Annotated in this window: 54 protein-coding genes and 2 tRNA genes (1 of these 56 only partly in view); 34 read left to right on the top strand and 22 right to left on the bottom strand. The window is 63.9% G+C overall.

All coding sequences use genetic code 11. From position 1 onward, the window contains the following. Together DK254_RS29190 and DK254_RS29185 are read left to right on the top strand one after the other, a co-directional pair. Positions 1-577, top strand: partial view of an ABC transporter ATP-binding protein gene (locus tag DK254_RS29190; RefSeq protein ID WP_109936618.1) — the 3' portion only. Its footprint begins 419 nt before the window's first position; the window shows 577 of its 996 coding nt (coding positions 420-996); its start codon lies off the left edge, out of view; its stop codon occupies positions 575-577. After that, positions 577-1,230, top strand: a complete 654-nt coding sequence (locus tag DK254_RS29185) for an HAD family phosphatase (protein ID WP_089393087.1) — start codon at positions 577-579, stop codon at positions 1,228-1,230. Before DK254_RS29190 ends, DK254_RS29185 begins: the two co-directional genes overlap by 1 nt. A 221-nt stretch (positions 1,231-1,451) precedes the next feature. Here DK254_RS29185 and DK254_RS29180 read toward each other — a convergent pair whose 3' ends face one another. Further along, a complete protein-coding gene (locus DK254_RS29180; RefSeq protein ID WP_109936617.1) occupies positions 1,452-2,414 on the bottom strand; it encodes an NAD(P)H-quinone oxidoreductase in 963 nt (320 codons plus the stop codon). A gap of 152 nt (positions 2,415-2,566) precedes the next feature. On the opposite strand from DK254_RS29180, the gene DK254_RS29175 reads away from it, so the two are divergent. After that, positions 2,567-4,648 carry a carboxy terminal-processing peptidase gene (locus DK254_RS29175; RefSeq protein WP_109936616.1) on the top strand — a complete coding sequence of 694 codons (2,082 nt, stop codon included), beginning with the start codon at positions 2,567-2,569 and terminating at the stop codon, positions 4,646-4,648. A gap of 96 nt (positions 4,649-4,744) precedes the next feature. Then, entirely contained in the window at positions 4,745-6,493 is a 1,749-nt protein-coding gene (locus tag DK254_RS29170) for a GGDEF domain-containing protein (protein WP_109936615.1), read from the top strand. A 7-nt stretch (positions 6,494-6,500) separates the two neighbouring features. On the opposite strand, the gene DK254_RS29165 is transcribed toward DK254_RS29170, so the two are convergent. From DK254_RS29165 to DK254_RS29135, 7 genes are all read right to left on the bottom strand, one after another. Further along, the gene (locus tag DK254_RS29165; RefSeq protein WP_109936614.1) at positions 6,501-6,980 is read right to left on the bottom strand and encodes a hypothetical protein; all 480 of its coding nucleotides are present in this window, start codon (positions 6,978-6,980) and stop codon (positions 6,501-6,503) included. Beyond that, entirely contained in the window at positions 6,977-7,342 is a 366-nt protein-coding gene (locus DK254_RS29160; RefSeq protein WP_009620544.1) for a hypothetical protein, read from the bottom strand. The genes DK254_RS29165 and DK254_RS29160 overlap by 4 nt, the downstream gene beginning before the upstream one ends. Beyond that, positions 7,339-7,659, bottom strand: coding sequence for a helix-turn-helix domain-containing protein (locus DK254_RS29155; RefSeq protein ID WP_109936613.1), 321 nt, complete (start codon positions 7,657-7,659; stop codon positions 7,339-7,341). Before DK254_RS29155 ends, DK254_RS29160 begins: the two co-directional genes overlap by 4 nt. A 170-nt stretch (positions 7,660-7,829) precedes the next feature. Beyond that, on the bottom strand, positions 7,830-8,255 hold the full coding sequence (locus tag DK254_RS29150; RefSeq protein ID WP_109936612.1) for a YkvA family protein: 426 nt from the start codon (positions 8,253-8,255) through the stop codon (positions 7,830-7,832). Between the two features lie 368 nt (positions 8,256-8,623). Continuing rightward, positions 8,624-9,361, bottom strand: coding sequence for an FKBP-type peptidyl-prolyl cis-trans isomerase (locus DK254_RS29145; RefSeq protein ID WP_009620550.1), 738 nt, complete (start codon positions 9,359-9,361; stop codon positions 8,624-8,626). Positions 9,362-9,593: 232 nt separating this feature from the next. Next, positions 9,594-9,670, bottom strand: a tRNA-Asp gene (locus DK254_RS29140). Positions 9,671-9,685: 15 nt separating this feature from the next. Beyond that, a tRNA-Val gene (locus DK254_RS29135) sits at positions 9,686-9,761 on the bottom strand. Positions 9,762-9,942: 181 nt separating this feature from the next. Here DK254_RS29135 and rdgC point away from each other — a divergent pair. The 4 genes from rdgC (at position 9,943) to DK254_RS29115 (ending at position 12,728) form a co-directional block, all read left to right on the top strand. Then, positions 9,943-10,863 (top strand): recombination-associated protein RdgC, encoded by a 921-nt coding sequence (gene rdgC, locus DK254_RS29130; RefSeq protein ID WP_109936610.1) that lies wholly within the window; start codon positions 9,943-9,945, stop codon positions 10,861-10,863. A gap of 62 nt (positions 10,864-10,925) precedes the next feature. After that, positions 10,926-11,870: a bile acid:sodium symporter family protein gene (locus DK254_RS29125; protein WP_109936609.1), complete on the top strand. Its 945-nt coding sequence runs from the start codon at positions 10,926-10,928 to the stop codon at positions 11,868-11,870. 139 nt (positions 11,871-12,009) lie between these two features. After that, on the top strand, positions 12,010-12,324 hold the full coding sequence (gene sugE / locus DK254_RS29120) for a quaternary ammonium compound efflux SMR transporter SugE (protein ID WP_109936608.1): 315 nt from the start codon (positions 12,010-12,012) through the stop codon (positions 12,322-12,324). 194 nt (positions 12,325-12,518) lie between these two features. Further along, complete coding sequence (locus DK254_RS29115) at positions 12,519-12,728, top strand: cold-shock protein (protein ID WP_009620558.1); 210 nt, start codon at positions 12,519-12,521, stop codon at positions 12,726-12,728. Positions 12,729-12,777: 49 nt separating this feature from the next. On the opposite strand, the gene DK254_RS29110 is transcribed toward DK254_RS29115, so the two are convergent. Next, positions 12,778-14,652 carry an MFS transporter gene (locus DK254_RS29110; RefSeq protein WP_109936607.1) on the bottom strand — a complete coding sequence of 625 codons (1,875 nt, stop codon included), beginning with the start codon at positions 14,650-14,652 and terminating at the stop codon, positions 12,778-12,780. Between the two features lie 613 nt (positions 14,653-15,265). After that, a complete protein-coding gene (locus DK254_RS29105; RefSeq protein WP_109936606.1) occupies positions 15,266-18,745 on the bottom strand; it encodes a hybrid sensor histidine kinase/response regulator in 3,480 nt (1,159 codons plus the stop codon). Between the two features lie 251 nt (positions 18,746-18,996). Here DK254_RS29105 and DK254_RS29100 point away from each other — a divergent pair, with 251 nt between their 5' ends. From DK254_RS29100 to DK254_RS29090, 3 genes are all read left to right on the top strand, one after another. Continuing rightward, positions 18,997-19,566: a GNAT family N-acetyltransferase gene (locus DK254_RS29100; RefSeq protein ID WP_089393099.1), complete on the top strand. Its 570-nt coding sequence runs from the start codon at positions 18,997-18,999 to the stop codon at positions 19,564-19,566. Positions 19,567-19,576: 10 nt separating this feature from the next. Beyond that, positions 19,577-20,437, top strand: a complete 861-nt coding sequence (locus tag DK254_RS29095; RefSeq protein ID WP_109936605.1) for an AraC family transcriptional regulator — start codon at positions 19,577-19,579, stop codon at positions 20,435-20,437. 202 nt (positions 20,438-20,639) lie between these two features. Next, positions 20,640-21,899: an MgtC/SapB family protein gene (locus DK254_RS29090; RefSeq protein WP_109937339.1), complete on the top strand. Its 1,260-nt coding sequence runs from the start codon at positions 20,640-20,642 to the stop codon at positions 21,897-21,899. A 1-nt stretch (position 21,900) separates the two neighbouring features. Here the strand turns inward: DK254_RS29090 and DK254_RS29085 are convergent, their stop codons facing one another. Next, positions 21,901-22,359 (bottom strand): DMT family transporter, encoded by a 459-nt coding sequence (locus DK254_RS29085; RefSeq protein ID WP_109936604.1) that lies wholly within the window; start codon positions 22,357-22,359, stop codon positions 21,901-21,903. A gap of 81 nt (positions 22,360-22,440) precedes the next feature. Here DK254_RS29085 and DK254_RS29080 point away from each other — a divergent pair, with 81 nt between their 5' ends. Next, positions 22,441-23,355 carry a LysR substrate-binding domain-containing protein gene (locus tag DK254_RS29080; RefSeq protein WP_109936603.1) on the top strand — a complete coding sequence of 305 codons (915 nt, stop codon included), beginning with the start codon at positions 22,441-22,443 and terminating at the stop codon, positions 23,353-23,355. Between the two features lie 128 nt (positions 23,356-23,483). Here the strand turns inward: DK254_RS29080 and DK254_RS29075 are convergent, their stop codons facing one another. After that, the gene (locus tag DK254_RS29075) at positions 23,484-24,305 is read right to left on the bottom strand and encodes a MerR family transcriptional regulator (protein ID WP_256595983.1); all 822 of its coding nucleotides are present in this window, start codon (positions 24,303-24,305) and stop codon (positions 23,484-23,486) included. A gap of 340 nt (positions 24,306-24,645) precedes the next feature. On the opposite strand from DK254_RS29075, the gene DK254_RS29070 reads away from it, so the two are divergent. Both DK254_RS29070 and DK254_RS29065 read left to right on the top strand, forming a co-directional pair. Next, on the top strand, positions 24,646-26,421 hold the full coding sequence (locus tag DK254_RS29070) for an SDR family oxidoreductase (RefSeq protein ID WP_109936602.1): 1,776 nt from the start codon (positions 24,646-24,648) through the stop codon (positions 26,419-26,421). 10 nt (positions 26,422-26,431) lie between these two features. Beyond that, positions 26,432-27,319: a metal-dependent hydrolase gene (locus tag DK254_RS29065; RefSeq protein ID WP_109936601.1), complete on the top strand. Its 888-nt coding sequence runs from the start codon at positions 26,432-26,434 to the stop codon at positions 27,317-27,319. A 329-nt stretch (positions 27,320-27,648) separates the two neighbouring features. Here the strand turns inward: DK254_RS29065 and rmuC are convergent, their stop codons facing one another. From rmuC to DK254_RS29045, 4 genes are all read right to left on the bottom strand, one after another. Next, positions 27,649-29,013, bottom strand: coding sequence for a DNA recombination protein RmuC (rmuC, locus tag DK254_RS29060; RefSeq protein ID WP_109937337.1), 1,365 nt, complete (start codon positions 29,011-29,013; stop codon positions 27,649-27,651). A gap of 526 nt (positions 29,014-29,539) precedes the next feature. Then, positions 29,540-29,746, bottom strand: a complete 207-nt coding sequence (locus DK254_RS29055) for a hypothetical protein (RefSeq protein WP_109936600.1) — start codon at positions 29,744-29,746, stop codon at positions 29,540-29,542. Positions 29,747-29,821: 75 nt separating this feature from the next. Next, positions 29,822-30,592 carry an RES family NAD+ phosphorylase gene (locus tag DK254_RS29050; protein WP_109936599.1) on the bottom strand — a complete coding sequence of 257 codons (771 nt, stop codon included), beginning with the start codon at positions 30,590-30,592 and terminating at the stop codon, positions 29,822-29,824. After that, a complete protein-coding gene (locus DK254_RS29045; protein WP_109936598.1) occupies positions 30,593-30,961 on the bottom strand; it encodes an antitoxin Xre/MbcA/ParS toxin-binding domain-containing protein in 369 nt (122 codons plus the stop codon). Between the two features lie 289 nt (positions 30,962-31,250). On the opposite strand from DK254_RS29045, the gene DK254_RS29040 reads away from it, so the two are divergent. Beyond that, positions 31,251-31,691, top strand: a complete 441-nt coding sequence (locus tag DK254_RS29040; protein ID WP_109936597.1) for an RcnB family protein — start codon at positions 31,251-31,253, stop codon at positions 31,689-31,691. A gap of 6 nt (positions 31,692-31,697) precedes the next feature. Here the strand turns inward: DK254_RS29040 and DK254_RS29035 are convergent, their stop codons facing one another. Then, positions 31,698-32,150 (bottom strand): hypothetical protein, encoded by a 453-nt coding sequence (locus tag DK254_RS29035; protein ID WP_109936596.1) that lies wholly within the window; start codon positions 32,148-32,150, stop codon positions 31,698-31,700. 128 nt (positions 32,151-32,278) lie between these two features. Between DK254_RS29035 and DK254_RS29030 the strand changes: the two genes are divergently transcribed. The 3 genes from DK254_RS29030 to DK254_RS29020 all read left to right on the top strand — a co-directional run bounded on the left by DK254_RS29030 (position 32,279) and on the right by DK254_RS29020 (position 33,622). Beyond that, entirely contained in the window at positions 32,279-32,761 is a 483-nt protein-coding gene (locus DK254_RS29030) for a GreA/GreB family elongation factor (RefSeq protein WP_109936595.1), read from the top strand. Positions 32,762-32,833: 72 nt separating this feature from the next. After that, the gene (locus tag DK254_RS29025) at positions 32,834-33,175 is read left to right on the top strand and encodes a carboxymuconolactone decarboxylase family protein (RefSeq protein ID WP_089393110.1); all 342 of its coding nucleotides are present in this window, start codon (positions 32,834-32,836) and stop codon (positions 33,173-33,175) included. Positions 33,176-33,250: 75 nt separating this feature from the next. Further along, complete coding sequence (locus DK254_RS29020) at positions 33,251-33,622, top strand: hypothetical protein (RefSeq protein WP_109936594.1); 372 nt, start codon at positions 33,251-33,253, stop codon at positions 33,620-33,622. On the opposite strand, the gene DK254_RS29015 is transcribed toward DK254_RS29020, so the two are convergent. After that, the gene (locus DK254_RS29015; RefSeq protein WP_109936593.1) at positions 33,610-34,659 is read right to left on the bottom strand and encodes a diguanylate cyclase; all 1,050 of its coding nucleotides are present in this window, start codon (positions 34,657-34,659) and stop codon (positions 33,610-33,612) included. The two genes, DK254_RS29020 and DK254_RS29015, sit on opposite strands and share 13 nt — an antisense overlap. Before the next feature lie 281 nt (positions 34,660-34,940). On the opposite strand from DK254_RS29015, the gene DK254_RS29010 reads away from it, so the two are divergent. From DK254_RS29010 to DK254_RS29000, 3 genes are all read left to right on the top strand, one after another. Next, positions 34,941-35,777 carry a 5'-nucleotidase, lipoprotein e(P4) family gene (locus DK254_RS29010; protein WP_109936592.1) on the top strand — a complete coding sequence of 279 codons (837 nt, stop codon included), beginning with the start codon at positions 34,941-34,943 and terminating at the stop codon, positions 35,775-35,777. A gap of 187 nt (positions 35,778-35,964) precedes the next feature. After that, on the top strand, positions 35,965-36,393 hold the full coding sequence (locus DK254_RS29005; RefSeq protein ID WP_109936591.1) for a hypothetical protein: 429 nt from the start codon (positions 35,965-35,967) through the stop codon (positions 36,391-36,393). Then, positions 36,390-36,590 carry a hypothetical protein gene (locus DK254_RS29000; protein ID WP_109936590.1) on the top strand — a complete coding sequence of 67 codons (201 nt, stop codon included), beginning with the start codon at positions 36,390-36,392 and terminating at the stop codon, positions 36,588-36,590. Before DK254_RS29005 ends, DK254_RS29000 begins: the two co-directional genes overlap by 4 nt. Positions 36,591-36,903: 313 nt before the next feature. Here the strand turns inward: DK254_RS29000 and DK254_RS33975 are convergent, their stop codons facing one another. Next, positions 36,904-37,512 carry a hypothetical protein gene (locus DK254_RS33975; protein WP_146219666.1) on the bottom strand — a complete coding sequence of 203 codons (609 nt, stop codon included), beginning with the start codon at positions 37,510-37,512 and terminating at the stop codon, positions 36,904-36,906. 836 nt (positions 37,513-38,348) lie between these two features. On the opposite strand from DK254_RS33975, the gene DK254_RS28990 reads away from it, so the two are divergent. The 4 genes from DK254_RS28990 to DK254_RS33970 all read left to right on the top strand — a co-directional run bounded on the left by DK254_RS28990 (position 38,349) and on the right by DK254_RS33970 (position 42,855). Continuing rightward, positions 38,349-39,569 (top strand): site-specific integrase, encoded by a 1,221-nt coding sequence (locus tag DK254_RS28990; RefSeq protein WP_109936589.1) that lies wholly within the window; start codon positions 38,349-38,351, stop codon positions 39,567-39,569. Between the two features lie 208 nt (positions 39,570-39,777). Beyond that, positions 39,778-40,986 carry a hypothetical protein gene (locus tag DK254_RS34630; RefSeq protein WP_218281461.1) on the top strand — a complete coding sequence of 403 codons (1,209 nt, stop codon included), beginning with the start codon at positions 39,778-39,780 and terminating at the stop codon, positions 40,984-40,986. Between the two features lie 184 nt (positions 40,987-41,170). After that, a complete protein-coding gene (locus tag DK254_RS28980) occupies positions 41,171-42,529 on the top strand; it encodes a DUF4041 domain-containing protein (protein ID WP_109936588.1) in 1,359 nt (452 codons plus the stop codon). A gap of 137 nt (positions 42,530-42,666) precedes the next feature. Beyond that, entirely contained in the window at positions 42,667-42,855 is a 189-nt protein-coding gene (locus tag DK254_RS33970; protein WP_146219665.1) for a hypothetical protein, read from the top strand. 280 nt (positions 42,856-43,135) lie between these two features. Here DK254_RS33970 and DK254_RS28975 read toward each other — a convergent pair whose 3' ends face one another. Continuing rightward, positions 43,136-45,421: a restriction endonuclease gene (locus DK254_RS28975; protein WP_109936587.1), complete on the bottom strand. Its 2,286-nt coding sequence runs from the start codon at positions 45,419-45,421 to the stop codon at positions 43,136-43,138. A 477-nt stretch (positions 45,422-45,898) separates the two neighbouring features. Between DK254_RS28975 and DK254_RS28970 the strand changes: the two genes are divergently transcribed. Further along, the gene (locus DK254_RS28970; protein WP_109936586.1) at positions 45,899-48,079 is read left to right on the top strand and encodes a hypothetical protein; all 2,181 of its coding nucleotides are present in this window, start codon (positions 45,899-45,901) and stop codon (positions 48,077-48,079) included. A gap of 141 nt (positions 48,080-48,220) precedes the next feature. Here the strand turns inward: DK254_RS28970 and DK254_RS33965 are convergent, their stop codons facing one another. Further along, entirely contained in the window at positions 48,221-49,111 is an 891-nt protein-coding gene (locus tag DK254_RS33965; protein ID WP_146219664.1) for a hypothetical protein, read from the bottom strand. A 272-nt stretch (positions 49,112-49,383) separates the two neighbouring features. Here DK254_RS33965 and DK254_RS28965 point away from each other — a divergent pair, with 272 nt between their 5' ends. The 6 genes from DK254_RS28965 (at position 49,384) to DK254_RS28940 (ending at position 53,705) form a co-directional block, all read left to right on the top strand. Then, positions 49,384-49,713: a hypothetical protein gene (locus DK254_RS28965; RefSeq protein WP_109936585.1), complete on the top strand. Its 330-nt coding sequence runs from the start codon at positions 49,384-49,386 to the stop codon at positions 49,711-49,713. 99 nt (positions 49,714-49,812) lie between these two features. Next, on the top strand, positions 49,813-50,781 hold the full coding sequence (locus tag DK254_RS28960) for a DUF932 domain-containing protein (RefSeq protein WP_109936584.1): 969 nt from the start codon (positions 49,813-49,815) through the stop codon (positions 50,779-50,781). 146 nt (positions 50,782-50,927) lie between these two features. Continuing rightward, positions 50,928-51,329: a hypothetical protein gene (locus tag DK254_RS28955; protein WP_109936583.1), complete on the top strand. Its 402-nt coding sequence runs from the start codon at positions 50,928-50,930 to the stop codon at positions 51,327-51,329. 123 nt (positions 51,330-51,452) lie between these two features. Then, entirely contained in the window at positions 51,453-52,457 is a 1,005-nt protein-coding gene (locus tag DK254_RS28950; RefSeq protein WP_109936582.1) for a YqaJ viral recombinase family protein, read from the top strand. An 80-nt stretch (positions 52,458-52,537) separates the two neighbouring features. After that, complete coding sequence (locus tag DK254_RS28945) at positions 52,538-53,458, top strand: hydrolase or metal-binding protein (protein WP_109936581.1); 921 nt, start codon at positions 52,538-52,540, stop codon at positions 53,456-53,458. Positions 53,459-53,504: 46 nt separating this feature from the next. After that, positions 53,505-53,705: a hypothetical protein gene (locus DK254_RS28940; protein ID WP_109936580.1), complete on the top strand. Its 201-nt coding sequence runs from the start codon at positions 53,505-53,507 to the stop codon at positions 53,703-53,705. Here DK254_RS28940 and DK254_RS28935 read toward each other — a convergent pair. Next, the gene (locus DK254_RS28935) at positions 53,686-53,931 is read right to left on the bottom strand and encodes a helix-turn-helix domain-containing protein (protein WP_109937335.1); all 246 of its coding nucleotides are present in this window, start codon (positions 53,929-53,931) and stop codon (positions 53,686-53,688) included. The genes DK254_RS28940 and DK254_RS28935 overlap by 20 nt on opposite strands. Before the next feature lie 122 nt (positions 53,932-54,053). Between DK254_RS28935 and DK254_RS28930 the strand changes: the two genes are divergently transcribed. After that, complete coding sequence (locus tag DK254_RS28930) at positions 54,054-54,503, top strand: hypothetical protein (RefSeq protein ID WP_109936579.1); 450 nt, start codon at positions 54,054-54,056, stop codon at positions 54,501-54,503. Positions 54,504-54,546: 43 nt separating this feature from the next. After that, the gene (locus DK254_RS28925; protein WP_109936578.1) at positions 54,547-54,912 is read left to right on the top strand and encodes a hypothetical protein; all 366 of its coding nucleotides are present in this window, start codon (positions 54,547-54,549) and stop codon (positions 54,910-54,912) included. Positions 54,913-55,302: the final 390 nt, after the last annotated feature.

The following is a 55,302-nucleotide window of genomic DNA, read 5'->3' as shown; positions in this document are numbered from 1 at the left end:
GCGCGTGGCCCTGGCCCGCTCGCTGGTCACCCGCCCGCGCCTGCTGCTGCTCGACGAGCCGCTGTCGGCCCTGGACGCGCGCATCCGCAAGCACCTGCGCGAGCAGATCCGCCGCATCCAGCAGGAGTTGCAGCTGACCACGGTGTTCGTCACCCACGACCAGGAGGAGGCGCTGACGCTGTCCGACCGCATCGTGCTGATGAACGCCGGGCGCATCGTCCAGAGCGGCGACGCGGAAACCCTCTACACCGCGCCGGCCGACGCCTTCGCCGCCGGCTTCATCGGCAACTACAACCTGCTCGACGCCGAGCAGGCCGGCCGCCTGCTCGGCCGGCCCTTCGCCGGGCAGGTGGCGATCCGCCCGGAATCCCTGCGCCTGAGCGTGGATGCCGGCGACGGCATCGCCGCCCAGGTGCTGTCCCACAGCCTGCTGGGCAACGTCATCCGTTACCGGGTGCGGGCCAACGGCGTCGAACTCACGGTGGACGTGCTCAACCGCAGCGCGGAACGCCTGTATCCGGCCGGCGCCCACCTGGCGCTGGCGATCGATCATGAAAGCATCCGGGAGGTGGCCTGATGGCCCTGGTGATCTTCGACCTTGACGAAACCCTCATCGACGGCGACTGCGCCAGCCTGTGGAGCCGGCGCATGGCCGAACTGGGCTGGGTCGACGGCGAGTCCTTCATCCGCCGCGACACCGAGCTGATGGCGCGCTACGCCCTGGGCGAGCTGTCCATGGAGGCCTACATGGCCTTCAGCCTGGAGCCCATGGCCGGGCGCAGCGTCGAGGAAGTGGAACGGGAGGTGGAAGCCTACGTCGAGGACGTCATCGAACCGCTGATCTACAACGACGCCTGCCGCACCCTGGCCCGCCACCGCGCCGCCGGCGACCGGCCGCTGGTGATCTCCGCCTCCGGCGTGCACCTGGTGCAGCCGATCGCCGAGCGCATCGGCATCCAGGACGTGCTGGCCATCGACCTGGAGGTGGTGGACGGCCACTACAGCGGCCGCACCCAGGGCGTGCTGACCTACCGCGACGGCAAGATCATCCGCCTGCTCGACTGGCTCGGCGGCGACGAAAGCGCGCTGGCCAGCACGCACTTCTATTCCGACTCGCGCAACGACCTGCCGCTGCTGCGCCGCGTCGGCAACCCGCACACGGTCAACCCCGACCCGGTGTTGCGCGGCGAGGCGGAAAAGCACGGCTGGGAAATCCTCGCCTGGCGTTGAGTCCGCCAAGAAACACGGCTCTTCGTAGGAGCGCGCCTTGCGCGCGAAATCGCGGGCAGGGCCCGCTCCTACAGGTGCGGGAAAACACTGTGCGCGGTCGAATCCGTAGGGCGCATAATGCCTACGGCGTTATCCGCCGCCATTCCCGGGCACTGGCGCCCGGGCCAACGGCGGATGACCGCGAACGGTCATTCGCCCTACGTCGCATGCGGGAGCGTGCGTCAGGCCAGGCTCTGGTCGACCAGCAGCACCACCTTGCCCTGCACCTGGTTGCTGGCCAGGGCCTCGAAGGCCTGCTCGGCGTCCTTGGCCACGAACTGGCGCTCCAGCTGGGGCTGCAGCCGGCCGCTGGCGAACAGCGGCCAGACGCGGGTGCCCAGCTCGGCGATCAGTTGCGCCTTGAAGTCGGCGTCGCGGCTGCGCAGCGTCGAACCGGTCAGCTGGATGCGCTTGCCCAGCAGCAGCGCCAGGTCCAGCTCGGCCTTGCGCCCGCCCATCAGGCCGATGACCACCCAGCGACCGTCCTGGCGCAGCACCTGCAGGTTGAGCGCCGCGTAGTTGGCGCCCACCGGGTCGAGGATCACGTCGAAGGGCGCGAAGTCGCGCAGCGACTCCAGCGCCTCGCCGCGCAGCACCCCGCCCTCGGCGCCGAGGGCCTCGCAGTAGGCCAGGCGCTCGGCGGAGCCGACGCTGACCCAGCAGGGGCTGCCGAAGGCCTTGCACAACTGGATGGCGGCCGAGCCCACGCCGCTGGCGCCGGCGTGCAGCAGGACCTTCTCGCCCGGCTGCAGGCCCGCCAGCTGGAACAGGTTGAGCCAGGCCGTGGCATAGACCTCCGGCAGCCCCGCCGCCTCGGCCAGCGACAGGCCGTTGGGCACCGGCAGCACGTGGCGGGCGTCGACCACCACCTCCTCAGCCATGCCGCCGCCGGCCAGCAGCGCGCAGACGCGGTCGCCCACCTGCCAGGTGGCGCCGGCGCCCACTTCGCTGATCACCCCGGCGCATTCCAGGCCGAGGATGTCGCTGGCCCCCGGCGGCGGCGGGTAGAGCCCGGCGCGCTGCAGCAGGTCGGCACGGTTGAGCCCGGCTGCGGCCACGCGGATGCGCACCTGCCCCGCCCCGCAGGTCGGCGCCGGGCGCTCGGCCCACTCCACCCGCCCTTCGATACCTTGCAATGCGTTCACGCTACCTCCATAGTGCTTGCACGGCCCGCACCACGTCGGTCGGGCCTTTCTCTTCGCTCGTCGCGCCAGAGCCCAATCTCGAGCAGCTTGGAACCCGGCGACGCCAGATACGGCCTAATATGCGTCATAACTCCGCACCCAGTCGATTAAGCATGAAGCGATTTCTGCCCCGCACCGCCCTGCTGCTGGTCCTTGGCGCCAGCGCCCTGTCCGCGTTCGCCGCGCCCTCCGCCGGCCAGAACTCCTGGGACGGCCTGCAGCCGGACCGTGACCAGGTGATCGCCAGCCTGAACATCGTCGAGCTGCTCAAGCGCCATCACTACAGCAAGCCGCCGCTCAACGACGACCGTTCGGCGAAGATCTACGACGCCTACATCAAGGCCCTGGACCCGTCGCGGATGTACTTCACCGCCAGCGACATCGCCCAGTTCACGCCCTGGCGCACCCAGTTCGACGACTTCCTCAAGAGCGGCGAGCTGGACCCCGGCTTCACCATCTACAAGCGTCACCTGGACCGCCTCAAGGAGCGCCTGGACTTCGCCCTGGCGACGCTCGGCAAGGGCGTCGACAAGATCGACTTCAAGGTCGACGAGAGCCTGACCATCGACCGCGAGAACGCCGCGTGGGCGAAGAACAGCGCCGAACTCGACGACCTCTGGCGCAAGAAGGTCAAGGACGAGGTGCTGCGCCTGAAGATCGCCGGCAAGGACGACAAGGCCATCCAGGAACAGCTGACCAAGCGCTACAAGAACCAGCTGATGCGCCTGGAACAGACCCGCAGCGAGGACATCTTCCAGGCCTACATCAACGCCTTCGCGCAGACCTACGACCCGCACACCCAGTACCTGTCGCCGGACAGCGCGGAAAACTTCGACATCAACATGAGCCTGTCCCTCGAGGGCATCGGCGCCGTGCTGCAGAGCGACAACGACTACGTCAAGGTCGTGCGCCTGGTGCCGGCGGGCCCGGCCGAGAAGAGCAAGCAGATCGCCACCTCGGACAAGATCATCGGCGTCGCCCAGGGCAAGGGCGAGATGGTCGACGTGGTCGGCTGGCGACTCGACGAAGTGGTCAAGCTGATCCGCGGCCCGAAAGGCTCGCAGGTGCGCCTGGAGGTCATCCCCTCGAGCAACGCGCCGAACGACCAGACCAGCAAGATCGTCACCATCACCCGCGAGGCGGTGAAGCTCGAAGACCAGGCGGCGAAGAAGTCGGAGATCACCCTCGACCACGACGGCCGCAGCTACAAGCTCGGCGTGATCGACGTGCCGGCCTTCTACCTGGACTTCAAGGCCTACCGGGCGGGCGACCCGAACTACAAGAGCACCACGCGCGACGTGAAGAAGCTCATCGGCGAGCTGCAGAAGGACAAGGTCGACGGCATCGTCATCGACCTGCGCAACAACGGCGGCGGCTCCCTGCAGGAAGCCACCGAGCTGACCGGCCTGTTCATCGACCAGGGCCCGACCGTGCTGGTGCGCAACAGCGACGGCCGTGTCGACGTGCTCAACGATGACGAGGGCCAGGCCTTCTACACCGGGCCGATGACCGTGCTGGTCAACCGCCTGTCGGCCTCGGCCTCGGAGATCTTCGCCGGCGCCATGCAGGACTACCACCGCGCGCTCATCGTCGGTGGCCAGACCTTCGGCAAGGGCACCGTGCAGACCATCCAGCCGCTCAACCACGGCGAGCTGAAGCTGACCCTGGCCAAGTTCTACCGCGTCTCCGGGCAGAGCACCCAGCACCAGGGCGTGATCCCGGACATCAGCTACCCGTCCATCGTCGACGACAAGGAAATCGGCGAGAGCGCCCTGCCCGACTCCATGCCCTGGGACACCATCCGCCCGGTGCTGTCGGCGCAGAGCGACCCGTTCAAGCCGTTCCTCGACCAGCTGAAGATCCAGCACGACGCGCGCACCGAGCACAACGCCGACTTCGTCTACGCCCGCCAGCGCCTGGCCCTGGCCCAGGAGCTGATGAAGGAGAAGACCGTCAGCCTGAACGAGGCCAAGCGCCGCGCCCAGCAGAGCAGCATCGAGGGCCGCCAGTTGGCCATGGAGAATGCGCTGCGCAAGTCCAAGGGCCAGGAGCCGCTGAAGGAGCTCAAGCAGGAAGACGACAACGCCCTGCCGGACGACGACAAGACCAAGCCCCAGGACGACGCCTACCTCACCGAGTCCGGGCACATCCTGCTGGACTACCTGACGCTCAGCTCGGCGGTGGCCAAGCACTGAAAGAGCGGAGTCGTCACGAAACAGTCATGACTCAGTAGTGAAATGCGCAAGGGCCGGGAGACCGGCCCTTCGTCTTTTCACCCACAGAGAACCGTCATGACCGTCACCGAGCAGTTGAGCGCGCTGGCCCAGATCCTCGCTCACGGCGACCTGCATTGTCTGTTCCAACCCATAGTGTCGCTCTCCGAGCGACGCCTGGTGGGCTACGAGGCCCTCACCCGCGGCCCCTCCAACAGCCCGCTGCACTCTCCCCTCACCCTGTTCAGCACCGCGCGCCACGCCGGCCGCCTGAGCGAGCTCGACGTGCTCTGCCGGCGCCGCGCCTGCCAGCGCTTCCACGAGCTGGGGCTGGCCGGCAAGCTGTTCCTCAACGTCGCCCCCGAGTCGCTGCTGGACCCCAACCACCAGCCCGGCCGCACCCTGCAGTTGCTGCAGACACTGGGCATAGCGCCGGGCGACGTGGTCATCGAGCTCACCGAACATGCGCCCATCGAGGACTTCGGCCTGCTCGACACCGCCCTGCACCACTACCGCGCCATGGGCTTCTGCATCGCCCTGGACGACCTCGGCGCCGGCTATTCCAGCCTGCGCCTGTGGTCGGAACTGCGCCCGGACTACGTGAAGATCGACCGCCACTTCATCGACGGCATCCACCAGGACGGCGTCAAGCGCGAGTTCGTCGGCTCCATCCTGAAGATGGCCCACGCCTCCCGCGCCCAGGTGATCGCCGAGGGCATCGAACTGCCGGAGGAGCTGGCGGTGCTCTCGGAAATGGGCGTCGACCTGGTCCAGGGCTACCTCATCGGCCGCCCGCAGGAACAACCGGCGCGCGAGGTGCGCAGCCTGCTGCCGGACCTCGACCGTGTGGAGGCCCTGCACGGCGAGGAACAGGCCGACCTGCGCCCGCTGTTGCTGGAGCAGCCGGCGGTGGGCCGCGACACGCCGATCGCCGAGGTGCTGGAAGCCTTCCGCGCCCAGGCCAACCTGAACGCCCTGGCGGTGCTCGACGAGCACCAGCAGCCGGTGGGCATCGTCCACCGCCACGCGCTCTCCGATGCCCTGCTCAAGCCCTTCGGCACCGAACTGTACGCGCGCAAGCCGATCAGCCGGCTGATGAGCGACGACTTCCTCGCGGTGGAGCGCAGCCAGTCGCTGCAGCAGGTCAGCCGCCTGCTCACCAGCCGCGCGCGGCAGCGCATCGAGGAAGACTTCATCATCACCCAGGGCGGCCGCTACCTCGGTCTGGGCCGGGTGATCGACGTGCTCAAGCTGATCACCGAACTGAAGATCCGCCAGGCGCGCTACGCCAACCCGCTGACCCTGCTGCCGGGCAACGTGCCCATCCAGCAGTGCCTGGCGCGCCTGCTGCAGCAGGACCGCGAGGCGGCGGTGTGCTACGTCGACATCGACAGCTTCAAGCCCTTCAACGACCTCTACGGCTACGCCCGCGGCGACGAAGTGCTGCTGTGCCTGGCGCAGTGCCTGAGCGACCGGGTGGACCCCAGCTGCGACTTCGTCGGCCATATCGGCGGCGACGACTTCATGCTGGTGTTCACCTCCGAGGACTGGCGCAACCGCCTCAACCACCTGCTGGAGGACTTCCAGGGGCAGTGCCGGCGCTTCTACAATCAAGAGCACCTGCAGGCCGGCTGCTTCGTCGCCTACAACCGCCGCGGCCAGCGCCAGGAATTCCCGTTGCTGTCGCTATCGATCGGCGTGGTGCACCTGAAGCCCGGCGCCAGCGAGCGCCTGGACGCGGCGCAGCTGGCGGGCATCGCCTCGGAGGCCAAGCGCCACGCCAAGGAAGTCCCCGGCTACAGCCGGCACGTCATCACCCTGGAATAGGCGCCGTTCAGAGCCCCAGCTGCGCCGCCAGGGCCTGGTAGCGCGCGGCCTGCTCGGAATCCGCGGCGAGGCCCTCGGCCCCGTCGCGGTAGAGCTCGGCCAGGCGCCGCGCGGCCAGCGGGTGCCCGGCCTCCGCGGCGCGGGCCCAGTGGCGCGCCGCGGCGGCGCCGTCCGGCTGCCGCTGCGCGCTGCCCTGCAGGGCCTGCACACCCAGTTGGTAGGCGGCCTTGGCATCGCCGCCGGCGGCCGCCAGGGCGAGCAGGCGCAGGCCCTCCTCGCGGGCGCCGAAGCCCTGGCCGCGGAACAGCAGCAGGTGGCCATAGAAGCTCTGGGCGGGCACGTCGCCCAGGTTGGCCATGCGCGAGAACTGCCCCTGCATCCACTGCCAGGCGCGCGGCTGGCGGACCAGCCAGGGCCAGCCCATCAGGCGTCGCGCCACGGCGTAGGCCAGGCGGGCGCGCAGGCGCCAGACGAACTCGCGGCTCACGGCTCTTCCGGGTAGTCGAATTCGAACACCCGCACCACCTCGGCGGCGTGCCAGCCCGCCGCCGCGGGGCCGTCCGAGGCGCCGGAGAAACGCCCCAGGCGCTCCACGCATTCGAAGAAGCCGGTGCGCGGCAGGCGGCTGGCGCCCTGGCTGATCACCAGCGAGCTGCGCAGCGGCCGGCCGGCGCGGGCATCGAGCTGCGCCAGGTGCTCCAGGGCCGCGGTCAGGGTGGTCATGGCCGGCGTGGGCAGTTGCAGGCGCTCGATCAGCGCCCGGTAGGTCAACAGGTGGCGTTGGCGGCGCGCGTCTTCCAGCTCGTCCAGCAAGCCCTGCCAATGCTTGCGGCTGATATGCACGCTCAAGATGCCGACTCCGACTTCGCTGCGCCCAGCGCGCGACGCAGGCCATGCTCGATGGCTTCGCTGACCTCGCGCTCGCCGCTTTCGATCATCCCCAGGTAGGACGGGCTGATGCCCACCTCGCGGGCCACGCTCTCCAGGGACAGGCCGCGCGCCTCGCGCAGCTCGCGCCAGGAGGCGCTCGGTGCGGCAACCGGGGCGGCAACTGCGGGGGGCTGGGCGGCGCGGGCGCCGGCAGCGGCCAGCAGCGCCTGGTAGTCGGCCCAGGGAAGCACGGCGTACTCCGCTTCGCCGTCTCGCGTGATCACTTGCACATTCATCGACAACACTCCTTGCATGCCGGCATTTCAACGGGCAAAGACGGCAACCCCTGGCGCCTGCCCGGCATTCCGACCTTTCTCAGTATCGCCCATGAAACGCCGCTCGGCCTCATCGGGCGCATCACCACGCGCGGCATCGCGAAGCCGCGCACGCTTCGCTGGCCGGCGCCTCAGCCGCGGGCCGGCCGTTCCGGCCCCGGCAACAGCGCCAGGGACTGGCGTATCTCGCGGCTCTGCGCATCGCGCCAGACCTTGAAGGCATCCAGCTCGGCCTGCCAGTGGCGCACCACCCAGGCCAGCACCGCCAGGTCGTCCAGCAGGCCCACGCCGGGCAGCCAGTCGGGGATCATGTCCAGCGGCGAGAGGAAATACAGCAGCGCCGCCACCACCGCCAGCAGCGCCCTGGGGTTGAGCTGGCGATACTGCCCGCGCACGGTGGCCAGGGCCAGCTCCTGCAGCAGGCGCAGGTCGGCCTTGACCAGTTTCAGCCGCGCGCTCTTGCGCGCCACGGCGAACAGCAGGGCCGGTACCCGACCCCGGGCGAGAAAGCGTTCGGCCAGGGCCAGATAACGGTCGAAACCGGCGGGTTTCTTCATCGGGCACCTCGTCCCGGCGGTGTCGCCGGGGGGCTTGGGGGTTATCCACCTTTCCTGTGGATAACTCTGTTGAAAGTATCCGGTCTCCACGCCGGAAAGCCCGTCGCCAGCGGCCTACAGACAGATCGGCGATTTTTTGTTCAGCTTAGGAAACCTTATAAAAATCATACAGTTGCAGCTATTCGATATCACCCTTCGCTGTCAAGCACCGGCCGTAACCACGGCTGCGACATATATGTGCATAAGGGTAACATCCCGCACCGGACTTCGCCCTTTCCGACCGCCTGGTCAGCCGCGGAGCAGCGCTATCATCCTGCAGAAACAGGAACGCCCCGCAGGGGCGGGGCGTCCTCTTGGTACTAATGTACTCAGTTCTGCGCCGGGGCTTGCGGCTGCTCGCCACCGGCCTGGTTGGCATCCTTGATGCCCAGCAGTTCCAGGTCGAACACCAGCACCGAGTTGGCCGGGATGGTCGGGCTCGGGCTCTGCGAGCCGTAGGCCAGTTCGCTGGGGATGAAGAGCTTGATCTTCTCGCCCACGTGCATCAGCTGCAGGGCCTCGACCCAACCCGGGATCACGCCGTTGACCGGCAGGTCGATGGGGCTGCCGCGCTGGATGGAGCTGTCGAACACGGTGCCGTCGGTCAGCTTGCCCTCGTAGTGCACGGTGACCACGTCGGTGGCCTTGGGCTGCGGGCCGTCGGCCTTCTTCACCACTTCGTACTGCAGGCCGGACTTGGTGGTGACCACGCCTTCGCGCTTGCCGTTGTCCTCGAGGAACTTCTTGCCGGCCTTGAGGGTTTCCTCGCTCAGCTTGGCCATGCGCTCCTCGGAACGCTTCTGCAGGTCGGTGAACGCCTGGGTCAGCTCTTCATCGGTGACGCGCTGCGGCTTCTTGCCAATGGCATCCTCGATGCCCTGGGCCACGGCCTTGGAGTCCAGATCGTTCATGCCTTCCTGGGCCAGGCTCTTGCCCATGTTCAGGCCGATGCCGTAGGAAGCCTTCTGCGCCGACGTCTTGAGCTCCACATTGGCAGCCTGCTGATCGCAGCCCGCGAGAACCAGGCCGACCAGTGCGATCGCTGCCGCCAACCGATGTTGTTTCATGCTGATTCCTTGTCTGATTGCCATGCTGGCATTTCGATGAAACCGCGAGCTTATCAGGGCGCCGCGGCCAATGGCTATGGGCAATAGGAACCGCCGCCGGGGGATAAGTTCCCACGGCAAACTTATAGAAAAATTAAGAGGATAGGCGCTGCGAACGGCGTCGCGCGGGGCGACTTTCCCGGGGCCGGGAAAGACAAAGCCCCCAGGCATTTCTGCCTGAGGGCTTGGAATATGGCGCAGCGGACGGGACTCGAACCCGCGACCCCCGGCGTGACAGGCCGGTATTCTAACCGACTGAACTACCGCTGCGTCGGACCACGAGATTGGTGGGTGATGACGGGATCGAACCGCCGACCCTCTGCTTGTAAGGCAGATGCTCTCCCAGCTGAGCTAATCACCCTTCACTCTCGAAGTGGGGCGCATTCTACGGGCGCATCTTCACCCTGGCAAGCCCCTGAGTGAAAAAAATTTTCAGATGTTCCAAAGGCTTAGGAAATGTCGACGAAGTCGGTAACGGGGTTGGCCTGGAGAGCCGCTAGCGGAATAATGCGGACCTTTCGTGTCCCGGGAGTTTGATCCTCATGTGGTTCCGTAACCTGCTCGTCTACCGCCTCACCCAGGATCTGCAGATCGATGCCGATGCCCTCGAGAAAGCCCTGGCCAGCAAGCCGGCGCGCCCCTGCGCCAGCCAGGAACTGACCACCTACGGCTTCACCGCCCCCTTCGGCAAGGGCCCCGACGCGCCCCTGGCCCACGCCAGCCAGGGCTTCTACCTGATCAGCGCGCGCAAGGAGGAACGCATCCTCCCCGGCAGCGTGGTGCGTGACGCGCTGAAGGACAAGGTGGACGAGATCGAGACCGCGCAGATGCGCAAGGTCTACAAGAAGGAGCGCGACCAGCTCAAGGACGAGATCGTCCAGAGCCTGCTGCCGCGCGCCTTCATCCGCCGTTCCTCGACCTTCGCCGCGATCGCCCCGGAGCTGGGCCTGATCCTGGTCGACAGCGCCAGCGCGAAGAAGGCCGAGGACCTGCTCTCCACCCTGCGCGAGGCCCTCGGCTCGCTGCCGGTGCGCCCGCTCAGCGTCAAGGTCGCGCCCAGCGCCACCCTCACCGACTGGGTCAAGACCCAGGAAGCCGCCGGCGACTTCTTCGTGCTCGACGAGTGCGAGCTGCGCGACACCCACGAGGACGGCGGCGTGGTGCGCTGCAAGCGCCAGGACCTGACCAGCGACGAGATCCAGCTGCACCTGTCCTCCGGCAAGCTGGTCACCCAGCTGGCCCTGGCCTGGTCGGACAAGCTCAGCTTCGTGCTCGACGACAAGCTGGCGATCAAGCGCCTGCGCTTCGAGGAACTGCTGCAGGAGCAGGCCGAGAAGGACGGCGGCGACGACGCCCTCGGCCAGCTCGACGCCAGCTTCATCCTGATGATGCTGACCTTCGGCCAGTTCCTGCCGGCGCTGTTCGAGGCGCTGGGTGGCGAGGAAATCCCCCAGGGCATCTAACCCCCGTCCCGGCCGGCGCCCCCGGGCGCCGGCCCCGACAGTAACCACAAGGAGCGCCACCCATGCGCGCCATCGCCTTGCTGAGCCGCTTCGTCGGCAACACCTTCGCCCTCTGGGTACTGCTGTTCGCCGTGCTGGCCTTCCTCGCCCCGCAGTGGTTCCGCCCGCTGGCACCGGCGATAGTGCCGATGCTCGGCATCGTCATGTTCGGCATGGGCCTGACGCTGAAGCTGGAAGACTTCGCCGAGGTGGCCCGCCACCCCTGGCGCGTGTGCCTGGGCGTGGTCGCCCACTTCGTCATCATGCCCGGCGTGGCCTGGCTGCTGTGCCGGTTGCTGCAACTGCCGGCGGAAATCGCCGTGGGCGTGATCCTGGTCGGCTGCTGCCCCAGCGGCACCGCCTCCAACGTCATGACCTGGCTGGCCCGCGGCGACCTGGCGCTGTCGGTGGCCATCGCCGCAGTGACCACCCTGCTCGCCCCGCTGCTGACCCCGGCGCTGATCTGGCTGCTCGCCTCGGCCTGGCTGCCGGTGTCCTTCGCCGAGCTGTTCTGGTCGATCCTCCAGGTGGTGCTGCTGCCCATCGCCCTGGGCGTGGTTGCCCAGCGCCTGTTCGGCGCGCGGGTGGGCAAGGTGGTGGAAGCGCTGCCGCTGGTCTCGGTGGTCTGCATCGTGGTGATAGTCGCGGCGGTGGTGGCGGCCAGCCAGGCGAAGATCGCCGAGTCCGGCCTGCTGATCATGGCCGTGGTGATCCTCCACAACGGCTTCGGCTTCCTCCTCGGCTACCTCGCCGGGCGCGCCTTCGGCCTGCCCCTGGCGCAGCGCAAGTCGCTGGCGCTGGAGGTCGGCATGCAGAACTCCGGGCTCGGCGCGGCCCTGGCCAGCGCCCACTTCTCGCCGCTGGCGGCGGTGCCCAGCGCGCTGTTCAGCGTCTGGCACAACATCTCCGGGGCCACCCTGTCGAGCTGGTTCCGCCGCCTGACGGACAAGCCCGACCAGGCTTCCTGAGGGCCGTCGGCCCGGGCGCAGCCACAGGTTGCCGCCCGGGCCGGAATGTGCAAAATACTGCGCATCGTGAGGACGACCTCACCACCGCCAGGTGCACCGACGGGGACGGCCCTGCCCATCAGTCGTCCCGGAGGTCCCCATGTCCTGGTTCATCCTGTTCGCCGCCGGCCTGTTCGAAGTGGCCTGGGCCGTCGGTCTGAAATACACCGAAGGTTTCACCCGCCCGTGGCCCAGCGTGCTGACCGCGCTGGCCATGGCCGCCAGCATCGGACTGCTGGGCCTTGCCATGAAACAGCTGCCGCTGGGCACCGCCTACGCCATCTGGACCGGCATCGGCGCGCTGGGCACCGTGACCCTCGGCATCCTGCTGTTCGGCGAATCCGTCGCCCCGCTACGCCTGCTCAGCATCGCGCTGATCCTCTGCGGCCTGGTCGGGTTGAAGCTCAGTCATTGAAATCGGCACGTCCGTCCTGTCGCTTTCCCGGAAAAGTCCCGGTATGCTGCGGCGACTGTGCTTGCCAGGATCGTCACGGCTGATGACCTGAAGGCGGCGACGCTCTTCGTCCGGCCCGGCCCACACCTTGCAACTCAGAACAGGCGGCGGTAACGCCGTGCAGCAGCAATCCACAACGTTCAAGGTGTAATTCCATGTCGAATCGTCAGACCGGCACCGTCAAATGGTTCAACGATGCCAAGGGCTTTGGCTTCATCACCCAGGAAAACGGTGGCGACCTGTTCGTTCACTTCCGTTCCATCCAGGGCAATGGCTTCAAGTCGCTGCAGGAAGGCCAGAAGGTCTCCTTCATCGTTGTAGAAGGCCAGAAAGGCCTGCAGGCGGACGAAGTCCAGGTCATCTGAACCTCGCGCCCCTGTGAAAAAGCCCCGGCTCTGCCGGGGCTTTTTCGTTTCAGCGGGCGTTGCCGCGCAGGTCCGTCACCAGCGCCTGCAGGTGCTCGCGCCGGGCCTGCTGCGGCGGCAGCGGCTGCCCCGCCACCAGGCGCACGCGCGACCAGATGCGCCTGAAGAAGCCCTTGCCCGGGTCGCGGCTGAAGAAGCTGCCCCACAAGCCCTGCAGCGCCATGGGGATCACCGGCACCGGGGTCTGTTCGATGATCCGCTCCACCCCGCCGCGGAACTCGTTCATCTCGCCGTCGGCGGTCAGCTTGCCCTCGGGGAAGATGCACACCACCTCGCCGTCCTCCAGATACTGCGCCACGCGGCGGAAGGCCTCCTCGTAGATGCGCTCGTCCTCGTGGCGCGCGGCGATGGGCACGGCGCCGGCGGTGCGGAAGATGAAGTTGAGCACCGGCAGGCGGAAGATCTTGTAGTACATCACGAAGCGCACCGGGCGGCGGATGGAGCCGGCGATGAGCAGCGCGTCGACGAAGGACACGTGGTTGCATACCAGCACCACCGGGCCCTCGTCGGGGATGGCCTCGAGGTTCTGGTGGTCGACGCGGTACATGGAGTGGCTGAGCAGCCAGACCAGGAAGCGCATGGTGAACTCGGGCACGATCCTGAAGATGTACACGTTCACCGCGACGTTCATCAGCGACAGCACCAGGAACAGCTGCGGGATGCTCAGCTTGGCCACCGACAGCAGCAGCATGGACACGATGGCGGCCACCACCATGAACAGCGCGTTGAGGATGTTGTTCGCGGCTATCACCCGGGCCCGCTTGTCCTCCTCGGTGCGCGCCTGGATCAGCGCGTACAGCGGCACTATGTAGAAGCCGCCGAAGATGCCGATGCCGAGGATGTCGCCGAGCACCGCCCAGCTCTGCGGGTGCTCCAGCACCTGCAGCCAGGTGAATGGCGCGGCGCCGACGGGGAAGCCGCCGCTGTGCCACCACAGCAGGATGCCGAACAGGCTCAGGCCAATGGAGCCGAAGGGCACCAGGCCGATCTCCACCTTCTTGCCCGAGAGCTTCTCGCAGAGCATCGAGCCCAGCGCGATGCCCACCGAGAACACCGTGAGGATCAGCGTCACCACGCTCTCGTCGCCGTGCAGCAGCTCCTTGGCGTAGGTGGGGATCTGCGTCAGGTAGACCGCGCCGAGGAACCAGAACCAGGAGTTGCCCACCAGCGAGCGCGACACCGCCGGGCGCTGGCCGAGGCCCAGGCGCAGGATGCTCCAGGACTGCCGGAAGATGTTCCAGTCCAGTTGCAGCTGCGGCAGCGCGGCGGCGGCGCGGGGAATGCCGCGGCTGGCCAGGTAGCCGCAGGCGGCCACCAGTACCACGGCGATGCCCACCGCCGTGGCGTAGGCCTGGCGCGACATGAGCACACCGGCGCCGATGGTGCCGGCGAGGATGGCCAGGAAGGTGCCCATCTCCACCAGGGCGTTGCCGCCGACCAGCTCGTCGTCGCGCAGGTGCTGCGGCAGGATGGAGTACTTCACCGGGCCGAACAGCGCCGAGTGGGTGCCCATGGCGAACAGCGCGAGGAACAGCAGCGGCAGGCTGCCGAGCAGGAAGCCCGCGGCGCCCACCAGCATGATGACCACCTCGGCCAGCTTCAGCGCGCGCATCAGCGCGTCCTTGTTGAACTTCTCGCCGAACTGCCCGCCCAGGGCGGAGAACAGGAAGAACGGCAGGATGAACAGCAGCGCGCAGAGGTTGACCAGCAGGTTGCGGTCACCGCCGATGCTCAGGTGGTAGAGGATCGCCAGGATCAGCGACTGCTTGAAGATGTTGTCGTTGAAGGCGCCGAACAGCTGGGTGATGAAGAACGGCAAAAAGCGCCGGGTGCCCAGCAGGGCGAATTGCGAGTGTTGGCTCATCGTCCGTGTGTACCTGGTCAGGCGACCCCGAAAGCGGGCCGGGAGGACGCCGCGGCGTCCGTCGCAGATTTGACTGCAACTGCGGGGCCTCTGGCCACATCCGCGGGCAAAAATTCCGAATTGCCTCTCGCATGACCGGACAGGCCGGGGCGAAATCGCGGACGGAGTGCGTTGCCGGAAAGCAGCGCATTTCTCCCCCGAAGGAGCAACTGCCTTACAGACCGCGCCGATGTGCCCTTCGTAGGAGCGAGCTTGCTCGCGAACAGACTCCGCTGCGGGGCTCATTCGCGAGCAAGCTCGCTCCTACGAGAAGCCGTGCCCACCGGAATGGTAGGAGGACCTTGTCCGCGATAGCCGGAACCCCCGGCGCGATTCGCGGATAAGATCCTACAGGAGATGTCATGTCTCACCAGGGACTGTAGGAGCGGACTTTGTCCGCGATTCGCGCGCAGGGCGCGCTCCTACAAGGGAATGGCACGGGGGGGATGGCGTAGGCGGAGCTCATCCGCGAAACGCGCAGGGGGTTCCGGCTATCGCGGATAAGGTCCTCCTACGGGGGAGGAATACCGTGCCCCCGGAGCCTGTAGGAGCGGGCAGCCACGATTGCACCGTCTCAGCGCAGGCTCAGGTGCCGGCTCAGCAGCGCCCGCAGCGCCGCTGGCTTCACCGGCTTGGCGAGGAATTCCAGGCCGGCGGCGTGGATCTGCGCCACCAGCTCGGGGCGGGCGTCGGCGCTGATCACCACGCCCGGCACCGGCTCGCCCAGGCGGGCGCGCAGCCAGGCCATCAGCTCGGCGCCGGTCTCGCCGTTGTCCAGGTGGTAGTCGATCAGCGCCAGCTCCGGGCGCGCGTCGCTGTCCAGCAGCTGCTCGCACTCGGCCTTGCTGCGCGCGGTGAGCACGCGGCAGCCCCAGCGGCTGAGCAGGCTGTTCATGCCGACCAGGATGCTGTCCTCGTTGTCCACGCACAGCACCTGGGCGCCGTTCAGCTCGGTGGGCACCTCGGCCTTGTGGCCGTTGAGCTCGGCCGGCGCCGGCTGCCGCGCCAGCGGCACGCTGACGCTGAACACGCTGCCCTTGCCCGGCCAGGAACGCACCTGCAGGCGGTGGCCGAGCACCTTGCACAGCCGGTCGGCGATCGCCAGGCCCAGGCCCAGGCCCTTCTCGGCGCGGGTCTGGTGGCTGTCCAGGCGCTTGAACTCCTCGAAGATCACGCTGAGCTTGTCCTCCGGGATGCCCGGGCCGCGGTCCCAGACCTCCAGACGCAGGTGCCCGTCCTCGCGGCGTACGCCCAGCAGCACGCGGCCCTTGGCGTAGCGGAAGGCATTGGTCAGGAAGTTCTGCAGCACCCGGCGCAGCAGCTTGATGTCGCTGTCCACCCGCAGCTTGCTGCCGCGCAGGTGGAAGTCGATGCCCTGCTCCTGGGCCAGGGCGCGGAACTCGGCGCCCAGCGGGTCGAGCAGGGCGCTGAGCGGGAAGGCCGCGCGCTCGGCGCTGACGCGGCCGCTTTCCAGGCGCGAGATGTCCAGCAGGTCGGTGATCAGGTCCTCGGCCGAACGCAGCGAGGAATCCAGGTGGCGCACCAGGTCGCTGGCCTCGCCGGACATCCCGCCTTGGTGCGCCAGCGCCGCGGAGAACAGCCGCGCGGCATTCAGCGGCTGCATCAGGTCGTGGCTGACCGCGGCGAGGAAGCGCGTCTTCGACTGGTTGGCGGCCTCGGCGGTGCCCTTGGCCTCGGTCAGCGCCTGGTTCAGCTGCGAGAGCTCCTGGGTGCGTTCCTCGACGCGCTGCTCCAGGCTCTCATTGGCTTCCTTGAGGCCGTGCTCGGCGTCGCGGAACGCGGTGATGTCGGTGAAGCTCATGACGAAGCCGCCGCCGGGCATGGGGTTGCCGATCAGCTCGATGACGCGGCCGTTGGGGAACAGCCGCTCGGAGGTGTGCGGGGTGCCCTGGCGCATCCAGTACAGGCGCTTGGCCACGTGCAGGTCGGGGTCGCCGGGCCCGCACAGGCCGCGCTCGGCGTTGTAGCGGATGATGTCGGCGATCGGCCGGCCGACGTGGATCAGCCCGTCGGGGTACTCGAACAGCTCGATGTAGCGGTGGTTCCAGGCTACCAGGCGCAGCGACTGGTCGACCACGCTGATGCCCTGGGTGATGTTCTCGATGGCGCCCTGCAGCAGGGCGCGGTTGAACTGCAGCACCTCGGAGGCTTCGTCGGCGATCTTCACCACGTCCTCCACCTGCATCTCGCGGCCCTCGATGGCGGCCTTGACCACCGCGCGCGCCGAGGAGGCGCCGAGCACGCCGGCTAGCAGGCGCTCGGTGTGGGCGATCCACTCGTCGTTGGCGTTCTGGCTGGGTACGAAGCCCTTGCCCTGGCGGTAGGCGAAGCGGATGAAGCTCTGCCGCGCGCGCTCCTCGCCGACGAAGCGCGCGGCGAGCATCAGCAGGTCTTCCAGCTGCACCGCCAGCATCGAGCGCGAGCTGAGCCGCTGGGAGATTTCCTGGCCGATGAAGCGGCTGGCCTGCCAGTGCTCGGAGACGCGGGTGCGGGAGAACACCGAGACCAGGCCGAACAGGGCGAAGTTGCCGATCAGCGAGAGCAGCACGCCGAGGGTCAGCGGCTCGATGTTGACGCCGAAGGGGTGGCCGGCCAGCCAGGTCAGCCCGGGGAAGTGCTCCAGCGGCCAGCCCAGGCTGCGGGCGATCACCGGCAGCACCAGGGTGTAGGCCCAGAGCGCGGAGCCGGCGGCGAGGCCCGCGAACACGCCGCGGCGGTTGGCCTGCTTCCAGTACAGCGCGCCTATCATCGCCGGGCCCAGCTGGGCGATGGCGGCGAAGGCGATCTGGCCGATGGTCGCCAGGCTGGCGGTGGAGCCCAGCAGGCGGTAGCTGACGTAGGCCAGCAGGAGGATCAGGGCGATGCTGACCCGGCGCACGGTGAGCAGCCAGTGGCGGAACACCTCGAAGGGCTGCTCGTCGTTGCCGCCGCGGCGGCGCAGCAGCCAGGGCAGCAGCATGTCGTTGGAGACCATGGTGGACAGCGCCACGCTGGCCACGATGACCATGCCGGTGGCCGCCGAGGCGCCGCCGATGAAGGCCAGCAGCGCCAGCGCCGGGTGCGCCTCGGCCAGCGGCAGGCTGATCACGAAGGAGTCGGGGATGACCCCGGCCGGCAGCTGCATCTGCCCGGCCAGGGCGATGGGCACCACGAACAGCGCGGCCAGCACCAGGTAGGCGGGGAACACCCAGCGCGCCAGGTTGAGGTCGCGCGGCTCGATGTTCTCCACCACCAGCACGTGGAACTGCCGCGGCAGGCACATGATGGCGGTCATGGCCACGCCGGTCTGCAGCAGCATGGCCGGCCAGTGCACGGTTTCCTGCCAGTACTCGGCCAGCTGCGGGGCGTCGCGGGCCTTGTCCAGCAGGTCGCCGAAGCCGTCGTAGAGGCCGAAGGTGACGAAGATGCCCACGGCGAGGAAGGCGGTCAGCTTGACCAGCGACTCGAAGGCGATGGCCAGCACCATGCCGCGGTGGTGCTCGGTGACGTCCAGGCTGCGGGTGCCGAAGACGATGGTGAACAGCGCCAGCACCAGCGAGACGATCAGCGCCGTGTCCTGGGCGCGGCTGCCGCCGGAGTCGGCGCCGGCGCCGATCAAGAGGTTCACGCCCAGGACGATGCCCTTGAGCTGCAGGGCGATGTAGGGCAGCACGCAGACCACGCAGATCAGCGCCACCACCACCGCCAGGGCCTGGGACTTGCCGTAGCGCGCGGCGATGAAGTCGGCGATGGAGGTGATGTTCTCCTGCTTGCTGATCATGATCATCTTCTGCAGCACCCAGGGCGCGAAGAGCATCAGCAGCACGGGGCCGATGTAGATCGGCAGGAACGACCAGAGCTGGCCGGCGGCCTGGCCGACGGCGCCGAAGAAGGTCCAGCTGGTGCAGTACACCGCCAGGGACAGGCTGTAGACCCAGGCGCGCAGGCACGGCGACAGGGGCGCGCGGCGGCGGTCGCCATAGAAGGCGATGGCGAACAGGATGGCCATGTAGAGAAAGGCGACCGTGGCGATCAGCCCGCTGGACAACGACATGCGAACTCCGAGAAATCGACGCGCTCCCCCGCAGGAGCTGCTGGGATGCAGTTTCGCACCAAAGTCCGATGCTGTCAGAACCCCTGCGACCAAGGTCTCAGAGGCCGCTTGCCGCAGTGGGAAAGCGCTGGTAGCTTTGCCGGCCGTTTCGCCCAGGGCCCGTCCGTCGCGCCCTGGCGCCGCTGTGGCACTATTGCCGGGCGCCGGGTTCCGATAGGGGCTGGCGGAACGCCGAGGTACGAGGAGGGGCCATGTTCAGACCGTCACCCATCACCCTGCAGCGCGGTGCGCTGCGCCTGGAACCCATGGTCGAGGCCGACGTGCCCGAGCTGGTGGCGCTGGCCGAGGCCAACCGCGAAGCGCTGAGGTTCATGAGCGCGCCGCAGCGCCCGGACTGGTACCGCAACAGCCTCGCCGAGCAGCGCGAGGGCCGCGCCCTGCCGCTGGTGGTGCGCCTGGGCAACCAGCTGGTGGGCACCACCCGCTTCATGGACTTCCTCCCGGCGCTGCCGGCCTGCGAGATCGGCGGCACCTGGCTGGACGCGGCGCAGCACGGCACCGGGCTGAACGCCAGCATCAAGTACCTGATGCTGCGCCAGGCCTTCGACAACTGGAAGATGGTCCGCGTGCAGCTCAAGACCGCCGCCAGCAACCTGCGCTCGCAGCGCGCCATCGAGAAGCTCGGCGCGCTGCGCGAGGGCGTGCTGCGCAACCACCGGCGCCTGGCCGGCGGGCGTCTGGACGACACCGTCCTCTACAGCATCACCGACCTGGAGTGGCCGCAGGTGAAGGCCGCCCTGGAAGCCGGCTTCATCGGCTGAGCATCCCGGCATGCCCCTCGACAGCGCCCACGGCGAGCAGACCCGCTTCTGGCGGGCCCAGGAACTGGGCGGCCTGGAGCTGCTGCACGCACGCTTCATCGAGCAGCGCTTCGCCCCCCACGTCCATGAGGGCTTCGCCCTGGTGCTGATCGAACAGGGCGCCCAGCGCTTCCGCCACCGCGGCGCCGAGCACCTGGCGCCGACCGGCAGCCTGGTGCTGATCAACCCCGACGAGGTCCACACCGGCTCCAAGGCCCACGAGGCGGGCTGGCTGTACCGGGGCTTCTACCCGGAGGTCGAGCAGGTCGGCAGCGTGCTCGACGAGCTGGAGCTGGGCGGCCGGGGCCTGCCGACCTTCGACGCCAGCGTGCTGCACGACGCGGAGCTGAGCCGCGCCTTCCTGCATGTGCACCGGTTGCTGGACTCCAATGCCAGCAGCCTGGAGCGCCAGACCTGCTGGCGCGAGGCGCTGCTGTTGTTGTTCCAGCGCCATGCGCGGGTGCCCGATTCACGCCCGGCCGGCCAGGAACCGCTGGCGGTGGCCCGCGCCCGCGAACTGCTGGCCGCCCAGCTGGTCGAGCCGCCATCGCTGGAAGAACTGGCAGCGGCGGTGAACCTGTCACCCTTCCACTTCGCACGGGTGTTCCGCAAGGCCACCGGACTGCCGCCCCACGCCTGGATCAAGCAACGCCGCCTGGAACAGGCCCGCGCCCTGCTCAAGGGCGGCTGCGCGCCGGCCTCGGTGGCGGCGCAGCTGGGCTATGCCGACCAGAGCCACCTCAGCCGCCAGTTCAAGCAGGCCTACGGCGTGGCGCCGGGGGAATACCGCCTGGCGTGCGGGCGCTCAGACATGCCAGCCGGTAACCCGTAGGAGCGGGCCCTGCCCGCGATTCGCGCGCAGGGCGCGCTCCTACATGGAATGGTGCGGGTGGGGCGGCGTAGGAGGACTCCGTCCGCGATGGCCCGCCCCCGCGCCGGATCACGGATGCACCACCCGACTTGATCTGGAACACCCTCTCCACCCCGGCGCCTTCTAGACTCCCAGCATCCCCGCATGGAACCCACCCACGATGATGCTGGACCACATGGAACTCGTCCTCGACCTCACCACCGCCCTGGCCATCGGCCTGCTGGTCGGCACCGAGCGCGGCTGGCGCGAGCGCGACTTCGAGGACATCCGCCAGGTCGCCGGCATCCGCACCTTCACCCTGGCCGGCCTGCTGGGCGGCCTGAGCGCCTTGCTGGCCGGGCACTTCGGCGTCTGGGCCTGGGTGGTGATGGCGCTGCTGGTGGGCCTGCTGGCGGTGGCCGGCTACCTGGCCGACGTGGGCCGCAGCGGCGACCAGGGCATGACCAGCGAGGTGGCCCTGCTCGCCACCTTCCTGCTGGGCAGCCTGGCGGTGGCCGACAGCCGCCTGCTGGCCGCCGGCGGCGGCGTGGTGGTGGCGCTGCTGCTGAGCCTGAAGGAGTCCCTGCACGCGGCGCTGAAGCACCTGGACGCCCGCGAATTGTCGGCGGCCTTCAAGCTGCTGTTCATCTCGGTGGTGATGCTGCCGGTGCTGCCCAACCAGGGCTACGGCCCCTGGCAGGTGTTCAACCCCTACGCCAGCTGGTGGATGGTGGTGCTGATCGCCGGCCTGGGCTTCGCCGCCTACGTCGCCGTGCGCCTCACCGGGACCCGCCACGGCCTGCTGATCACCGCGCTGCTCGGCGGCCTGGTGTCGTCCACGGCGATGACCCTCACCCTCGCCGGCATGCACGAGCAGCGCCGCCTGCAACCCTTGCTGGCCGCCGGCCTGCTGGCCACCTCGGCGCTGATGTTCCCGCGGGTGGCGCTGGAGGTGGGCCTGGTCAACGCCGAGCTGCTGCCGAACCTGCTGCCGCCGCTGATCGTCGCCACCCTGGTCTACGCCGGCGGCGCGCTGCTGTATTGGCGCCGCGCCAGCCGGGACGAGACGCCCGCCGCCAGCGAACCGCCGCTGAAGAACCCCTTCGAGCTGGGCCCGGCCCTGCGCTTCGCCGCCCTGCTGGCGCTGATCCTGTTCCTGGTCGAGGCCGGGCACCGCTACCTGGGCGACGTCGGCGTGTACCTGGTGGCGCTGCTCTCGGGCCTGGCCGACGTCGACGCCATCACCCTGTCCCTGGCCAGCAACGCCATGGGCGGGCTGGACGCCGAGGTGGCCGGGCGCGGCATCGTCCTCGCGGTGGCCAGCAACAGCCTGGTCAAGGCCGTCCTGATCGCCCTGGTCGGCGGCGGCCAGCTGGCCCTGCGCAGCGTGCCGGTGATGGTCGCGGGCCTGGCCGCGGGGGCGCTGACGCTGTTCCTCATGTGACTCAGGCGAGCCGCCCGCGCCATTGCAGCAGGAGCACCCCGGCCACGATCAGCAGCAGCGCCAGCACGCCCTCGGCGCTCAGCCGGCGCACCGGGAAGCCGACCCAGCCGAACTGGTCGCACAGCGCCGATACCAGCATCTGCCCGGCCACCACGCAGGCCAGGAAGGTCGCCCCGCCCAGGCGCGGCGCCAGCATCACCGCCACCGTCAGGTAGGCCGCGCCGAACAGCCCGCCGAGCCAGCTCCACCAGGGCGTAGCCGCCACCCCGGCGCCGGCCGGCAGGGGCACGCGCATGATCACCAGGGCCAGCACCACCACGCCCAGGCTGACGCCGAGCGAGGCCAGGCTGGCGCTCAGCGGGTGGCCCAGCTGGCGGCCGAGGAAGGCGTTGCTGCCGGCCTGCAGGGCGACCAGGCCGCCGACCGAGATGGCCAGGCTGATGAGCAGGATCTTCGACATGGATGGACTCCGTTGCTTGTGGACGGGCCCATCCTTTGCTATCCACTGCACGAATGGAAATGCACATTCGACACAGCCCATATGCATGACATTCATGACCTGCGCCGCCTGGACCTCAACCTGCTGGTGATCCTCGACGCCCTCCTCGCCGAACGCCACGTGTCCCGCGCCGCCGAGCGCCTGGCCATGTCGCAGCCGGCGGTGAGCCATGCCCTGGCGCGCCTGCGCGAGCAGCTCGGCGACCCGCTGCTGGTGCGGGTGAAGAACGAGATGCGGCTCACCGCCCGCGCCCTGGAGCTGGCGCCGCGCCTGGTCCAGGTGCTCGACGGCGTGCGCGGCCTGCTGGGCGGGCCGGCGTTCGAGGCGGCCTCCAGCCACCGCCATTTCCGCCTGGGCATGTCCGACTACGGCGCCTGGGTGCTGCTGCCGCGCCTATTGCGCGACCTGCGCCAAGGCGCGCCGCAGGTCAGCCTCGGCGTCAGCCAGGAATCGCGCCTGGAGATGGCCCGGCAGGTCGCCGAAGGCGAGCTGGACGGCGCCCTCGGCGTGTTCCCGGTGCTGCCGGCCGGGGTGCGCGCCTGGCGCCTGTTCGAGGAAAGCTTCGTCTGCGTATGCCGGCGCGACCTGCTGGACCGCGCCGACGGCCTGTCGCTGCCGGCCTACCTGGCGGCGGCCCACGTGCGGGTGGCGCTGCAGGACTCGCTGGAGGAAATCGACGGCGCCCTCGGCAAGCTCGGCCTGCGCCGCCAGGTGGCGCTGGCCCTGCCGCACTTCACCGTGGCCCCGGCGCTGCTGGAAGGCACCGACCTGGTCCTGACCATAGCCGCGCGCTGCCTGGAACGCCTGGAACTGCCCGCCTCCCTGGCGGTGTTCGAACCGCCGCTGGCGCTGCCGCGCTTCGACTTCGTGCAGATCTGGCGCGAGGACGCCGAACGCGACCCGGCCCGCGCCTGGCTGCGCGACCGCCTGCAGCACGCGGCACAAGGTTCTTCGTAGGGCGAATGACCGTTCGCGGTCATCCGCCGCCTGGCCTCGGCCCCAGGCGCGCTGCGGATTCGACCACGAAGCGCCTGTTCAAGATGCAGCGTAACGGCGTACTACCGCGAACGGTCATACGCCCTGCATCAGGTACGCGGCTGCTCGAACTGCCGGAGGATCTCCCCCACCCGCTCGCCGAGCATCTCGTTGGCCGACAGCTTCAGGCCCCGCGCCAGCTCCACCAGCACCACCTGCTCGGCCAGCGGGCGCAGGCGCATGAACACCTCGGCCAGTTGCTCCAGGTCGGCCGCGCCGGGCAGCAGCTCGGCGCCGCGCCTGTCCACCAGGTGGGTGACCACCAGGCGCACGATGCCCGCGGCCAGGTGCTCGGTGTCGCTGCGCAGCACCGCCAGGTGTTCCAGCAGCGCGGCCAGGGGAATGCCCGAGCGGTACAGCTCGACGCCGGCGTTGAACAGCCGCGGGCTGGGAATGCCGATGCGCTCGCCGTCGAACTGCAGCAGGCCCTGCTGCAGGGCGCGGTCGATGACCTCGTCGTCCAGTTCGTCGCCGAAGATCGCCTGCAGTTCGTCGAAGCCGATCTGCCCCGGCGTCTCCAGGTTCCAGGCGCCGAGGATGGCCTGGTCCAGGCCCAGCACGTGGTCCAGGTCGTGGCCGCGTTCCCAGCTTTCCAGCAGCTCCTTGATGTTCGACAGGCCGTAGCCGCGCTCCAGCAGGCCGCCGATCAGGCGCAGGCGGCGCAGGTGGCTGGCGAAGTAGACGCCGCTGCGGCCGCGCCGCTCGGGCGGCGGCAGCAGGCCGCGGTCCTGGTAGGCGCGCACGTTGCGCACGGTGCTGCCGGCCTCGCGGGCCAGCTCGTCGACGCTGAATTCGCGCTCGTCCTCCAGCGCCCGCGGGCTTTGCTCGGGGCGCTGGAGCAGGCGCTGCAGGAGGCTCAGGGGCGTGCTCATGGCGGCGATCATAGCCAGCGCCCGGCGCCGGCCACAACCGGAAAGCATCGATACGAAAGCGCAGGCGCGGCGGGCCGGTGCGCCCAACCAAAGGCGGGACTTCAGCTTCCCGCCCCACCCACCCGCAGCGCCGAACCCGCATGGCACCTGGGCTACAGGCCACTGCCCGTATCGGTAACACCGCCGCCGGGCATGGCGCGGGTGATACGAATCGGTCAGCATCGATCATGACATCGAGCGATGTCACGGTCGCTCCACACAACAACAATGGCCTGGAGAACGTCATGCCCCGAGGCACCCCGTCCGCCCATCCGCTCCCGCCGCAAGCACGGGAGGCCGCATGAACGCCATGCTCGAGAACCCCGGCCTGCCCCCGGCCGAACGCCTCGACGTGCAGTCCGGCGCGGTGCGCCTGGCGGTGTACCGTTGGGGCGAGGCGAACAAGCCGATGCTGCTGTTCGTCCACGGCTACCCGGACAACCACGAGGTCTGGCTGCCGCTGATCGCCCGCCTGCTCGGCCGCTACCAGGTGGTGGCCTACGACGTGCGCGGCGCCGGCGAATCGGACAAGCCGCGGCGTACCCGCGACTACCGCCTGGAGCTGCTCAGCCAGGACCTCAAGGCCGTGCTCGACGCCGTCAGCCCCGGGCGCCCGGTGCACCTGGTGGCCCACGACTGGGGCTCGATCCAGACCTGGGAGAGCGTCACCGACCCGGCGCTGCGCGAACGCATCGCCTCCTACACCAGCATCTCCGGGCCCTGCCTGGACCACGTCGGCCACTGGATGCGCGACCGCCTGCGGCGCAGGCGCCCGGCCGCGCTGCTGCAGATGCTCAGCCAGCTGCTGCATTCCTGGTACATCTACTACTTCCACCTGCCGCTGCTGCCGGCGCTGTCCTGGCGCCTGGGCGCCGCGCGCCTGTGGCCGCGGTACCTGCGCAAGGTCGAGGGCATCCGCAACCCCGGGCGCAACTCGCACCAGGCCAGCGACGGCGAGCACGGCGTGAAGCTGTACCGGGCCAACTTCATCGGCTCGATCTTCCGGCCGCGCAAGCGCCACACCGAGGTGCCGGTGCAACTGGTGGTGCCGACCCGCGACCGCTACGTCGGCCAGCAGCTGTTCCAGCAGCTTTCGCTGTGGGCGCCGCGGCTGTGGCGCCGCGAGGTGACCGCCGGGCACTGGCAACTGCTCGCCGAGCCGCGGCAGTTGGCCGGCTGGATCGACGAATTCGCCCGCCACATCGACGGCGGCGAGGCCAGCCAGCCGCTGCAGCGCGCCCTGCAGAAGCCCGGCGCCGGGCCCTTCGCCGGCAAGCTGGTGGTGGTCACCGGCGCCGGCGGCGGCATCGGCCGCGCCACCCTGCTGCGCTTCGCCGGACAGGGCGCCAGCGTGCTCGCCGCGGACATCGACCCGGCCGCCGCCGAAGCCAGCGCCGCCCAGGCCCGCCACCTCGGCGCCACGGCCTTCAGCTATTGCGTGGACGTCGGCGACAGCGCCGCCATGGAGCGCTTCGCCGCCTGGGTGGAAAGCAGCCTGGGCGTGCCCGACGTGGTGGTCAGCAACGCCGGCATCGGCCTGGCCGGCGCCATGCTCGACACCAGCGCGCAGGACTGGGAACGCCTGCTGCGCGTCAACCTGTGGAGCGTCATCGACGGCTGCCGCCTGTTCGGCCGGCAGATGGTCGAGGCCGGCAAGCCCGGGCACCTGGTCAACGTCGCCTCCGGCGTGGCCTTCGCGCCCTCGCGCAACTACCCGGCCTACGCCACCAGCAAGGCGGCGGTGCTGATGCTCAGCGAATGCCTGCGCGCCGAACTGGCCGGGCACGGCATCGGCGTCAGCGCCGCCTGCCCCGGCTTCGTCGACACCGGCATCGTCCAGGCCACCCGCTTCGCCGGCCTGAGCGAGGAACAGCAGGCCCGCCGCCGGGCCAAGGTACAGCGCTTCTACCGCCGCCGCCGGCTCGGCCCGGACAGGGTGGGCGAGAAGATCGTCCAGGCCGTGCAGCGCAACCAGCCGGTGGTCGCCGCCGGCGCCGAGGTGCACCTGGCGCGCTGGCAGTGGCGCCTGCTGCCCGGCCTGTCGCGCCTGTTCGCCCGCTTCGACCTGACTTCCTGAGGCCCCGTCCATGACCGACCATCATCACCGCCTGGTGCAGCGCAAGGTGCAGTTCGACTACAGCGGCTCGCCGCTGCACTGGATCCCCGGCGAGGCCGAGGCCTCCCACGTCATCAACGTCATCCACATGATGCTGCCGGCCGGCGAGCTGTGGTTCTGCCGCCTGTACAACAAGGCCCTGCCCTTCGTGAAGGACGCGCGCATGCGCGACGACGTGCAGGGCTTCATCCGCCAGGAAGCGATGCATGCCCGCGCCCACTCCGGCGCCGTGGAGCGCTACCTGACGGTGCACGGCATCGACTCCAGCCGCTACCTGAAGGCCATGGACTACCTGTTCGAGCAGTTGCTCAGCGACACCCCGCTGGGGCTGCAGCTGTTCAACGAAAGGCCCTGGCTGCGCCGCTGGTGGATCGGCCAGCGCTGCGCCATAGTCGCCGCGGTCGAGCACTTCACCTGCGTGCTCGGCAAGTGGGTGCTGGAGGCCGAGGCGCTGGACCGCGCCGGCTCCGACCCGGTGCTGCTGGACCTGTTCCGCTGGCACGGCGCCGAGGAAGTGGAGCACCGCAATGTCGCCCACGACCTGCACGTGCACCTGGGCGGCAGCTTCGTCAGCCGCCAGCTGTGGATGCTCGTGGTCTGGCCGCTGATCATCTGGCTGTTCGCCTTCGGCACCCGCACCCTCGCCCGCCAGGACCCGAGCCTGGGCAAGCCACGCAGCTTCTGGCGCATCTGGCGCGACAGCGAGAAGCGCGGGTTGCTGCCCAGGATGTCCGCGGTGGGCGCCAGCTTCCTGCGCTACTTCAAGCCCTGGTACCACCCGGACCACGAGGCCAACACCCAGGAGGCCCTGGACTACCTGGCGAGCTCCCCGGCGGCGAGTCGGGCGGCTCGGGGTTGAGGGGAATTTCGGGTAAGAGGAAGAGCACCCTCTCCCTAACCCTCTCCCTGAAGGGAGAGGGGACCGTTGGGCAGAGTTGGGTGTTCTGGAGTTAGCCGGCAACACCGAGGGTTACCGGCTGGAGCCATACCTTCTCTCGGCACGGACAAGCCCCCTCTCCCTTCAGGGCGGGGCGCGCAGCCGAGGGCTGGGGAGAGGGAGCGGACTCAATCCTCGTGCCACAGCCTAGGGTTCGCGAGCAAGCTCGCTCCTACGAAAAGCGCAGCATCGTACGGCGGATAACCGCGAACGGTTATTCGCCCTACGGTTCGCACGGAGAAACGCTGGGACTACTTGTCCTCTTCCACCACCTGCGGCTCGTCGCCCAGCGCCCGCTCCAGCCAGTCGCCCGGCAGGCTCTTGCTGGCCCGGGCGCCGAGCAGCTTGACCTGCTCGGCGCGGCTGATCAGGTTCCCGCGGCCCTCGCAGAGCTTGTTGCGCGCCGCCGCATAGGCCTTGTCCAGCTGCTGCAGGCGCGAGCCCATCTCGTCCAGGTCCTGGACGAAGAGCACGAACTTGTCGTACAGCGCGCCGGCGCGCTCGGCGATCTCGCGGGCGTTCTGCGTCTGCCGCTCCTGGCGCCAGAGGCTGTCGATCACCCGCAGGGTGGCCAGCAGGGTGGTCGGGCTGACGATCACGATGTTGCGCTCGAAAGCCTCCTGGAACAGGTTCGGCTCGGCCTGCAGGGCCACCGAGAAGGCTGCCTCCACCGGCATGAAGAGCAGCACGAAGTCCAGGCTGTGCAGGCCTTCCAGGCGCCGGTAGTCCTTGCCGGAGAGCCCCTTCACGTGGCTGCGCAGGGACAGCACGTGCTGCTTCAGCGCCTGCTGGCGGATCACCTCGTCCTCGCTGGCGACGAACTGCTGGTAGGCGGTGAGGCTGACCTTGGCGTCCACCACCACCTGCTTGTCGCCGGGCAGGCGGATCAGCACGTCGGGCTGGAAGCGCTCGCCATCGGCGGCGCGCAGGCTCACCTGGGTCTCGTACTCGCGGCCCTTCTCCAGGCCGGCATGCTCCAGCACGCGCTCCAGCACCAGTTCGCCCCAGTTGCCCTGGGTCTTCTGGCCCTTGAGGGCGCGGGTCAGGTTGGTCGCCTCCTCGCCCAGGCGCAGGTTGAGCTGCTGCAGGCGCTCCAGTTCCTTGCCCAGGGAGAAGCGCTCGCGGGCCTCTTGTTGATAACTCTCTTCCACACGCTTCTCGAAGGACTGGATGCGCTCCTTCAATGGGTCGAGCAACTGCCCCAGGCGCTGCTGGCTGGCCTCGGCGAAGCGCTGCTCGCGTTCCTCGAAGATCTTCCCGGCCAGCTCGGCGAACTGCGCGCGCAGCTCGTCGCGGGCCGCCTGCAGGTCGCCCAGGCGCTGCTGGTGGCCCTCCTGCTGCTCGCGCAGTTCGGCGGCCAGCGCGGCGCGCTCGGCGGACAGCCGGCGCAGCTCTTCCTCGCGGCCCTCGCGCTCGGCCTGCCAGTTGCGCTCGGCCTGCTGCTGGCGCTCGCGCTCGGCGCGGCCCAGGTCCACCTCGCGGCGCAAGGCCGCGGCCTCGCCGGCCAGTTCGCCATGGCGGCCGCTCAGGCGCTGGAAGGCTTCGCGCTCGGCCTCCAGTTGCGCACCCAGGCCGTCCTGGGCCAGTTGCGCGGTGGCCAGGCGCTCGCGCAACAGCACCAGTTCGCTCTCCTGCTCCACCGCGCGCTCGCGCAGGTGCCAGGCCAACCAGCCCAGCGGCAGCGCTGCGGCCAGCAGTCCGATCAGCAGGTTGGGCAGGTCGACGGGCATTGAGGCGCTCCAGGGCTGGCGGTCGCAGGAAAATTCGCGCCATGGTAGCAGCCGCGAGTGAGAATTCAGTGCAGCTTTTGCCGCAATGGCTCTTGACAACGCCAGAGGAAAGCAAGCGCTTGGGACAATCCACAGAAGCTGTGGATAACCTCGTGGATAAGGTGATGAAAACGTCTTATACGCCTTGCCCGCTGTGGCTGCAGCTTAGATTGGTGGTTTTTTCACCAATCCATAAAGTCATTTAAAATCAATAATTTACAAATGCTCGACGAAAAATCAAGCGCTTACGGAGGAATGTTTCCGGTGCTTGACAACAGCCCCCAACATTGTGCACAAGTCCGCGCCGGACAAGGGCAAACCGCCTCATTTCGGGGCATTCTGAAGGTGTTTTCAGGCAAGGCTCAGGGGCGAATCAGACGCATTCGCGGGCTCTGCGCCGACGTTCCTGGCGCGGGATGCTGGCCGCCTGGGCGGCAGGCGCGGCCCGGCCCAAGGACTCCAGCACGTGCTCGTACATGCGCAGCGCGGTGGGCCTGTCGGGGTACTGGAAGAAATACTGGTTGAGGTAGACGCGCCACTGTCGGCGGTCATGGGGATGGGCTTCCAGGCGAATGTCCATGGCGCACTCCGTTGCTTGGCCAGCGCCATAAGCTAGCGCGTTCGTCCCGCCCCGGGCGGGCAGGACGACGGACGGTCAGGCCGGGTGCGGCAGGTCGCCCTCGACCAGGAACCCCGCGCGCGGGAACAGCCGCGGCGCACCCGGCACCTGGGCGTGCTTGAAGGCCACGTAGTCGGCGGTGGTCTCGCAGAGCCAGGGCATGAGGTTGCGCGGGCGCTTGTCGACGAAGGCCGAAGGCACGAAGAGCGCGGCATTCAGCCCCCCTTCCGGGCAGCGCGCCGAGCGGTATTCGAAGGCTTCCACCGCGGCGGCGCGCATGGCGCTGCCCAGCGCCTGGCTCAGGTGGTAGTCCCGCGGGTCCTGCAAGCGCTCGGCGTAGCGGTCGAAGGGCGGCGCCTGCAGGCGGATGCCCCGCTGCACCTGGAAACGCGCCTCGAAGGAAGCGTGCTCGGACAGGATGCGCCCGCTGGGCGGCGGGCTGGCCATGCCCTCCCAGAGCACGAAGCGGTAATAGGCCCCCTCGGCCATGGCCGTCTCCAGGCGCAGCGCGGCGTAGAACAGGCTGGGCTCGTGGCGCCGGCCGAAGCGCGAGCCCCAGCGCAGCGGCGGATAGCGGAACGGTGTCTTCAGCAGGTAGTGCAGGGTTTCGCTGGAAGGCGGCAGGTGCGGCTTGCTGGTCTCGATCAGCTCTTCCAGCAGGGCCTGTTCCTCCAGGGTATCCACCAGTTGCAGGGTGGCGACCTGCTCCTGGCTTTCCACCAGGCGCACCAGCTTGCCCCGCAGCGGGGCGATGGCCTGCTCGCCCCGGCATTCGCGCCACAGCTCGGCGCCGGCGTCGGGCGCCATTCAGATCTTGCCCCGGATGGCGTCGAGGTACTCGACCACCTGCACCAGGCCCTGCACCTGCTCCATCCTCTGCAGGGGCACGCCGCTCAGGTGGCGGTTGGGGGTGCGCAGGAAGTGGCGCATGTCTTCCAGGTTGCCGCCGAACAGGGCGAAGAGCGCGCGGTACACCCGCACCAGCAGCAGCGCCAGTTCACCGGTCTTGCTGCCCACCCGCAGGCCGTTGCTCTTCCAGCGGCTCACCGCGCTGCGATCGACGCCGACGATGGCGGCCAGCTCCTGCTGCGTCATGCCCAGTTGCTCACGGGCCGCCAGTACCGCCTTGGCCAGTACCAGGTCGGCCGACGGGGTTTCCCGGATGAGTGCGCTCATGCCGTACCTCTTTCGTGCATTTGATGCAAACATACCATCAAATGTGTAAACCACACAAAGCACCCTTCGCCGCGGCCCGTCCCGGTGGGGGCTGCGGGGCGATGTTCGGGCGGCCATGTATCAACGTCATGACAAAACCGACGCATTCTTTACCGGACCTTTACCCGGCATTGGCGTTTCTTGACCTGGCCGTGCGGTCTCATGAAATACCCGAACCGGCTGCGCCCGGTGCCGGGCTCGACCGATACGCAGTGCGCGCCGCATCCGGCGGCCGCACCAGGAGAACAGCATGAAGAAGACCGTCGCCCTGCTCTGTGCCGCCCTGATGCTTGGCAGCCCGCTGGCGAGTTTCGCCCAGCAGGGCCCCGGCCAGGACCACGGCCCGAACCGCCCGGATAACCGTCCGCAGCAGCACCAGCCGCAACATCAGCCGCAGAAAGGCCCCCAGGGCGGTCATTACCAGCAGGGCCGCCAGGGTCACGCCGACCCGCGCTACTACCGCGACCCGCACTTCCGCCCGCAGGCCGGCATGCCGGTACCGCATCGCGAATGGCGCCGTGGCGTGGTGGTGCAGCCGGTCTACCGCAGCGACCGCTACTGGGTCACCGACTGGCGCGCCCGTCACCTCTACGCGCCGCCGCGCGACCATCGCTGGCTGTACGTCAACGGCGACTACGTGCTGGTGGCCATCGCCACTGGGGTGATCGTCAACATCCTGGCCGGCTATTGAGGCGCCTCAGGCGCTGGTGCTGAGCAAGGCACCGGCGCCACCGCCGCCATTGCGGATCGCTTCGGCCAGCGCCGCCGCCGTGGCCTGCATGGCGGCGCTGGTACTGGCGATGCGGCTCTGCAGGGCCATCACGATCGTGGTGCGCTCGTTTTCCGAGGAATATTCCCGCGCCTGCGCCGCCGCCAATTCCTGCTGCTCCTGCTGCAACTGCTTCTGCAGCTGTTGCAGGCGCTTCTGCAACTGCTCGACGGCAACGCTGGAGCTGCCGCCACTTTCACCACCGCCGGCGGCCGCGCCCGCGCCCTGCTTGCCACCCGGGCTTGCGGAGGCGACGTTGCGGGTGGCCGTGGCACTGTCATCCTGGGCGACGCCGGTCGCCGTGCTGCCATCGTCGCTGCTGGCCGCTATCCGCAACGAGCCGGCGAAGGTCTGGCTGGAGGGCGTCAGGGAAAGGTTCATGCCCGAGGTTCCTTGTTCCGGGTGTTCTGCCCCTCTATCGACTGCCGTAGGAAAAACTTGAAAGACCATTCGCCGACACCAGGCAAAGGCCCTAGGATAGGCCCCTTCATGCCCAGGCAGCCGTCACCATGGACAAGCAACGCGCCCACCAGTTGATCCTCCAACGCCTCGACGCCGACCTCGAAGTCGCCGTCCGCGCCGCGCGCACCGCCCACGAGGCCGCCACCCACGAGGAAAACGTCGCCGAGAACAAGTACGACACCCTTGGCCTCGAGGCGGCCTACCTGGCCGCCGGGCAATCGCGCCGGGTAGAGGAGATCCGCCAGGCGCTCGCCTCGTTCCAGGGCCTGGTGCTGCGCGACTTCGACGCCGAGCTGGGCATCCAGACCAGCGCCCTGGTCGAACTGGCCGACCGCGACGACCGCCGCCGCTGGCTGTTCCTCGGCCCGGACGCCGCCGGCCTGAAGATCGCTCTGGACGGCCACGAGGTCCTGGTCATCACCCCGCGCTCGCCGCTGGGTGGCGCCCTGCTCGGCCGCCACCCCGGCGACGAGGTCGAGGTCGGCCAGGGCTCGGCGCGCCAGGCCTACGAGATCGTCGAGGCGTTCTGAGCGGGCCCGCCCGCAGACCGGCGCAACCCGGACTAAGCTGCATGGCCGTCAACCCGAAAAGGAGATGCCGCCATGCTGTTCAACTGGTCCGAATACGTTCCCGCGGTGAAGAAGGCCTTCGGCGCATTGGGCAAGAAGCATCCGAAGATGATCGCCGCCTACCAGGCGCTGGATGCCGCCGCGGCGGACGGCGACGCACTGGACGCCAAGACCCGCGAACTGATCTCCCTGGCGGTGGCCATCACCACCCGCTGCGACGGCTGCATCGGCGTGCATGCCGAGGCCGCGCGCAAGGCCGGCGCCAGCGAGGCCGAAGTGGCCCAGGCGCTGGCCACGGCGATCGCCATGAACGCCGGCGCCGCCTACGTCTACTCGCTGCGCGCCCTGGAAGCCTTCGAACAGCCGCAGGGCTGAGGTGCTGGCGCGGCCAAGGCTTTCTCCGGCGCGGGAATTGGGTTATCCATTGCATTCCCGCGCCATGGAGCCGCCATGTCCTCGTCCAGCCTCAGCTTCTGGAAACTCGCCCTCGGCATCGCCGCCGGCATCTGGCTGGGCTTCGTCGCCGAGGCCCTGAGCTGCGTGCTGCTCCTGCGCTTGTGGCCCGGCGCGCCCCTGCCGTTGCCGGCGCGCCTGTCGCCGGCGCCGGCCACCACCCCGGCGCCCGGCCAGGATGCCAATGCGGTGATGTTCCAGCAGTACCTGGAGAACCAGCGCAAGGCCCAGGCCGAGCAAGGCCGGCAGGTCGAGCAGAGCGAGCGTGAGCGGCGCTTCAACAGCGCGCCCTGCCAGTTCTGGCGCCAGCAGTACCAGGCCGACCCCAGCGAGAAGAACCGGCTGAAGATGGACGGCTACTGCGGCTGAGGCTCGGCGCCCACTACCTGGTTGCGGCCCTGGTGCTTGGCCCGGTACAGCGCCTTGTCCGCCTCGCCCAGCCAGGCGCTGGCATCCACCTGGTAAGGGCTGTAGGACGCCACGCCGATGCTCAGGCCGACGGACAGGTCCGCCGCCAGCTGGTAGTGCTTCTCGGCGAAGCCCTGGCGCAGGCGCTCCATGATCTCCACCGCCAGCACCTGGGTGGTGCCGGGCAGGATCACGCAGAATTCGTCGCCGCCATAGCGCCCCGGGGTGTCGGTGTCGCGCAGCGAATGGGTGAGCAGGTGGCTGAGCTCGGTGATGACCATGTCGCCCAGCACATGGCCGAAGCGGTCGTTGATGCCCTTGAAGTGGTCGATGTCGATCAGCGCCACGCTGGCCCGGGTGTGCTGCTGGCGGCACTTCTGGAATTCGTTCTCCAGCTGGTCCATCCAGGAACCGTGGTTGAGCAGCCCGGTGAGGCTGTCGGTGCGGCTGACCGCGCGCAGCGCCTGCTTGTGCTCGGACAGGCGCCTGGCCAGGCTGTAGCTCACCCCACCCACCGCCAGCGGGTAGACCACCAGCATCGGCAGGCAGGCGTACACCTGCAGCGGCGTGGCCACGGCGCTGAAGGCGATGCCGAAGCACAACCAGGCCAGCAACACGCCCAGCAGCTGCGCCACGCTGCCCATCAGGAAGAAACGCAGGCCACCGGCGGCGATGTTGTCCATCGCCATCATCGACAGGATGGTCACGCTCGGCAGCGGGTTGAACTGCATGGCCCCGGCCCAGAAGCCGCCGAACAGCGAATCCAGCAGGAGGTTGCGCCGCTCCGCCTGGTACGGCGCCCGCGACAGGCGCGCCAGCTGGTAGGCCAGGTGCGGCCAGAGGAAACCGTTGGCCACCAGCAGCCCCCAGGCCCAGCCCGGCCGCTGCAACGGCGCCAGCGCCGCCGCCACGCAGAAGAAGCCGATGCCCAGGCCGACCATGCGCGGCAGATAGATGCGCCTGGCGAAAGACAACCCCTTACCGACCACAGCACCCATAAATCATCCTGATCCAGGCATCTGGTAGAGCACGCTAGCAGATCGGCGGGAAAGCGCCTACGTGCATTGGCGGCAATTTGACATTATTTCTGCCCGGCGCCATCGTCCGCCGACAGCGCCAATCCCATGGCGCATCGGGGATGCGGGTTATCGCCCGAATTCCTTCCGCAACCACGCCAACTCCTTACGGATATGCGTCGCCCCGATTGAGGCCCGCCCCCACCTGGGGTATGAGAACCCCAGTCCCGCCGCCACGGCGCGGAGCCACAAGGAACGTCACCATGCCCAATCCAAGAACGACAATCGCCGCAGCCATGCTCTTGCTCGCCACGCCCTTCCAGCTGGCGCTGGCCGACACGGCGAACACCGGCACCGCCTCGCCCAACCTGCTGACCGCCGCCGTCGCCTGGCGGCAGACGGCCGCCGAGTACCGCGCCCTGTACTACCAGGGCTTCAACCTGGCCAAGCTGCGCCTGGACCAGGCGCTGGCCGAACGCAAGCCCGGCGCCAGGCCGCCGGCGATCATCAGCGACCTCGACGACACCATCCTCAGCAGCAACAGCTACTGGGGCGCCCTGATCAGCCAGGGCAAGGACTTCTTCGACGACGCCCTCTGGGACCGCTGGGTAGCCGCCAACGGCCCCACCCTGACGCCCGGCGCGCTGGACTTCCTCGACTACGCCAAGTCCCGGGGCGTGGAAATCTTCTACGTCTCCAGCCGCGACCAGGGCGACAGGACCGACGAATACGCCCTGAACAACCTGCGAACCCTGCAGGTGCCCTTCGCCGACAAGGAACACGTCACTATCCTGCGCGAAAGCTCCAACAAGGAACCCGCGCAGAAAGCCATCGCCGAACGCTATGACGTGCTGCTGATGCTGGGCGACAACCTCAACGACTTCAAACGCCGCTACTACGTCGACGACGCCAGCCAGCGCGCCGCCCTGCTGGACGAGGACCGCGCCCAGTTCGGCGACAGGTTCATCCTCTTCCCCAACCCCACCGACGGCCACTGGATGAAAGCGATCTTCGGCGAGTCGGAACCCGCCGACACCCCGGCCAACCGCGCCAAGTTCCGCGCGGCGGCGGCTTCGGGGGCGTGGAAGGGGCAGGACTGAGGGTTGCGCGGGAAGCGGTCCAGCAAGAGCAGGAGTCCTGAGTGTGCGGAACGCGCCTCAGGGCTCAGCTGTTCTGCATACGGATCGAAGCCATGCCTTTCCTACAAATCAACAGGAAGGCGCCTGCATACCGCACATTGCATTGAAGGGAACCCTTCATGAGTTGACTCATGAAGGGGACGCAGGGATGTCATCGTTCTACAGCTATTTCAAGGAAAACATGGAAGCACTGGGCCTGCCGGCGCCCGAATCGCTTTATGGCACAGCCGCTACGGCGCTCGCCACACTCTCTACGCTGAATACCTTGTTCGAGAAGTTCGGTCGAAACGTAACGGTGGCCGAGCTGGTTGGGGCCGGGCTCAGGGGTGAACGCCTGCTGACGCTGGGGTCGGTGCTGGCGAGCTTCTACATTGGCGCCGTCATCGGCAGCCTGGCAGTGGCTTTGGGCAGGACACTATCAGGAGGGACAAGCCTGGCCGATGCGCTTGCCCTGGCGAATCGGAACGGGGTGTACAGTTTCGAAGTGCACCTGGTACTCAGAAACAACCCCGGCCTGTACGACCGAACCATGCCGCCAGGCGCACGACGAGCCATGACATGGAGAGCCTACGTGTGAAGGACCGCACCCTGTTGATTCTTACGAGCCTGCTGGCGGCCGGGCTCGCCTGGGCATTCTTCCATTACCTCGGACAGAATGCCTGGCCCCTCTTTTCGGCTGCACTCATCGTAGCCCTGGGCTGCCAGAACATCCGGTTGCAGCGAAAGCTCAAGGCACTGAGGTCCGATGCGGATTCGCAATCGCGTGACATCTGAATCGCCTTGTCGTGCTCAAAACCTCGTAAAACACGCGGTATCAGTCGTTCTTGAGCTCGCACTAGCAAATCGCTCCCAGGTCGCTTACCTGGTGGCTGATTGGAGCCCTTCCTGATCCTCAAAACCGGCGGCTGCAGTCTAGGTGTCGGTCAGAATGCAAGAGCGTACTGCTGCTAATTCTGAACGCCCATGTCCAAGGCCCGGAGGAAACCGCACAGTTCCTCGCTATCTCGCACCGCGAAATCACTGCAAGCGAAAATATAGAGTGGGATATTCCAAAGCTTGGTGCCTGGGAAAGTGCAAGGCTAGATCATTAGAATTGATCGTTACTTTCAATTTTCTTCTGCCCAGTCCCGCTTGACGACGGAGTTGTCGATGCTTTTGGTTGAAGTGTCGGCGCAGTTGGGACAGCGATTGTATCGACCGTTATCTTCTCCAGAACCGGAATCTCTTCCAATATCAGCCTTTCTGTCGCTACACGAAGGGCTTGTAGCTCAGATAAGTACTGCTGCGAACTTATTGCTCCATTGAGATACATGTTGCATAGGAAGAAAGCACCATCTCGATAAAACTGCACGCCTTGTGACCTCTTAAACAACTGCTTCATTGCTACGGCCAAACTGGTTTGTGCTTCAGCTGACAGAGGTCGATCTGCAGGTGAAGCAGATAACGAAGCAGCAAAAGAAGAGGCGAACTGCGAGGCTGCATCTGGCGGGGCTTCTGCACAGAGCTTTGCGTCTGGCGAAATTTTTACATAAACCATTCGATAGTCGGCAGCAGTGGCTAGCGTTCCAACTGACTCATTGAATGGTGCTCCCAATTTACGCTCCATTACCGGAGGGCGAGCAGTCAGGTAATAGCCGCAGCCTGAAATCAGGGCGGACAGCACCACCAACGCAAACGTGCCTAGCTTTCTAAACATAGACTTTCGGTCTCCCTATTCCAATTTACATCTCCTGTCGGTCTTAATGCGGCCGCCAGCCCTCGACTAGCCTTTTTATGTATAGCAGCAAATCGCCATCAACCCCGCGACATGCTGATCCAATTTCATCCAGGCCCTTCCCTGCCCGCCATCCGCGGAACTCGCGCCACCTGGTCGCTCTACCTAGAGAAATCGGCTACTGCCTGAAGCAACTGGATGACATATGCCGGCGCCGCCCAGCAGATCACCATCTGCCTAGCAGGGTGTGTGATGGAAAGGCAGGAAGAAACTCGCCAGCTGTTCCGAAATGGCATAAGCGAGCGGCCCTGGATGGCGAAATCCATCAGCACTTGGCTCACCAGATATCTAGTGCGCTCAGGTGTCCGACACTGCGACGCGAATCAACGCCGCCATACCTTCACCGACCAGGTGCTATCGAACTAGAGTGAGTGGCGCGCCAACTCGGACCGATGGTGCGCAAGGTGGATTCCCGCGGACACCAAGAGCATGGCCGCTCTGGTCTCGCAGATGATGGGATTCTGGGATGGGGCCTAGGCGTGCGCAGAAGGGTATGGAGGGAAGCTGTTTTGCCCTCTTTTTGCCCTATTTGCCTGTGCCAAAAAAGACAAAGCCCCTGAAACTCTATGAGTTTCAGGGGCTTCAGCCATTTCAATAATGGCGGAGAGATAGTCCGCCTGGCGAAAATCCACGAGCGTCCATCAAAGGCCCACAGCCCACTGATTTCATGGGGGTTCTGTATTCAGCCTGTCCAATAACGTCTTGCAGAATCTAGCAGAATCCAGCTATAAAACGTGGGTAGAAAGGTGGGTACATAAATGGCTCGCGGCATCAACAAGCTCTCCGCACTCGCGGTGCAAAAGACTAAGGAACCAGGCTACTACGGTGACGGCGGCGGCCTGTGGTTGCAGATCAGCAAGCTCGGCGGCAAGTCCTGGGTATTTCGCTATACCCGCCACGGCAAAACGCGGGAAATGGGCCTTGGCCCTGTCCACACCGTTTCCTTGAGCGACGCTCGCCTGAAAGCCTTGGAACACAGGAAAAGCCTCTTGGAGGGGGGCGACCCTCTTGAGGAGAAGAAGGCCAAGCAGCAGCTCGTCAAGCTGGAGGCAGCCCGGCACAAGACGTTCAAGGAATGTGCCCAGGCCTACATCAAAGCCAATCGCGCAAGCTGGAAGAACCCGAAGCACGTTCAGCAATGGGAGAATACGCTCGAGACCTACGCCTTCCCCATCATTGGAGAGTTGGCCGTAAGCAGCGTCGACACGGACCTGGTGCTGAAGGTTTTGCAACAGGAAGTGGCCGTAGGAACAGAAACAGTTCAGCTCTGGTATGCGAAGGCAGAAACTGCAAGTCGACTAAGAGGCCGTCTAGAGAACATTTTTGATTGGGCGACCTTCCGTGGCTACCGCAAGGGCGAAAATCCAGCCCGCTGGAAAGGCCACCTCGAACACGAGCTGCCAGCAAGAAGCAAGGTACAAAAGGTCGAACACCATGCTTCTCTCCCCTATACGGAGATCGGCAACTTCATGAGCGAACTGCGAAAGCGCCCCGGGATCTCCGCTCGAGCCCTGGAATTTTCTATCCTCACAGCCTCCCGCTCAGGGGAGATCCGTGGTGCGCGATGGGATGAAATAGACCTCAAGGAGGGCATCTGGACAGTACCAGCTGAGCGAATGAAGGCAGGCAAGGAACATGCTGTCCCGCTATCTCCAGGCGCCATACAACTGCTGGAAAATCTTCCACGTGTAGCCGATAGCCCCTATGTCTTCCCTTCCCCGAAGGGCAAGCAGCTCTCAGATACATCGCTCACTGCTGTTCTGCGACGCATGAAACTTGGGCACCTGACCCAACATGGCTTCCGCTCGACATTTAGGACCTGGGCAGGAGAACAAACGAACCATCCGAGAGAGGTGTGTGAGCACGCCCTAGCTCACAAGCTGCCAGATAGCGTCGAAGCTGCCTACCAGAGGGGAACGCTATGGCCCAAACGCATTCAGCTGATGCGTGATTGGGCGGTTTACTGTTCTCCTCCCTAAGCATTTCGTTCTTCAGGCCAGAGGCAATCAGTCCGGTATCGGCCAGAAACGGCCGCTGGGCTTGGATGAACCAAAACTACACCCCAACAAAGGGAAAGAATGTGAATGGGGCTTGCCCATAAAACAGCGGATAGCGGATGTTACCCAAGCGGCTATCCGCAGGGCATGTAAGGTTGCTTCTGAACTCGTATTAGCAAGGAGAAAACGCATGGTTGATGACGTTGTAGACACAACCGAATCCACCACCTCTGATCCAAGCCCTTTCGCTGGAATGGTTCGGAATCTTGGAGAGCCAATTCGCTTTACAGGTGTGCAAAATCTCTCTGGAGTCTCCATTGAGGCTGCTCAAGAAGGGGCCACTGTGAAGATAGCAACCGCAATGGCTCTCACCTCGGATGAGGTGTTTTTTCATCAGGTAGTCGAGCAGTTTGTTCGCGTCATTAACCATATGGCGCAACAGGCCAGCATGGCCGTTAGTCTGGATCGAGCCGGCGTTGTTCTGTTGATCCTTCGATCAGATAGCACAGCAGAGCTTTGGCTCGACTCAGCTGCGATGGCCGCACAATTTATTGCCAAGCGCTCGATCAAGGCTGGCACTGTTGTTTTCGAACATGACATCGCCGACATCACCGGCATGAGCTTCCCGTGTGTAGATATCGGTCCCGCAGATAAGGTGCTGTGCATCTTCAGAGAGGGGTGGCGCTTCGGCATGGCATTCGACTTCAACCATAAAGGTACTTTGAATGTCACAGCTTTCGAGCGGACACTGGGAACGCTACTTCGTAATCTACGGTATCGGCATCTCTATGATGCTTTAGGGAACTCTGCTCTGTTCAGTCGCCTGGTAGCTGCAGGGTGGTTCCCCTTTGTCGAGATAATTTCCCACGAGATCAAAGACCTCTTACAGCACCTGGAAGCAGGCTTCGATGTCGTGGGACCGGAGCAAGATATTCTCAATAGCTTCGGCGAAGAACGGATGCAGGGGATTCTTGAGCGATGGGCCGTAAAACCTCACTTTGCAGCCAAAATGGCTTTACTGAAGGTAGCCATCGACGCGTTCAACAGAAAGGAGCCGATCACTGTCATTAAGGTTCTACTGACCGAGATTGAGGGCGTCCTAAACGATGCCTATCGAGCTGCCAACGGAGGTCAGGGTGCAAAGCTCAAGGAGCTGCTCAAGTTCGCAATGGACTCCGCCGAGCGAAAAGTCGGCGGCTCCGATACGCTGATGTTTCCTACGGAATTCGCCGAGTATCTCGCTCGCCATACCTTCGCCAATTTCGATCCTACGGCTCAAACCGGGACTGCAAGTTCCAGGCATGCCGTAGGCCATGGTGCCGCGCCACAAGAAAGCTACACGATGATCCGTGCGCTGCAGGTAATCCTCACTCTCGATCAGCTCGCCTTCTACACCTGAACACTTTCGAGATCAGCCTTCTGGAAAGGTATTCTGATCCTTGAGCACGACGTAAACGCTTTAACTAGGACACTGCGGCCTACAGCCAGGCAACCCGACTCCGCGGTTGACGTTACGCTATAAAAATTTCTAGGTTGGCGTTCAGAACTGAACAACTATTCGATCAGTAACGAGGAAGGAACCTATGCCCTTTAGCGACTATTGGAACGGACCCGCGCACCGGCAGCGAGCGGATGATCTGGACATCCAGCTTACGGACCTACAGACGCGCTATGCACAGCTGCAAGCGCTCACTAGGAAGATCGGTGCCATGGAGGCTCTTGAGGTCCAGAGTCTGATAGCGCAGGAGAAAGAGAAGCTTGCTGCTGTCCGCTTGGAGATTCAGCGCGCCCAAGAGGGGGTGGAGGCGTTAGCGCAACGCTCTTTGGATTTGCAGGGGCAGATTCTAGTCTGGGAGGAGACGTTACTTCTCGAGAGCTTCGCGCTCTACGAGCCGAAGTTCAAATTGAATGCCAGTCATGAATTCAAGTCCCGACTAGACAGCGTTCGCGAGCGCCAGAAGGTGATGATCAAGAGTGGGGAGGCCGCTACCGGAAACATGGGCTGGGAGGTAAACGGGAGCAAGGCGGAGGGACGAAAGCTCGTCAACGATATGATCAAGCTGGTGATCCGCTCGTTCAACAACGAGGCGGACTACTGCGTGGACAACGTAAAGTTTGACAACGTCGAACTGGGCGAGAAGCGAATTCTCAAGTCCTTCGAAGCCTGTAACCGTCTAGGCAGGGTTATGACCGTGGAGCTATCGCGGAAGTACCTGAGCCTCAAGATCGATGAGCTGCACCTTGCCCATGAGTTTCAGATCAAGAAGCAGGAGGAAAAGGAGGAAGCCAAGCGTGCCCGGGAAGAACTACGGGAACAGCAGAAGCTAGAGCAGGAAATTCGCGCCGCCCGGGAGAAGATCGCTAAGGAGCGCAAGCATTTCGCGACCGCTATGCGTGATCTCCAGGTTCGCTTGGACAAGGCAGAGTCCGAAGAAGAGCGCGCGCCGCTTTTGGCGAAGCTGGCTAAGGTTGAAGCGGGAAGGGCGGCGCTGGAGAGTGAAGAGAAGCTCATTGACTATCGCGAACAGAATGCCAAGGCCGGATATGTGTATGTGATCTCCAACGTGGGAGCGTTTGGGGAAGGGGTATACAAGATAGGCATGACCCGCCGCCTGGAGCCGATGGACCGCGTCGATGAGCTGGGTGACGCATCGGTGCCGTTCTGGTTTGACGTGCATGCGATGGTCTTCTCTGATAACGCCCCAGCGCTGGAAGCGAAGCTACACGAACGCTTTGCCGCAGGCCGCTTGAACAAGGTCAATGGGCGCAAGGAGTTCTTCCGTGCGGACATTGCTGAGATCGAGTCGGTAATTCGAGAAAACTACGACGCTGCAGTCGAGGTCACCCACGAGGCGCCGGCTGAGCAGTATCGCGAAAGCCTGCGTATGGAATTGCCTAAGGCCGCAATTCAACAATCAGAACGAACTGCGGTACAAAGCTAGCCTGAGCAATTGGATGTCCGTGGACCGGCCTCTACTTTCTAGAGGCATATCTACCTCAGGACATATGGGAAAACGTCCGATTTGGGCCGGCAGTAGGCGCCCGCAATTCGGAGTGGAGAATGCTTCTGGAGGAGCTGATGGAAGAAGTAACGCTAGAGCACGAGGGAAAAACCTATTCAGCCACATATGTTCAAGTAGATGATGATCTGATTGTCTGCCTACCTGATGGATCGGAGCGGTGTACTACACTGCGGGGACTAAATCCCGAGCAGGCCGCCAAAAGTCATCTGCGCGGCTACATCGGTGCATTGACGCGCAAGAGATAAGTCATGGTGAGGCCCGTCTCCGTATGTCTGCCATCGGCCAATTGCTGCCGTTGCTGAACGACAATATACGGACGTTGGACCTCTAAACTTTGAAAGAAAAAAGGAGGTGCAAACAGGGGCTAATTCTCCAGTTGAGTCTCACAGTAGTACTCCCAACTCAATGCCCTTACTCTCTCGACAGCTAAGTTCAGCCGCGATTAGGTCTGACGGTCGGGAGCTGAGACCGCGCCAAGAGACGGTTCGGAATTTTTAAATTAAGGGGCCTGTTCTTGGAGCTGGCCTAGCGTTCAAGTAGAGGGGTAAAAAGGTCTCGAAGAGCGCGATCATCAAACTTTTCCCCGTCCCTCCTGCTCGATGACGGGAAGCTCGGAGAGGAGGCGTGGCTGTCTCGACCTTCAATCTCACCTATGCGATCCTCGATGGCTGAGACGGCGCTATCCAACTTAGCTTCCGGCACACCAAAACGCGGCGCAAACTTTTTCAAGGTATCGATCCGGTCTGAAAGGGAGGACTCGCTATCATCCTCGCGAATGCGACTAGCGTTATCGTCGAACTCTTCGAGCACAGCCGTCCGCAAGGCACAAATAATGCTGCTGGGCAGCCCATTCGCAGCATCTACTGCATCGACAAGAGTCGAGAGCGTGTCACTTGAACTCCACCGTATGGTGTCGGTAAGAGCCTTTTCGATGAGCTCTAGGAATTCGGTTTCATAAATGAACGGCTGACCATGCTCGCTACCGTCTCGCAGGGAAAAGAACTCGATCAGAGCCTCTCCATCTGACCATGCACTGAAGCCCTGCTGTGGATTGCGCGCGATCTTGATGATGCTGTCGGCAAACTTCCGGTCGCCTGTGATCTCCCACCAATCCATCAGCATCCGGAGTCGCCTGGAGTTTGCCGCATCATTGTATTCGAGTGAGCGGGCGTCACCGGCTCGCGGACGCCAGTGCGGGCGCTCTTCGATCATCTCGACCATATCAGCACAGGCTCTGGCGATCTTCGCTTGGTCGGCCTCGCTAAGCCCAGACGGGTGCACGAAGTCCCAAAGGTTAGACAGCCAGTCGATTGAGACTGCCGTGGGAACAAGGCGAATAAGGAGATCTGTATCCAACAGGTAGGTTGAGAGATAGTCTTTGAGCGAAGGATTGAGAAAAGAAACCCTTGGCCCATCGATGTTGACGACATTGACGAAGCTACCTTCCAGAATACGAAGGGCTTCTTCGAAATCTTTAGGACCGTGGGCTAGGCCGTAGGCCGTGCTTATTGAGGTATGCAGGGCATCGAAAGATGAGCGAAGGGTTTTTATTGAAACCCCGTACTCTGACAGGAAAAACATCGCCATCAGGAGATGCCTGCACCGATGATCAATGTGCGTCCGGAACGCGGTATCCCAAATCTGGCTTGGATTGTTCAGGGCGCCTATAAAGGCAGCGGGATAGTCGGCGGGTTCAATGTCACCGACGCGAAATGCATCGGTCATTGCCTCGATGACTCGTGGGTTATAGTTCTTGTGATCAACGATGTCCGGAAGTCTCTTACTCTCTAACAACGCCCGGATATACGACTGCGGCGTCTTTGACACGAAAAGGTGGTTGTAGAGAATGCGCGCTTTTATTCGACGAGTATAAATGCCAACATCAAGCACGTACTTCGTCACATCGAGGCGCTGATCACCAAGATATTCAGAGACTCTACGGGCTTCCTCAAATATATAACCTCTCGTTGTCAGAATGAAACGGGCATTAGGTGAGCGACGTATGCGGCTCATGAAGCGCGCAAGGTCAGAATCTTTATGCGCCAAAGCTTGTCGATCAAGGGCGACCTTTCCAAGAAAGTCATCGAAGAGAAATATTTGCTTCTTGCTGTCGTTAATAGCGGCGAAGCCGTCTTCCAGACTACGGATGGGGATAAGCTCCCACTCCTCGCTTAGAAAAGTGTAGCAAAGCATCTCGGCCAGTGTCGTTTTGCCGACACCCGGAGGCCCGGATATGATGAGAAGCCGATGCTTTTCTAGTGTCGCCAGTGATTCGTCGAAGCTGGGGTTTGATGCGTAGACACGAACCTTTTGTTCGATGTCTTCACGTGTTAGCGCTGCAAAGGTATGCGCCGCCGCATACACGACCCGCTCCAAAACACCCACCCCCGAGAGCCAGAGTTTGATGTGAGACTTGAGGATGTCTGGGTACTTCCGGAGAAGACCATTGAGGTCTCCCGGCCCAAAAATATCCATCTCAGATTTCAAACCTGGCCCTATGAGTGGCGCGAGCTTACTTTTGCCAAGCGGAGTAAACCTACAGGAGGTTGCGAGTATGTAGCGGGCGGGAGCCAGCCTTTCGATTGAAGAACGCTCACGCTTCATGGCCGCCGTTAACTTGCTGAACGGCGAACCTTCATAATGCTTCGCCTGTAGAACAACGTTCCCGCTGGCGTGCGCGTGCCGACCGTCAATACCACCATCTGGGCCTGCGCAGAATGCCTCAAAGCGGAGTCCTTCTTCTTTTCCGATGAGGTCCCGGACGAGATCCTCAAAGTCCGCCGATGAGAGATTTTTGAAGTCGTAGCTCATGCTGCGTTATTACACCAATCCACGCCGATGTCAGGTCGCTAATACTCGTAAGACGGAAGATCATCCACAGGTGCCTTTGCTGTCGAGCCTGACCGGATGCGATTAGCATGACGCGTTAGTCAGGAGGAGGGGCGGAGTGCCCGGTGGATCGACGGTTTCGCGCTGCCATCTGATACTACAACGATGGTTAAGACAGCAAGCGGTTTTCAATGGCGTCAAAACGATTGAGTTTCTCTGTTGATTGGTCTTAGCCCTTTTACCAGCCCCGATCCGGGATGACAGGCAGAATCAGCCATAAGCTGCCGCTCAGTGGTGTCTACCAAACCAGAGGCGATTCAGACCGTAACCACTGGCGGCGAGGCGACTGCTCCCACCTGTGCGCATGCCAGGACATCGGGAGGCTGCGTTGCCATATGGACATGATAGTGGCGGAACGATACCGTCAACGGGGAAAGCCTTTAATTTGGAGCAATGGATATGGATGTCTTAGATATTAGATTGGAAAATTGCTACGGAATTCAAAAGCTTGATGCGACGCTCGCATTCAAAGGGGCGCAGAAAACCCCAGATGGCTCGGCCTTCTCAATCTATGCCCCGAACGGTTTCATGAAGACATCACTTGCGAGGACATTTCTAGATTTCCAAGAAGGACGTGAAAGCCAAGACCTGGTTTTTCCGACACGCACAACCATCCGCGCAATCACAGCCGAACCTACTACGTCGATCACCCCGGACTCCATTTTTGTTATCAAGCCCTATGTGGAGCGTTATTCCGGATCTGGAACCTCGACATTACTAGTAAACCCCAAATTGAGAGGGGAATACGAAGAGGCTGTGAGAAATATCGAGTCTACTCAAGAAGACTTGCTAAAGGCGTTGAAGGAAGCATCAGGGTGGCCTGGTAAATCTTCTCCTGCCTCAGAAATAAAGGAAGTATTCAAATTTACGAATCCGTACGACTTTTTCGCGGAGCTAGCAGGTGAGCTCGACGGCGATGCCAAATTTGCGGATTTATCCTATATAGAAATCTTCAACGACAAAACGATAGCTGCGTTTAAGGCTGGAACGCTACATCAACAGCTTCAAGAGTACATGTCTAAATATCAAGAACTGGTGGAAGGCTCCCCTCTGCTCAGCAAGAAATTTAATCATGCGGGGGCCAGCGATGTCTCTAAAAACCTTCAAACCAACGGTTTTTTTGAGGCCAACCACACCCTGAATATTTTTAATGGAGGGGGAAGGACTGAAGTTTCATCTGCCAAGGAGTTGGAGGGGTTGGTTCAGGCAGAAAAGCAACGCATCTTGGGCGACAAAGAATTGTCTGCAAGATTCGAGGCAGTTGATAAGCAGCTGCAAAAGAACGCCGAGCTAAAAAGGTTCAGGGAGTATTTGACACGCCATCCGGAAATACTTCCCGAACTTGGTGATTTTGAAGGTTTCAGAAAGAGGTTGTGGTTCAGCTATTTCAACGTAGTGCAATCAGCCATGAACTCTTTCGCCATGGCATATGCTTCCGCAAGGGACATAATTGCGCAGACGGCAAAACAGGCTCAGGAAGAAAAAACCAAATGGACTGCCGTTGTTAATCAGTTCAACGAACGCTTTTATGTTCCCTTCAAGCTGGTTGTTCAAAATCAGCAAGACGTTATTCTAAAAGGCGAAAGCCCGAAAGTCACCTTTGAATTTCATGATGGGCAAGAAACCTGTGGTGTCGAGGAAGAAAAGCTGCTTCAGGTTCTCAGTCAGGGAGAGAAGCGGGCGCTTTATATACTGAATGTACTTTTCGAGGTGCAGGCACGCCTAGAATCGAATCAGGCCACCCTATTTGTGGTTGATGATATCGCTGACTCCTTCGACTATAAAAACAAATATGCCATCATCGAGTACTTTAACGAAATTTCCAAGGTCACATTTTTTAGATTACTATTCCTAACTCATAATTTTGATTTCCACCGAACAATCAGCAGTCGCCTCCAAATTGCTAGAGAGCGAAGACTCTTTGCCAGAAAAGATCAGCACGCTCTAAGCTTTGTACAAGAAAAATATCAAAATAATCCATTTGTGATTTGGAAGAGGGGATTAGCCAAAAGCTCAGCCTTTCTAGTGGCAAGCATTCCTTTTGTGCGAAATCTAGCTGAGTACTGCCACGGGACGACCAGCCAACACTACTTGATGCTTACCTCTCTTTTACATATAAAATCAGATAGCCAGGCTCTTACAATTGCTGATCTTGAGTCAACCATTAAAGCCACGCTCTCGGACCAAGCAGCGTTGTCCCTTCCTAACCCCACATATAGCGCCCTTCAACTGATCTATGATGAGGCAGAAACGCTTGCCGCCAAGGCTGCTGACGATGTCGAACTAGAATCGAAGGTGATTTTATCTATCGCCATCAGGCTTAAAGCCGAAGAGTACATGATTGCCAAAATAAATGACGCTACTTTCGTAGCTGCTATTAGCAGCAATCAGACATTTGAATTGTTTAGTAAATTCTCATCAAAGTTTGCATCTAGCAATGACGTGATCATGGTGCTCTCGCAAGTCAACCTAATGACTCCTGAGAATATCCATCTCAACTCTTTTATGTATGAGCCTATATTGGATATGTCGGCACTCCATCTTTATGATCTATACGGTAAGGTCAAGGCGCTGTCATAAGGGCTAATTATAGCAATCGGGGACAGACCACGGTATTGATGCTGATGGGCAGCTTTTGGCCGATTGCCGCCCTTCGCGAAGGGCAGATACTGGCCATAAGCTCTCACTTGATAATACCTGATCGAGTAATACTGTATGTCTCTAGCAGATGTGTCGGATGACGTCCTGAAGTTTTGTGTCTAGACCGGAGAGCGCGCCATCATTCTTGAATTGCACAAAACTAATCCATCGCACGGTGTTTAGATCGCCGTTAGGGCTGAATTGCGTCAGCAACCTGAAATGCAGCAATACACCAATTGTCTTATCACTCCTCCCCTTGTGCCAGTACTTTGCAAGGGCATTTATTTGGAGTTTGGTTTCACCATTCATGAGTTGATCGAGATGATGGGTATTCCAAACCGGCATAACTTTATTGTGCGGATTGATCACTTTGGAAAGATCCAGCGCAATTAGTCCCCGAGCCATAGTGTGTTGGGCGCCTTGTAGTCTACGAGTAAGCTGCTTATTGGCATCTTTTATAGCTGCATTTATGGAGTGAGAGAACATCGGTCTTTTAGCTTCGACGAAGAAGGTGTAATCGTTGTGCTGAAAGCACAAATCGGCGTCCGTTCCATAGATAGGCATCATCTTTGCGTAAGCAAAAAGAGCAGTTAGATAAAGTTCAAAGCCGACGTTTCTTGGTCGGTTAGATGAACTGTTTGCAGATTCATTGATAGGACTGAAGGGGCCTTTCAGAAAATGATGCATTGCATGCAGTTCGGCAGGGTCACTGATGCCTGCTAGACCACGGTGAATAGAAACCAACTCTCGTATTTCCAATAGCGTTGTGCAAACTTGCTTTGCATACTCTTGGTCTTCAAAGTCATTCCAGCGATGGGCTTCGAAGCGGGCAGATACTCTGCTCAGTATTTTTCGATACTCAGCGACTCTACCGCGTTCAATCGGAAATCCTACTGATGCAACCCAGTTCACAGCAGCGTTAAAGTCATGGAGTAATTCTTTAATTTCGTGGCGCGTTACTTGACTTCGCATTTTTGACTTGGCTGGCATCTGAAAATGTGACGTACATAATAGCAGTTGCTGACCTATTGCCAGCTAAGGTCACAGTAGGTCAGATTAATGGATTTTTCCGTCTTCCGTGTTAGGGTAACGGGACGGATTTATCTATGATCTCGACAGGCAGCTTCTGGCCGCTTGCTGCCGGCCGCAGCCGGCAGCTTTGGGCTTTCTACGCCACAGCAATTAGATTCGAAAAAAACTCAGTCCTACATCACTGCAATGACATACCCCCACGGAGGCCTTCCATGTCATTGCAGTGCCCTCGCTGTAACTCTCCCAAGATCGCAACCCTGCATCCCGCCATGAGGATCGGTGCCCTGGTCGGCACGCTCGGCGGAGCTGCTCGCGGTGCTTCTGCAGCCCTTACCGGCGGTCAGGCCGGCGCGGCTGTCGGCACCATTGCCGGCCCGCTGGGCATCACCCTCGGCTCGTTGTCCGGCGCCATTCTCGGCGGCTTGGCCGGTGGCGTCAGCGGTTGTGCGCTCGGTGCCCAACTCGGCGAGCAGTTGGATCGTCACGTGCTCGCCAACAACCTCTGCCTGATCTGCGGGCATCGTTTCAACCTGCCGACCTGATCGGCTTCGTTCCTCTCTCCTCTTCCCTTTCATCCCTTCCGCCGGTGCTGCGCTTCGCGCAGCGCCTTATGCCGGCTATTGCTCACAGGAAAACTCATCATGGCTCATCTCATCGAACGTATGGCGTATGTCGGCGAAGCTCCCTGGCATGGCCTGGGCAGCCGCCTCTCTCCGAAACAACCGCTGGAAGTCTGGCAACGCGAAGCCGGTATGGATTGGCAGATCCAGGAAAGTCCGGTGCACTTCAAAGCAGACGCGGTCGGGCACCTGGGCAGCATCCACTCTTTCCCCGAACAGAAGGTGCTCTACCGCTCCGACACCAAGGCGCCGCTCTCGGTGGTCTCCCAGCGCTACCAGGTGGTGCAGCCGCGGGAGGTGCTGGAGTTCTACCGCGACCTCACTCAGGTCTCTGGCTACGAGCTGGAAACTGCCGGCGTGCTCAAGGGTGGCCGCAAGTTCTGGGCGCTGGCACGCACCGGCCAAAACACCTCGCTGAAGGGCAACGACCTGGTCAACGGCTACCTGCTGCTGGCCACTTCCTGCGACGGCACCCTGGCTACCACGGCGACGCCGACCACCGTGCGGGTGGTGTGCAACAACACCCTGACCATCGCTGTCGACGGTGCTACTCGGGCGATCAAGGTGCCGCACAGCACCCGCTTCGACGCCCAGGCGGTGAAGAAGCAACTGGGTATCGCCGTCTCGCAATGGGACGAGTTCATGTACCGCATGCGCCATCTGGCCGAGCGCAAGGTGCAATGGCACGAAGCGATGGGCTATTTCATGCAGGTGCTCTGCGATGCCCAGCCCAACAATCCGTTGCCGGATGCCCTGCCGAATGAACGCGCGCTGCGTCGGGTGCAAAGCCTGTACGAAGGCCTCGGTCGTGGCTCGCAGCTGGAAGCCGCCAACGGCACCGCCTGGGGCCTGCTCAATGCCGTCACCGAGTACGTCGACCACGAACGCCGGGCGCGCAGCAACGAGTACCGCATGGACTCGGCCTGGTTCGGCCTGGGGGCTGTGATCAAGCAACGCGCCCTGGATGCGGCCCTGCAGCTGGTGGCCTGACGGCAGTTCCCTCTTCATCTCCCTTCGCCCAAGCGGTTCTGCGGCTGCAGCAGCGCTGCTGGAACCGCGGCTTGGGCATTCTCTTGCACCCGCCGGGGTTCCGCTCCTGTGGAGTGGGCTCCGGTGTTTCATTGGAGGCCTCTCTCATGGGCTGGCTGTTCTCATCCCGTACCCGGTCAGAGCTGATCCGAGATCTGACCCGACCTGAAGACACGGCACGAGCCAGTGTTCGTGTGCTTGTGCATACCTTGCGCGGCAACGTGCTGTGGTCGGTCAGCGAAGTGACGGCGAAAAACGAAGGTGTTCACCCAGACCTCGCGCCTGGCGAGTCCATGCGCTACATCCGCTGTGACCTGCTGCAACGCAGTGGTGGTGAGTGGGGCTACAAAGCCATGGATGAGTCCATGGCGCCGTACTACTACAGCTGTCCGCTGCGCTATCTCGACCTGGCCAAGGAACTCTCGCCCACCTGGCGCGAGAAGGTTCGTGCCCATCATGCGCGGCGACGTCAGTCGGCGATCGCCATGACCGGTGGGGCAACCCAGTAAGAGGGAGTGATCGCTGCGCCGCCTGGATGTGCTCCTCCCATCGATGGCCTGACCGCCGCCCACTCCCCCTATGCCCGACCGGCTTTGCCGGCCGGGCATTTTTATGTCCGGAGAAAAATCCCCATGACTCATGCCCATTCCACGCCCAACAGAGCACGGCAGCGCCCTGCCCTGCGCCTGGTTGGCACCAAGGACCTGTCCCGCGATGACTGGCTGGCGGTGCGCAAGCACGGTATCGGCAGCTCGGACGCTGCGGCTGCGGTCGGTCTCAATCCTTACAAGTCGCAGCTGGAGCTGTGGCTGGAGAAAACCGGCCGCGATGCCGGACTGCCCAAGAGCGATCCGAACGACGAGGACAGCCCGACCTACTGGGGCAACATCCTCGAACCCATCGTCGCCAACCACTACGCCCGCCGTACCGGCAGCCGAGTGCGGCGGATCAACGCCGTACTGCAGCATCCGGATCCGAATCAGGACTGGATGCTGGCCAACATCGACCGCGAGGTGATCGGCGCCAGCGACGTGCAGATCCTCGAATGCAAGACCGCCGGCATCAACGGTGCCCGTCTGTGGAAGGAAGGTGTGCCGGTCTACGTACAGTTGCAGGTGATGCACCAGTTGGCGGTCACCGGCAAGCAGGCGGCTGACGTGGCCGTGCTGCTCGGTGGCCAGCACCTGGAGATCCATCGCATCGCGCGCGACGACGAGCTGATCGCCCGGTTGATCGAGCTGGAGCGCGACTTCTGGGGTTACGTGCAACGTGATACGCCACCCCCGGCGGATGGTTCCGACTCGGCAGAACAGGCCCTGCGCTGCCTGTATCCCGAGGACCACGGCCACACCCTGGACTTCACCCAGGATCTGCTGTTGTCGGCGGCCTTCGATGAACTGCAGATGGTGCGCGCCAGCCTGGAGGTCCAGGGCAAGCGCGAGGCCGAGTTGAAGCAGCAACTGCAGCAGGTCATGGGCGATGCCAGCCGGGCCCTGTTCGCCAACGGCGCAGTGTCCTGGCGCAAGGCCAAGGACAGCGTGGTGCTCGATGTGCCGCGGCTGCTCAAGGAAAAGCCCTACCTGCTGGCGCGCTATCCCACCACCAAGGTCGGCAGCCGGCGCTTCCTGATCACCTGATCTCACTTCCCCCCCTTGGCCACCCCGACGTTTCCCCTGCGCCGGGGTGGTCTTTTTTATTCACTCACTGGAGAACCACCATGCTCAAAGGCTTGGCCATTACCCCGCCGGTGCTCGGGCGGATTTCCATCGGCAAGGTCGTCGAAAAGAACGGCAAGCGACTGCCGGAGAAGGACGATCAATTCACCCTCACCTCGCAAGTCCAGTTGCGCGATGGCTGGTTGGCCCATCCCCTGGACGAGGAACTACGTAAAGCCCAGGGCGGCAAGATCCGCAGTATTCCAATCCGCCTGCTGTTCAACGCACCGGAGCTGAACTTCCGCGCCGAATACTGCCTGTTCGATCGGCAGTCCGGACGGCCGCTGTGTGTTGGCAACGGCGAGACCTGCAAGCGTCGGGGTCCGGATGGTATCGCCTCGCTGCCCTGCCCGTCGCCGGATGGTTGTCCGTTGGCCAAGGGCGGTGCGTGCAAACCCTACGGCCGCCTCAACGTCGCCATCGGCGATGAGGATCCGCTGGGCAGCTTCGTGTTTCGCACCACCGGCTTCAACAGCATCCGCACCCTCGCAGCGCGGCTGCAGTACCTGCAGGCGATCTCGGGCAACCGCCTGGCGTGCCTACCGCTGGAGCTGCGCCTGCGCGGCAAGTCCACCCGGCAAAGCCACGGCTCGCCGATCTTCTACGTCGACATCACGGTGCGCAGTGGCCTGTCGATGGAGGAAGCATTGCTGCAGGCCCGAGAACTTGATGAAGCGCGCCAGGCCTCCGGCTTCGACCAGGTGGCGCTGGATGCCACGGCGCGGCTGGGATTTGCTAATGGTGCCTTCGAAGACAGTGATGAGGAGACCGGTGCCATCGCCGAGGAGTTCTTCCCGGAGCCTGCGCCTGAATCGCCACCTTCGGCCGCTCCAGTAGCGGAACCGCCCACCACACCGAAACCCACCTTGTCGACGCTGCTGAAAGCCCGTGCCGAAGCCCGGGCCCAACACGCCGCGGACTGATGTCCGCGGCATCACCCATCACTCAATCTACGAGGAGGATCGCGCCATGAATCTGGTGCGTTTCATTGGCTTGCTGTTCGTGTTTATCGGGGTGCTGGCCAGCTGTGCAGTGGCTGTTGCGCTGCTGGTGCTCATGCTGCGTTTCTGGCTGCTGGCGCTAGTCATCGTTCTGGCATGCGTAGTCTTCGGATGGGTACTCAGCCAAGAGAACTCACGCTCACGCCGACCTACAGGCCGGCATCAATAAGCAAATCAGAAGGCCTGCATCGCATAGCTACTGCTATCCGACAAATGTTCAGAAAGGTGACATTCCGCTCACCACGCTCGATTTTCCCCATATGGGAGCGGTCTATCGACGCCGCGTCAGCCAGTGCCTCTTGGGATAGCCCAAGAGCAAGGCGACGAGCTCGTACAGCTGCTCCCAGCTTCACAAGGTCGCGGTCTTTATCTTGGATAGCGGAGATTCTTGCCATGGCAAAAATCGTCACGCTATGATGCCAAAACGACCACGGCATTTACGACTCATTTCATGAAGAACAGCGTACTGACACTGCGCCGCTGCTTACACACAAACTCTGCACAAGGAAAAAGCAAAATGCCTAAGAAGCTTCTCTTGCTCTCGTTACTGAGCTGGATAACCAGTGATTTCGCGCTTGCAGGAACCTATGAATGGACCTCCGCATACACCCAAGGTGTCGAAGAACACCTAGTCGACGACGGTAACGGCAACGAACTAAACATCTCCTGTCCTGACTACGACGCAGGGCCCGTGACGGCCTATGCAGGCATCAGGGGCAAGCAGTACTCCTCCGATAAAGGGGATGGCTTCGACGTGATTGTCGACGGCACCACCTATAGCAATCCCTTCTTCACCGACTGCCACGCCTGTGGCGCCAACTTCCCTGGGTTCTGGGCAGCACTGCGCAAGGCCAACAATCTGCAGATCAGCGCTGAAGGCAAGACAGTGAAGCTCCCAACCAAGAACCTGAAGAAGGTTCTCCTTCCCTACAGCGACAAGCAAAACATCTGCCGGTCAGCTTGGTAGTCAGCCATCAACGCCTTAATAACAACGCTTTCAGGAAACAAGCATGGAACCACAACATGAACAGAACTCGGTAAGTTCCGAGGCCGACCTCCCAATCAGTCCAGCGGTGATTGGCTGGGGGCTGGCAGCCGTGGTCTTTTCGATTCTCGGCATGGTTTTCAACAACTCGCCTTTGGTGCTGGGCGCTGGCTTCTTCATGAAGTTTCTTGCGGTGATCGTAGGTTCGGTATTAGGACTGATCGGTGCCTTACTTGGCGATGCCATCCGTAAGTTCGCCCATCCGGACGCGGTCTATACCAATGGCGGTATCCTCAACCTGATTTGGATAAAGGTGTTCTGGCTCATGGGGCCGCAGGTGATTGGCCTATTGGCCGGAGTCTCCATCGGCTGTGCCATCGTGCTGCGCTAGAGGGAAGCATGAAAGTCAATTTTGCTGTGCTGTTATGCCTCCTGGCCTTGGCTGCCTGCTCCGATGAGAACTCAAAGCTCCGGGGACAATTCATCGCTGGCTGCATCCAGAGTGGAACCCCCAAGTCTATTTGCGCCTGCACATTCAAGAAACTGGAGGAGCAGTACACAACTGCCGAACTGCAAGAAATCGATACGCCCTACAGAGCGCCACCGGAGAGGTTCGTAAAAGACACCATACGCGCTGCTCTTGCTTGCCGAGCCGAGTAACTCCACCCCATCAAGCCCAATAAACCTCGCCCTCCTGTCGTGCACTCAATGACGGCAAGGAGGGCAAGACTAAGCTTTTTATTTTTCGTACATGCATTTCCATATATGGCATAAGCCAGAC

The sequence above is a fragment of the Pseudomonas sp. RW407 genome, assembly GCF_003176655.1.
Taxonomy (GTDB): Bacteria; Pseudomonadota; Gammaproteobacteria; order Pseudomonadales; family Pseudomonadaceae; genus Pseudomonas; species Pseudomonas delhiensis.
This window is presented reverse-complemented; position numbering and strand designations above follow the sequence as displayed.

Bases quoted from the DNA above. Each gene is read 5' to 3' on its own strand.
- DK254_RS29070 (WP_109936602.1), top strand. From the start codon at position 24,646: ATGAACGCCATGCTCGAGAACCCCGGCCTGCCCCCGGCCGAACGCCTC.
- DK254_RS28990 (WP_109936589.1), top strand. From the start codon at position 38,349: ATGGCTCGCGGCATCAACAAGCTCTCCGCACTCGCGGTGCAAAAGACT.
- DK254_RS28945 (WP_109936581.1), top strand. From the start codon at position 52,538: ATGCTCAAAGGCTTGGCCATTACCCCGCCGGTGCTCGGGCGGATTTCC.
- DK254_RS29050 (WP_109936599.1), bottom strand. From the start codon at position 30,592: ATGGCGCCCGACGCCGGCGCCGAGCTGTGGCGCGAATGCCGGGGCGAG.
- DK254_RS29065 (WP_109936601.1), top strand. From the start codon at position 26,432: ATGACCGACCATCATCACCGCCTGGTGCAGCGCAAGGTGCAGTTCGAC.
- DK254_RS29075 (WP_256595983.1), bottom strand. From the start codon at position 24,305: ATGAGCACGCCCCTGAGCCTCCTGCAGCGCCTGCTCCAGCGCCCCGAG.
- DK254_RS28940 (WP_109936580.1), top strand. From the start codon at position 53,505: ATGAATCTGGTGCGTTTCATTGGCTTGCTGTTCGTGTTTATCGGGGTG.
- DK254_RS29150 (WP_109936612.1), bottom strand. From the start codon at position 8,255: ATGAAGAAACCCGCCGGTTTCGACCGTTATCTGGCCCTGGCCGAACGC.
- DK254_RS29185 (WP_089393087.1), top strand. From the start codon at position 577: ATGGCCCTGGTGATCTTCGACCTTGACGAAACCCTCATCGACGGCGAC.
- DK254_RS29015 (WP_109936593.1), bottom strand. From the start codon at position 34,659: ATGGGTGCTGTGGTCGGTAAGGGGTTGTCTTTCGCCAGGCGCATCTAT.
- DK254_RS28935 (WP_109937335.1), bottom strand. From the start codon at position 53,931: ATGGCAAGAATCTCCGCTATCCAAGATAAAGACCGCGACCTTGTGAAG.
- DK254_RS29005 (WP_109936591.1), top strand. From the start codon at position 35,965: ATGTCATCGTTCTACAGCTATTTCAAGGAAAACATGGAAGCACTGGGC.
- DK254_RS28960 (WP_109936584.1), top strand. From the start codon at position 49,813: ATGGCTCATCTCATCGAACGTATGGCGTATGTCGGCGAAGCTCCCTGG.
- DK254_RS29030 (WP_109936595.1), top strand. From the start codon at position 32,279: ATGGACAAGCAACGCGCCCACCAGTTGATCCTCCAACGCCTCGACGCC.
- DK254_RS29045 (WP_109936598.1), bottom strand. From the start codon at position 30,961: ATGAGCGCACTCATCCGGGAAACCCCGTCGGCCGACCTGGTACTGGCC.
- DK254_RS29110 (WP_109936607.1), bottom strand. From the start codon at position 14,652: ATGAGCCAACACTCGCAATTCGCCCTGCTGGGCACCCGGCGCTTTTTG.
- rdgC (WP_109936610.1), top strand. From the start codon at position 9,943: ATGTGGTTCCGTAACCTGCTCGTCTACCGCCTCACCCAGGATCTGCAG.
- DK254_RS29115 (WP_009620558.1), top strand. From the start codon at position 12,519: ATGTCGAATCGTCAGACCGGCACCGTCAAATGGTTCAACGATGCCAAG.
- DK254_RS34630 (WP_218281461.1), top strand. From the start codon at position 39,778: ATGGTTGATGACGTTGTAGACACAACCGAATCCACCACCTCTGATCCA.
- DK254_RS33970 (WP_146219665.1), top strand. From the start codon at position 42,667: ATGGAAGAAGTAACGCTAGAGCACGAGGGAAAAACCTATTCAGCCACA.
- DK254_RS28970 (WP_109936586.1), top strand. From the start codon at position 45,899: ATGGATGTCTTAGATATTAGATTGGAAAATTGCTACGGAATTCAAAAG.
- DK254_RS29055 (WP_109936600.1), bottom strand. From the start codon at position 29,746: ATGGACATTCGCCTGGAAGCCCATCCCCATGACCGCCGACAGTGGCGC.
- DK254_RS29085 (WP_109936604.1), bottom strand. From the start codon at position 22,359: ATGTCGAAGATCCTGCTCATCAGCCTGGCCATCTCGGTCGGCGGCCTG.
- DK254_RS29155 (WP_109936613.1), bottom strand. From the start codon at position 7,659: ATGAATGTGCAAGTGATCACGCGAGACGGCGAAGCGGAGTACGCCGTG.
- DK254_RS33975 (WP_146219666.1), bottom strand. From the start codon at position 37,512: ATGTTTAGAAAGCTAGGCACGTTTGCGTTGGTGGTGCTGTCCGCCCTG.
- DK254_RS29170 (WP_109936615.1), top strand. From the start codon at position 4,745: ATGACCGTCACCGAGCAGTTGAGCGCGCTGGCCCAGATCCTCGCTCAC.
- DK254_RS28965 (WP_109936585.1), top strand. From the start codon at position 49,384: ATGTCATTGCAGTGCCCTCGCTGTAACTCTCCCAAGATCGCAACCCTG.
- DK254_RS28980 (WP_109936588.1), top strand. From the start codon at position 41,171: ATGCCCTTTAGCGACTATTGGAACGGACCCGCGCACCGGCAGCGAGCG.
- sugE (WP_109936608.1), top strand. From the start codon at position 12,010: ATGTCCTGGTTCATCCTGTTCGCCGCCGGCCTGTTCGAAGTGGCCTGG.
- DK254_RS29010 (WP_109936592.1), top strand. From the start codon at position 34,941: ATGCCCAATCCAAGAACGACAATCGCCGCAGCCATGCTCTTGCTCGCC.
- DK254_RS29175 (WP_109936616.1), top strand. From the start codon at position 2,567: ATGAAGCGATTTCTGCCCCGCACCGCCCTGCTGCTGGTCCTTGGCGCC.
- DK254_RS28975 (WP_109936587.1), bottom strand. From the start codon at position 45,421: ATGAGCTACGACTTCAAAAATCTCTCATCGGCGGACTTTGAGGATCTC.
- DK254_RS29125 (WP_109936609.1), top strand. From the start codon at position 10,926: ATGCGCGCCATCGCCTTGCTGAGCCGCTTCGTCGGCAACACCTTCGCC.
- DK254_RS29080 (WP_109936603.1), top strand. From the start codon at position 22,441: ATGCATGACATTCATGACCTGCGCCGCCTGGACCTCAACCTGCTGGTG.
- DK254_RS29095 (WP_109936605.1), top strand. From the start codon at position 19,577: ATGCCCCTCGACAGCGCCCACGGCGAGCAGACCCGCTTCTGGCGGGCC.
- DK254_RS29025 (WP_089393110.1), top strand. From the start codon at position 32,834: ATGCTGTTCAACTGGTCCGAATACGTTCCCGCGGTGAAGAAGGCCTTC.
- DK254_RS28955 (WP_109936583.1), top strand. From the start codon at position 50,928: ATGGGCTGGCTGTTCTCATCCCGTACCCGGTCAGAGCTGATCCGAGAT.
- DK254_RS29145 (WP_009620550.1), bottom strand. From the start codon at position 9,361: ATGAAACAACATCGGTTGGCGGCAGCGATCGCACTGGTCGGCCTGGTT.
- DK254_RS28950 (WP_109936582.1), top strand. From the start codon at position 51,453: ATGACTCATGCCCATTCCACGCCCAACAGAGCACGGCAGCGCCCTGCC.
- DK254_RS29100 (WP_089393099.1), top strand. From the start codon at position 18,997: ATGTTCAGACCGTCACCCATCACCCTGCAGCGCGGTGCGCTGCGCCTG.
- DK254_RS28925 (WP_109936578.1), top strand. From the start codon at position 54,547: ATGGAACCACAACATGAACAGAACTCGGTAAGTTCCGAGGCCGACCTC.
- DK254_RS29105 (WP_109936606.1), bottom strand. From the start codon at position 18,745: ATGTCGTTGTCCAGCGGGCTGATCGCCACGGTCGCCTTTCTCTACATG.
- DK254_RS29020 (WP_109936594.1), top strand. From the start codon at position 33,251: ATGTCCTCGTCCAGCCTCAGCTTCTGGAAACTCGCCCTCGGCATCGCC.
- DK254_RS29090 (WP_109937339.1), top strand. From the start codon at position 20,640: ATGCTGGACCACATGGAACTCGTCCTCGACCTCACCACCGCCCTGGCC.
- DK254_RS29035 (WP_109936596.1), bottom strand. From the start codon at position 32,150: ATGAACCTTTCCCTGACGCCCTCCAGCCAGACCTTCGCCGGCTCGTTG.
- DK254_RS29040 (WP_109936597.1), top strand. From the start codon at position 31,251: ATGAAGAAGACCGTCGCCCTGCTCTGTGCCGCCCTGATGCTTGGCAGC.
- DK254_RS28930 (WP_109936579.1), top strand. From the start codon at position 54,054: ATGCCTAAGAAGCTTCTCTTGCTCTCGTTACTGAGCTGGATAACCAGT.
- DK254_RS33965 (WP_146219664.1), bottom strand. From the start codon at position 49,111: ATGCGAAGTCAAGTAACGCGCCACGAAATTAAAGAATTACTCCATGAC.